This window comes from Hahella sp. NBU794, assembly GCF_050749805.1.
Classification (GTDB): Bacteria; Pseudomonadota; Gammaproteobacteria; order Pseudomonadales; family Oleiphilaceae; genus Hahella.
Window position 1 is genome coordinate 5,348,530 of sequence record NZ_CP192738.1, and the last position, 57,671, is coordinate 5,406,200.

Genomic DNA, 57,671 nt, shown 5'->3' on the forward strand with positions numbered 1-57,671 from the left:
AACTTACTCGGCGGCCCGCTTTTGCAGCATGGCCACAGCCGGCAGGGTCTTGCCTTCCACAAATTCGAGGAACGCGCCGCCGCCGGTGGAAATGTACGAAATCTTATCAGATACGCCATATTTATCGATCGCCGCCAGGGTGTCCCCACCGCCAGCGATGGAAAACGCATCCGATTCAGCAATGGCTTTGGCCAGGGTTTTGGTGCCTTCGCCGAACTGATCGAATTCAAACACGCCGACCGGACCATTCCACAGAATCGTCTTAGCTGACTTAAGCAGCTCCGCCAAGGCGGCCGCAGACTGAGGTCCGATATCCAGAATCATATCATCGTCCGCCACCTCGGCAATCGGCTTAACGGATGCTTCGGCGCTCTCGCTGAACGCTTTCGCCGTGACAACGTCGGTCGGCAACGGAATTTGCACCTTGGCCGCAATGCTGCGAGCAGTGTCCAGCAGATCCATTTCGCACAGAGATTTGCCGACTTTGTGATCGGCCGCCGCCAGGAAGGTGTTGGCGATGCCGCCGCCAACGATCAATTGATCGCAGACATCCGACAAAGAGTTCAACACGTCCAGCTTAGTCGATACTTTGGAGCCCGCCACGATAGCGACCATGGGTCTTTGTGGTTTATCCAAAGCCTGACCCAGCGCTTCCAGCTCCGCCGCCAGCAAAGGCCCGGCGCAGGCGACTGGCGCGAATTGGGCGACGCCATGGGTGGAAGCCTGCGCACGGTGCGCGGTGCCGAAGGCGTCCATGACAAAAATATCGCACAACGCCGCGTACTTCTTGGACAGCTCTTCGTTATCCTTGCCTTCGCCGACGTTGAAGCGCACGTTCTCAAACAGAACCAGACCGCCCTCTTCCACCTCGAAATCGCCGTCCAGATAATCACGCAAGACTGGTGTTTCGCGTCCTAACAGGCTGGAAAGATGAGCGCCCACGGGCTGCATGGAGTTTTCTTCGGAGAACTGTCCTTCTTCCGGACGCCCCAGATGAGACATCACCATCACTTTGGCGCCCTGCTCCATCGCCAGTTTGATAGTGGGAAGCGCCGCCTGAATACGCGCGTCGGACGTCACTTTGCCGTTTTTGACGGGCACGTTCAGGTCTTCACGGATCAACACTCGCTTGCCGCGCAAATCCAGATCCGTCATTTTAATCACAGACATAACAGTTCCTCATTTCAACAAAACAGTTGTTATCGTTTAAAACCCTTCCCTATGGCGTCGGCAGGAAAATCCCGGCGAGCGCCGCGGCGGCCGGGATCTGGCGCTAAAGACTCAACCAATGCGCGGATGTATCCAGCATGCGATTGGCGAAGCCCCATTCGTTATCGAACCAGGCCATTATTTTTATCAGTCGTCCGCCGCTGACTTTGGTTTGATTGGCGTCCACCACCCCACTGCGGGGATCGTGGTTGAAATCACAGGAAGCCAGCGGCTCTTCGGAAAAGCCAAGGATTCCAGTGTAAGCATTCTGTGAGGCGGCCTTGAGCAAGCCGTTAACTTCCTCCATATCCGTCTCACGGGATACGCACACCGTGAGGTCCATCATGGATACGTTGATAATCGGCACCCGCACCGCGTTCGCTTCAAACTTACCGACCATGGACGGCAACAGTCTTTCGATGCCTTTCGCCAACCCCGTGTTCACCGGAATGATGGACGCCATCGCGCTGCGCGTGCGGCGAAGATCATGATGGTGGTAGGCGTCGATGACCGGCTGGTCGTTCATGGCGGAATGGATAGTGGTGATCACCCCACGCTCCACGCCAAGATTATCGTCCAGCACCTTGATGATGGGGACGATGCAATTGGTGGTGCAGGAGGCGTTGGAAACGATGCGATGACTTTGCCGCAGTCCGTCGTGATTGATGCCGTATACCACGGTGTAATCCACGTCGGCTTCGGCCGGTTGAGAAAACAGCACGCGGCTGGAGCCGCTGCGCAGATGTTTTTCTGCGGTCATGCGGTCGGAAAAGGCCCCGGTGCATTCCAGCACCAGGTCCACTCCGATATCCGCCCAGGGAGCCCTGGCCGGATCTTCTTCACGCAGGATGCGGATTCTGTCGCCATTGACCATCAGCTGCCCGTCCCGTAAAGACACCTCCCCACGGAAACGACCGTGGGTGGTGTCATAACGCGTCAGGTAAGCGATGGTTTCCGCGTCCGCCAGTTCATTGACGGCGACAATTTCCATGGATTGGCGATAGCCGGATTCGTACAACGCGCGCAACACGCTTTGCCCGATCCGGCCATACCCATTAATGGCAATACGATGGGTCATACCGCTAAGGCGTTCTTCTGTTAGTAAGTGGATTTATGCATCCAGCGAGTCTAACAGATCTTGCGCCTGGGCCACCACGTTATCCACGGTGAAGCCGAACTCTTCGAACAGCAGGTTCGCAGGCGCGGACTCGCCGAAAGTGCTCATGCCCACGATGCGTCCATCCAGGCCAACGTACTTGTACCAGAAGTCCTGGTGCGCCGCTTCGATTGCGATGCGAGCACTTACTTCCAACGGCAGCACTTGCTGGCGGTAATGGAAGTCCTGCTTGTCGAAAACGTCAGTGGCCGGCATGGACACAACGCGCACCTTGTGACCCTGCGCAGTCAACGCTTCAGCAGAGGCGACAGCGAGACCGACTTCAGAACCGGTTGCGATCAGAATCAGGTCAGGCTGACCTGCGCAATCCTTCAGGATGTAGCCGCCTTTCTCGATATTCGCTACCTGCTCAGCGTCGCGGGGCTGATGCGGCAGATTCTGACGCGAGAAAATCAACGCGCTTGGGCCATCTTCACGGGTGATCGCGCTCTTCCAGGCGACAGCGGATTCAACCGCGTCACAAGGACGCCATGTGCTCATGTTTGGCGTGGTGCGCAGGTTGGCCAGCTGCTCGATCGGCTGGTGAGTCGGACCGTCTTCGCCCAGACCGATGGAGTCATGAGTGTAAACCAGGATGGAGCGTTGCTTCATCAGCGCAGCCATACGCACCGCATTGCGCGCGTATTCCATAAACACCAGGAAGGTGGCTCCGTAAGGAATGAAGCCGCCGTGCAACGCCACGCCGTTCATGATGGCGGACATGCCGAACTCGCGTACGCCGTAATAAATGTAGTTGCCGTCAGCGTCTTCTTTACTAACGCCTTTGCTGCCTTTCCAGATAGTCAGGTTGGAGCCCGCCAGGTCAGCGGAGCCGCCCAACAGTTCCGGCAGCAGCGGAGCGTATGCGTTGATGCTGTTCTGAGAGGCTTTACGGCTGGCGATGGTTTCGCCTTTGGCCTGACATTCAGCGATATAAGCGTCCGCTTTGGCGGCGAAGTCTTCCGGCAGTTTGCCGGCGCTACGACGCAGCAGTTCTCCCGCCAATTCAGGATGCGCCTGCTGGTATGCAGCGAATTTCTCGGACCAGGCTTGTTGCAGCGCTGCGCCTTTTTCTTTCGCGCTCCAGGCCGCGTAAATATCTTCGGGAACCACGAAAGGCTCGTGGGTCCAACCCAGCGCCTGACGCGCGCCGGCGATTTCATCGTCGCCCAGAGGCGCGCCGTGACACTCTTCTTTACCTTGCTTGTTGGGAGCGCCGTAACCAATGATGGTTTTGCAGCAGATCAGCGTCGGCTGTGAGGTATTGCCGCGCGCTTGCTCAATCGCTTGCTTGATGGCGTCGGAGTTGTGTCCGTCCACGCCTGGAATCACTTGCCAGCCGTAAGCTTCGAAACGCTTGGGCGTATTGTCGGTGAACCAGCCTTCCACTTCGCCATCAATGGAGATGCCATTGTCATCGTAGAAACAGATCAGTTTGCCCAGCCCCAGGGTGCCCGCCAAAGAACACACTTCGTGGGAGATGCCTTCCATCAGACAGCCGTCGCCCAGGAATACATAGGTGTAGTGGTCGATAACGTCATGACCGTCACGGTTGAACTGGCCCGCCAGCGCTTTTTCCGCCAAAGCCATGCCCACAGCGTTGGCGATGCCCTGTCCCAGAGGACCCGTGGTGGTTTCTACGCCAGGGGCGTAGCCGTATTCAGGGTGACCTGGCGTTCTGGAGTGCAGCTGACGGAAGTTTTTCAGGTCTTCGATGCCCAGATCGTATCCGGACAGGTGCAGAAGGGAGTACAACAACATGGAGCCGTGACCGTTGGACAGAACAAAGCGGTCGCGGTTAATCCAGGAGGGATCGGTCGGGTTGTGGTTCAGATAGTCGCGCCACAGCACTTCCGCAATGTCCGCCATACCCATCGGGGCTCCGGGATGTCCTGACTTGGCTTTTTGCACAGCATCCATACTCAACGCGCGAATCGCGTTGGCGAGTTCTTTACGAGATGGCATTCAGCTCACTCCCTCTCAGATCGAGTTTTGGTTTGTGATTAGGGGGGTCAAAAACGAGAGCGTATTTTCATACATTAAAGAGGTATGAGCAAATTTCATCGCCCCAATCCCCATGTTTACCGCCCGTTCACCCCTCGAGCCCGTCTCCAAGGCGGTGACGCCGCCTTGTCCTACTGTCATTCACTGCAAAAAACAACCCATTTTTTGCGCCAGAGAAACTATATCAAAATTTTTTGATATAGTTCTTGTGCGCATTTTTTGATGTTGCTAAACTTTCGGCCTATGAATGATTCCATGCTCCCACACAGCAACGGCGCGGATACTGAAGCCGCTGCGGACTACGCAGAACTGGCTGGCGTTTATAAGGCCTGCGGCGATGCGTTGCGTCTGGAGATATTGCGTGTCCTGGAACGGAACGCCTACGGGGTGCTGGAATTATGTTCGATATTCGACGTCAAGCAATCCGCCATGAGCCATCACCTGAAAGTGTTGGCCAAGGCCAGGATGGTGGAAGCCCAGCGGGAGGGCAACAGTATTTTCTACCGACGTCCTATTCTGGCCGGCGACGACAGCGCCGAGCTGGCGCGGCTGCAGTTGTTCAGCAATCTGGACCTGATGCCGTTGACCACGGACACCCGCGACCGTATTGGCAATGTAGGAGAGCAACGCGCGCAGCAAAGTCAGGCGTTTTTCTCCCGGTACGCCGAGCATTTCCAGGCGCACCAGGAGTTGATTGCGGAATATCCGTTATACGCCACGCCTGTGCGGGATATGTTGCAACAACAGTTGGCCGGCGAGAAGGTCAACACGCTTCTGGAAATCGGCCCCGGCGAAGGCGCCTTTCTGGAAGATCTGTCGACGATGGCGGATTCCGTCATCGCCTTGGATAACTCCGAGGAAATGTTGCAAAAAGCACGCGATTTTGCGGACGCCAGACAGTTGTCGAACGTGCGCTTTATCGTAGGAGATACGCGTGGCGCCCTCGAACAGGGCGTCAGCGTTGATGTGATTGTGATGAACATGGTGTTGCACCATGTGGCGTCGCCGGCGGACATGATTCGCGATTGCGCGGCCTTGTTGCGCCCCGGCGGCATGTTGATTTTGAGCGACTTGAGCCGCCACGATCAGTCCTGGGCCAGAGAGTCCTGCGGCGATTTGTGGCTGGGCTTCGACAGCACTGAAATCTCCCGCTGGGGAGCGCAGTCGGGCCTGGCGGAAGGCGAAAGCATTTATATAGGCGTGCGCAATGGGTTTCAGATCCAGGTGCGCCAATTTTTATTGCCCAAAAACGGGAGCCGAACGCTGACCGGCGCAACCGCATGTCAGTCCGAAGGTTCCGCAACATCAACCCACCCCAGTCATTGTAATCTTTAACCATAAGGACGCATGCGATGAGCGAATATTCCATTTTTACTTCCGAGTCAGTATCTGAGGGCCATCCAGACAAGATGGCGGATCAGATTTCTGACGCTATCCTTGACGCCATCATTAAAGATGATCCGAACGCGCGAGTGGCGGTTGAAACTTTAGTGAAGACGGGCATGGCGGTTATCGCCGGCGAAGTGCGCACCAACACTTACGTGGACCTGGAAGACATCGTCCGCGGCGTCATTCTGGATATCGGTTACAACAGCTCAGACGTTGGCTTTGACGGCGCGTCCTGCGCAGTACTGAACGCCATCGGCAAGCAGTCTGGCGACATCGCCATGGGCGTGGACGAAGCCAGCGAAAAAGATTTGGGCGCCGGGGACCAAGGGTTGATGTTCGGTTACGCGACCAATGAAACTGACGTGCTGATGCCCGCTCCGATTTATTACTCCCACCGTCTGGTGGAAAGACAGGCTTACCTGCGCAAAAACAGCATCCTGCCCTGGTTGCGTCCAGACGCCAAGAGCCAGGTGACTCTGCGTTACGAAAACGGCAAGCCGGTAGCGGTAGAAGCGGTGGTGCTGTCCACTCAGCATACCCCTGGCGTAAAGCAGTCAGACATTCGCGAAGCGGTAATGGAAGAGATCATCAAGCACGTGTTGCCGGAAGAATGGCTGCACAGCGACACCCAATACCACATCAACCCAACTGGCCAGTTCATCATCGGCGGCCCAGTGGGCGACTGCGGTCTGACCGGTCGTAAGATCATCGTCGACACCTACGGCGGCATGGCTCGTCACGGCGGCGGCGCGTTCTCAGGTAAAGATCCGTCCAAGGTTGACCGTTCCGCAGCCTACGCAGGCCGCTACGTAGCCAAAAACATCGTCGCTTCAGGTCTGGCGGCCAAGTGTGAAATTCAGGTGTCCTACGCAATCGGCGTATCGGAGCCCACCTCTATTTCCGTGAACACGTTCGGCACTGGCAAGATCAGCGACGACAAAATCGCCACTTTGGTGCGCGAGCACTTCGATCTGCGTCCACGCGGCCTGATCGACATGCTGGACCTGAAACGTCCGATCTATCGTCCGACTGCGTCTTACGGACACTTCGGCCGCACTGGCGACAGCTTCAGCTGGGAAAGAACCGACAAAGCCGACGCACTGCGCGCCGCAGCCGGTATCTGATTCCCATAGCAAAGAGCCTCCCCTGAGGCTCTTTTTGCAACAGACCGAGACTTCCGGCGGGTTCGCCCCGCCCCCCTCATTAGGATCAGCAATAGGACACCAAACATGGCTCAGTTACAATCTGTAGATAACTTCAGCGACTACAAGGTCAAGGACATCAGCCTGGCGGCATGGGGACGTAAAGAAATCAACATCGCCGAAGGCGAAATGCCTGCGCTGATGACGCTGCGTGAAAAATACCGCGCGCAACAGCCCCTGGCCGGCGCCCGCATCCTAGGATGCATTCACATGACCATCCAGACTGCGGTTTTGATCGAAACCCTGGTGGCGTTGGGCGCAGAGGTGCGCTGGTCCTCCTGTAATATCTTCTCCACTCAGGATCACGCGGCAGCGGCGATCGCGGCGGCGGGCATTCCCGTATTCGCCTGGAAAGGAGAAACCGAAGAAGAGTACGTCTGGTGCATCAAGCAGACCATCACCAAAGACGGTCAGCCCTGGAACGCCAATATGGTGTTGGATGACGGCGGCGACCTGACTGAAATTCTGCACAACGAATTCCCGCAAATGCTGGATCACATCCACGGCATTTCCGAAGAGACCACTACTGGCGTTCACCGTCTGCTCGACATGATAAAAAAAGGCGAGCTGAAGGTGCCTGCGGTCAACGTTAACGACTCCGTAACCAAGAGCAAGAACGACAACAAATACGGTTGCCGTCACTCATTGAACGACGCGATCAAGCGCGCCACCGACCACCTGCTGGCGGGCAAAAAAGCCCTGGTCATCGGCTACGGCGATGTGGGCAAAGGCTCCGCAGCGTCCCTGCGTCAGGAAGGCATGATCGTCAAGATCAGCGAAGTCGACCCGATCTGCGCCATGCAGGCCTGCATGGACGGCTATGAAGTCGTGTCCCCCTACATCGATGGCGTCAACACCGGCAGCGCAGAAGGCGTTAACCGTGACTTGCTGGGCCACACCGACCTGCTGGTCACCACCACAGGCAACGTCAATGTGTGCGACAAGTATATGCTGCAAGCGCTGAAATCTGGCGCGGTCGTGTGCAACATCGGTCACTTCGACAACGAAATCGACACCCGTTTCATGCGCGACAACTGGGAATGGGAAGAAGTGAAGCCGCAGGTGCATATCGTGCACCGCGACAAAGATCAGAACGATCACCTGTTGCTGCTGTCCGAAGGCCGCTTGGTGAACCTAGGCAACGCCACTGGCCACCCTTCCCGCATCATGGACGGCTCTTTCGCCAACCAGGTGCTGGCGCAGATGTACCTGTTCGAACGCAAGTTCGCAGAACTGCCTGCGGATGAGAAGCCCAAGAACCTGTACGTACGCGTTCTGCCCAAGCAATTGGACGAAGAAGTGGCGCGCTACATGGTGCAAGGCTTCGGCGGCGTCATCACCAAGCTGACGCAACCGCAAGCCGACTACATCGGCGTGGAAGTGGAAGGTCCGTACAAACCAGCGGACTACAAGTACTGATCGACCGCCGGTCTGGCGCGGTTCGCCGCGCCGCCGGTTGTCCAGAGAGATTCCCTAAACCGGAGGCAATACGCTAATGGAATCCCAAACTCAGTTTAAACGGCGTTTCAGTTTTGAATTCTTCCCTCCCAAAACCCCTGAGGGAATGGAAAAACTGCAGGCTGTGCGAGACAAGCTGGCCAAGCGCAAGCCGGATTTCTTTTCCGTGACCTACGGCGCAGGCGGCTCCACCCGCGAGCGCACTATCGACACCGTGCTGACGCTGCACAGACAGGGCATTTCCACCGCGCCCCACTTATCCTGTATCGGCGCCACCAAGGAATCCATCGGCGAATTGCTGGACCTGTACCGCTCCAACGGCATTCAACGCATCGTTGCGCTGCGCGGCGACCTGCCTTCCGGCATGGGCGCGCCCGGCGAACTGCGCTACGCCAACGAGCTGGTCAGCTATATTCGCGAGCGCACCGGTGATCACTTCTCCATCGAAGTAGCGGCTTATCCTGAGTTTCATCCCCAGGCGCAAAGCGCCGAAGCGGACCTGAACAACTTCCGCCGTAAGGTCGAAGCCGGCGCCACCAGCGCCATCACTCAGTATTTCTTCAACGCCGACTCCTATTTCTATTTCGTGGAGCGGTGCGAAAAAGCAGGCCTGAACCTGCCCATCGTGCCCGGCATCATGCCGATCACCAACTACAGCAATCTGGCGCGTTTCAGCGATATGTGCGGCGCGGAAATTCCGCGTTGGGTGCGCAAACAGTTGGAAGCCTATGGCGACGACTCTGCCAGCATTCGCAAGTTCGGCGAGGAAGTGGTCACGCGTCTGTGCGAACGTCTGCTCGCCGCAGGCGCTCCCGGCATCCACTTCTACACATTGAATCAGGCCGAGCCAAGTCTGGCGGTCTGGGACAACCTGAATCTGGGCGACAAGATTTCTTTCTGACCCGGACTCAAACGTCGACGCAATAACAGGGCCTGCCTGAACTATCCGGCAGGCCCTTCGTTTATCCTGCCGCGTTCCCGTTCCCATACTATTTTTCAACGCACCTTCCTGCTCTCCGGCCTTTTCCACGTCGATAAACCTCAGTGTTTTTAGTTATTCTCTTATCTGCTTCGCAGGTGTTGCGCCGCAACGCCTGGCGCTTCGCCAAATACCCGGCCATTACCTATACTGAATCCATAAACCAGGGGGCAGGCTAATAATGAAGTTGGGGGCTACCGCGGGCAGACTCGCAGCGCTGCTGATTATTCTCATAGCCTGCGTTGTACTGATCCTGCTTGATTACCGCGAACGCACGCGCAATTACTACCAATCCATGCAAGTGGAGCTGCAGCAGACGCAAAAGAACGTCAGCGCCTCCACCCGTCGCATCATGGAGCATATCGCCATTCTGCGCCGCGCAGCGGAAAGTTATTTTCTGAATCATCATGAGGACCATCTATACAGCGAGCTGTCCGCCAATATCGCCTATGATTCCACGCGCAGTCTCTTCGCCATGGATACCCTGCAACCGCCATTCACCACGGATCAGGTAGGCAACCTCACCGGGCAGGGAGACATACAGGGACGCCAGCCAGACTACTACCGCGAGATGGAAATGGCGCTGTCGTTGACGCCGATCTTCCGCGCCACCAAAGAGAATCTGCCGGAGTCCAACTGGGTCTACTACATCTCCCAGAATCGCTTTCTTTATATCGCGCCCTGGATTGGTTCCGATAAGTTCGCTTATACCAATGAATCCCTGTCGCTGGAATTCTTTACCATGGCCCTGCCCTATCACAACCCCGAACGCACGCCTTTCTGGACCCGGGTGTACGTAGATGAGTTTGGGGAGGGACTGATGGTCACCGCCGCCGCCCCCATCTACGCCAACGAGGTTTTTCACGGAGCGGTGGCCATTGATATTACTCTTGATGTGCTTAAAGGGTTTGTGCGCAGTCCCAACTTGTCAGCGGGAGAGCTGTTTATCGTCAATCAGTCGCACCAGTTGCTGGCGCATCCGACTTTGACCTCATCCCATGCGAAAACCGCGGCCACTTTTCCTGAGGCATTACCCAAAGGCGTCGACAATTTTATTTCTCATCCCAAGGACATCCCCACCGATACCTTCCTGGAGATAAAAGGCTACGCCCTCATTCGCACCAATATAGATGAAACGCCCTGGTATTTGCTGCTCAGCGTGGAGCAGTCCGCCATCCGCAGCGCCATCATTGAGCAAATGACGCCGGAAATGGCGCTGGCGGCGCTAATCGTTCTTTTTGCCGCACTCATACAACGTTATTTTCTCACCGCCGGACAACTGGAAAGCAGCCAGCGCCGCTATCGGCAAATGTTTGAGCACTGCGACGCCGTGCAGATCATTCTCGACCCTCTGAACAACAAGGTCATCGACGCCAACCCCGCCGCCTGCGACTTCTTCGGTTTTTCCAGCGAAATGATGGGGAATATCTCCGCCTCGCGTTTATTTCTCTCTGAGAACAATGAAATGCTGGATGAGAGCTGGCTGCCGTCGCTGCAATCCGGCAAGACAGTCATCGCCGCCCGCCGCGGCGACAACCGCTCCAGTCTGGTGGAAATGTACGTTTCCGAAGTCAAAGACAGGGCCAGCTCCTACCTGTATTTGATCGTCCATGACATCACTGACCGCAAACGCAGCGAGGAGCAGATCCGCCTGCAGGCCTACTACGACCCTCTCACCCGACTGCCCAACCGCAGCTATCTGTTTGAACACCTCAATTCCCTGATCGCCAGTCATAAGCGGGAACATGCGCGTCTGGCGGTGCTGTTCATCGACCTGGATCGCTTCAAACAAGTGAACGACAACCTGGGACATGGCGTGGGAGACAAGCTGTTACAGCAGGTGTCCAACCGGCTCAAGTCGCGGCTCAGAGAGAGCGACATGCTGGCGCGCTTGGGGGGAGACGAGTTCACCGTCGTCCTGCCTCACTTGCGGGAAGAAACCGACGCTATTCATGTCGCCAAGATATTGCTGCAGCAACTGGCGGAATCCTTCAGCGTCGGCGACTACGAACTGAACATCGGCGCCAGCATCGGCGTGACCCTGTTCCCCAAAGACGGCGAAGACGCCTCCACTCTGATCAAAAACGCCGACATCGCCATGTACAAGGCCAAGGACAACGGCCGCAATCAGTATCGTTTCTTTGAAGAACGCATGAACGAAGCGGCCGCCAGTCGCCTGATGCTGGAGGGCGATATCCGAGAAGCCACGCAAAATGAACAATTCCATTTAGAGTTCCAGCCCATCATCGACCTGAAGAACATGCGCCTGGCCGGCGCGGAAGCGCTGCTACGCTGGCTGCACCCCCGCTTCGGCGAGCTGCATCCCAGGGAGTTCATGTCCATCGCGGAAGAAACCGGCAATATTGTCCAGATCAGCGAATGGCTGCTGAAAAATGCGCTCAACCTGGCGGCGGAGTGGCAGTACTCCCGCCCCGCTGATCAACAGCCGTTCATCGCCGTCAATATGTCCCGGCGCCAGTTGATCAATTCGCAACATATCAAACGCTGGCGCGACATCATCCGTCAAAGCGAAGTGCCCCCTGGTTCGCTGGTGCTGGAGTTGACCGAGCATAACCTGCTCAATGAATTTGAAGAGAGCCGCCGCAGTTTGATGGAATTGCATCATATGGGCGTCAGATTATCTCTCGACGACTATGGCCACGGCGCGTCTTCCCTCACCTTGCTTAAAGAGCTGCCTATCTCCATGCTGAAGCTGGACGGCTTGCTGATCCGTAATCTCGGTCGCAAAACCAAGGAAGAAGTGTTGATGGACGCTCTGGTGAAAATGGGGCGCGCCATGGATATGAAAATCGTCGCCGAGGGCGTGGAAACCCCACAGCAACTCGCCGTACTCAGGGAGTCCGGCTGCGATTACGGCCAGGGGTATTTGTTCAGCCCGCCGGCGCAGCCCCGAGAACTTTCCATGATGCTGGAAAAAGTGTTCAGCGTGCAGACCCAGGACGATTAAGCCTTTGGTCGACCTGCCGCCGGGCTCCACCCGGGCGCCGCCCTATGTAACAATAGGCGGCGAATTTACCGGACATAATTAGGAGCCTGGAATTGACTACCAACGCAGAACTGCGGGAACGCGATCTCAAGCGTGTGTGGCACCCCTGCACCCAGATGAAGGACCATGAGTTTCTCCCCCTGATTCCGATCAAAAGCGGCAAGGGCGTCTGGCTGGAGGATTTCGATGGCAATCGCTACATCGACGCCGTCAGTTCCTGGTGGGTGAACCTGTTTGGCCACAGTCATCCCTATATCAATGACGCCATCAAGTCCCAGTTGGAGCAATTGGAGCACGTCATTCTGGCCGGCTTTACCCATGAACCCGTGGTGAGACTGTCAGAACGTCTGGCGGAAGTGACGCCCGCCGGCCTCAACAAATGTTTCTATGCCGACAACGGCTCCTCCGCGGTGGAAGTGGCGCTGAAAATGAGCTTCCACTACTGGCGCAACAGCGGCAAGCCAAACAAAACCCGCTTCATCAATCTCAGCAACAGCTACCATGGCGAAACCCTGGGCGCGCTCGCCGTCGGCGACGTCGCCTTATACAAAGAAACCTACAACGAGCTTCTCAATCCCGTCATCAACGTTCCCGGCCCGGACTGCTTCCATCGCGAAGCGGGGGAGTCCTGGGAGGCGTATTGCCGTCGCCAGTTTGCGCATATGGAGGAGACGCTGCAGAAGCACGCCCATGAAACCGCAGCGGTGATCATCGAGCCGTTGGTGCAATGCGCCGGCTCCATGCGCATGCATCACCCGGTGTATCTCAAGTTATTGCGGGAAGCCTGCGACCGCCATGGCGTGCATTTGATCGCGGATGAGATTGCCGTTGGCTTCGGCCGCACCGGCACGATGTTCGCCTGTGAGCAGGCGGATATCTCGCCCGACTTCCTGTGTCTGTCGAAAGGCCTGACCGCCGGTTATCTGCCCTTGTCCGTAGTCATGACTCACGACTTCATTTATGACGCTTTTTACGACGACTACGCCACCATGCGCGCCTTCCTGCACTCGCACAGTTACACCGGCAACCCGATCGGCTGCAGTGTGGCGCTGGCGACCCTGGACATCTTCCAAAATCAGCCCGTGATCGAGCAAAATAAGCGCCTTGCCGCCTGCATGCGCGAGCATACCGCGCATTTTGAGGACCACCCCAACGTGGCGGAAGTCCGCCAGACGGGAATGATCCTGGCGATTGAAATGGTGCAGGACAAGGCCTCGCGCACGCCCTTCCCCTGGCAGGAACGGCGTGGCATACGGGTCTATGAGCATGCGCTGAAGAATCAGGCGCTGCTGCGTCCTCTGGGCAATGTTATCTACTTCATGCCGCCTTATGTGATCAGCGAAGACGAGATCGCTCATCTGGCCAAAGTGGCCTGGGATGGGCTGCATCTGGCGGTTAAGGACTGAACTTGAGAAACAATCGAATCTTTATTGACCAGCCTCTTGATGGCCTCAGCCAACTGACGCTGACCGGCGATCAGGCCAATTACGTCGGGCGCGTGTTGCGCATGCGCCCCGGCGACGCTTTTCATCTATTCAGTGGAGACGGCCGCGACTTTCCCGCCGAAGTCCTGGCGGTGGGTCGCAGGGATGTGGAAGTGGCGCTGTCAGAACCGCTGGCGATCGACGCGGAGTCTTCCCTTAATGTGCATCTGGGGCAAGTCGTGTCCCGGGGCGAACGCATGGACTACGCCGTGCAAAAAGCCACGGAAATGGGCGTTACGGCGCTCACGCCGCTGCTGAGCGAGCGTTGCGAAGTGCGTCTGGATGGAGAACGCCAGGACAAACGCTGGCGTCACTGGCGACAGGTGTCGATCAGCGCCTGCGAGCAATGCGGACGCGCCCGCGTTCCCGACATCGGCGACGTAACGCCGCTGGAAAGCTGGCTGAAAAACGTGACGGCGGACCTGAAGCTGATCCTGCATCCCGGCGATGCGCGCGCCTGGAGTCCGGCGCAGCGTCCCACCAGCGTCTGTCTGCTGATTGGCCCCGAAGGCGGCTTTACGGATGAGGAAGTGGCTCTGGCGGAGCGTCATGGCTTTGTGCATGCGCCGCTCGGCCCACGCATTCTACGCACCGAAACCGCCCCCGTGGCGGCGCTGGCATTGATGCAATGGCTGTGGGGCGACTTTGGCGATTCTACGCCAACGTAAACCCAACTCCCTTTACAGCAAAACGCTAAAGAGAAAGCGGGCGCTTACATACACTTCTTCGAGCGCCCCTGAACACGTCGATATTTCGTCCTAAAACGCCGCACAAAAAATGGGCGTCCTGTGGATAACTTTGTGGAAAAGCGGCTTGACCGAGCCGCTTTTCGCCGCCATTTCCACAAATGTGCAGCGGTCCGTATTTTAGGGCTTTCTTTTTCTTTTATTTTTCAGTCTATTATTGACTGCCTCCGAAAACGGCGGGCATGTTTCAAAACTTTGACGCTTCAACGCCACGTTCAATTAGTGTGCATAACCTATGACATTTTAATGACAATAGCGCGCCCACCTTTGCAGAGAGAGTGAAACGATGGATTGGCAGTGGTTACAGAACCCCGAGTTTTGGAAGTACCTGAGCATCCCCCTGGTCGCCGCCCTGATCGGTTGGAGCACCAACTGGCTGGCGATCAAACTTACCTTTTATCCTATTGAATTCATTGGCTTTCGTCCCTTCCTCGGATGGCAGGGCATCATTCCTTCGAAAGCCGAAAAAATGGCGGTTATCAGCGTGGATTCCACCATATCCAAATTGGGCGCGGTGGATGAGCTGTTCGAGCAGATCGACCCGCAAGCGCTGGCCGGCCACATTGTCGCCGGCATATTGCCCCGGGTGGAGGAATATGTTGACGAAATCATGCTGTCGGAGCACCGCACGCTGTGGGAAAACCTGCCGCAAGCCGTAAAGAACAAGGTTTACGAGCGCGTACGTAAGAATGCGCCGCGCCTGATCGACAATCTGGTGAGCGACATTGGCCGTCAGATTGAGGAACTGCTGGACCTCAAGCACATGGTGACGGAGCGGCTGGTGGCGGATAAAGAGCTGCTGAATCGCATCTTTCTGGAATGCGGGGCCGCCGAGTTTCGCTTTCTGATCTACAGCGGCCTCTGGCTGGGGTTCGGCTTCGGCGTCCTGCAAATGGCGCTGTGGTACTTCTATTCCGTTGACTGGGTGTTGCCGGTTTGCGGCTTTCTGGTGGGCTGGGCCACCAACTGGATCGCACTCAACCTTATCTTCCGCCCTCTCAACCCCGCCAAAGTCGGTCCGGTGACCATTCAGGGCCTGTTCCTGAAAAGACAGCCACAGGTGGCGGCGACCTTCTGTCGCATCGTCACTCACGATATTCTGACCGTAGGCAACATCGTCAACGCCATGCTCAACGGCCCCAACGGCGCACGCACCCGCGCCCTGGTGAAGAAACACGTCAAACCTCTCGTAGACGTGACGACCGGCGTCGCCAAACCCATTACTCAAATCGCTTTCGGGCCTACCGCGTTCGCTGAACTGAAAAAGAAAGTCGGCGAAAAAGCCCTGGAGATATCCAAAACGGCTTTCAAAGACCCGCTTTTCAACGAAGAGCGCGCCATCGTGGTGGAAAACATCATGCGCACCCGCATGGAGGCGTTATCCCCGGAAGAGTTTCAGGACCTGTTGCGTCCCTGCTTCCAGGAAGATGAGATCAAATTAATCGCCATTGGCGGCGTATTAGGAGCGTTAGCCGGGCTGGCGCAGGTATTTTTTGTGTTCACTTGATCAAATTAACGCCAAAAACGAGAGGCGCGCCACAAATTTATTAATACTTTTGGCCTATTACTTTTGACAAGCAATGTTATTTATCTACAATTACGCAAAAAGTAACAGAGTGTGACATTCATGGCGATCAATAACATTCCAACAAAGTTATCGCACAACGCCAGCTCAAAGGACCGACTGGAAAGACAGCTGTTCAGAGACGTACAGCGACTCATCCGGTACCTGGACAGCCGGAAGTCGTGCGGCTCCAGCAACCCTGCAATGGTCGAATCCTATGAAAGGATGATCCTTGAGCGTTGCGACGTGCTGGGCCAAATCTCGCGCATGTAAGCGCGCAAAAGGCTCAATGCCAACGGATGGCGTATTTCCCCTTGGATAGCCGCGCAGGACTGGCTAAACTTTCCGTAACCTTCTGACACGACTCGGCTTTCGGCGTTTACCCGCCTGCAGGTCGAAGACGGCGGGCGACGATTAAGAAAGACTCCGCTATTGCGCGGGAAGCCACGAAAAAATACCAAGGGCGCCGATATGCAGCGAATCATCCGCAGAACGTTAATTGCTCTGTTGAGCATTCTTTGTCTGTTGATTCTGGGGATATGGGGGCTCGGCCCCTACGTCGCCAAAGACGCGCTCACCAAATACTTCGCTGAGCACAACGCAGAGTTTTCTGCGGAATCCCTCTCCATCAATCCCTTCACTTCCGAGATCAACGGCCGTGGCGTCAAAGTCACGACCCCACGAGGATTAGAACTCAAGTTCGAAGCCCTGCAGGTCTCCGCGCAGTTGACACCCTTGTTTGAAAACACCGTGGTCGTCGACAAAATCGCGCTGGACGGCCTGCAACTGAATATCGCCCAGGAACAGGAAGGCTGGCGCGTCGCCGGGGTGCTGTTCCCAACGGGAGCCGAAGAGTCTCCAGCCCCTGCTCAGGATTCAGCCGGGGAAGACTGGACGATCAGCCTGCCCTCTATTCAGTTGCGCAATTGCACACTCAATATCAGCCGACTGCCGCCAGCGGACGCTGCCGATCAAGCCCCCTTACAAGACGAGATTCGCCTGTTCAGCCTCAACCTGAAGAACATAAAAGGCAAAGGCGCGGAGTGGAACGGTTTCGCGGATGTGATGACTCAGGTGAACGGCGCCGACATTGTTCTCGCCACCGAGTTTCGCGTCGGCCCGGACAAGTTCGTGCAGTGGCTGGACATCAGTTCGCTCAAGGCCAGAATGCAGCAGTTCGCCCATTATCTCCCCACCGATCTGCGCGACAGCAACGCCAGCCTGGACCTGAATGCGGAAATCGTGGTGGATTGGCGTAACGGCGCTCTAACCCTGACCACAACCACCAAAAAGCTGGATATATCTCAGGTCGACGTGAAGCTTAAAGATATGACCATCGAAAGCGACATCACCAGCATCGATCTGAACCCTCTGCAAATCAGCATCGCGCCGGAAGGCGAACCGGAAGTCGCCTTCAACGGTAAGATCCACAGCGGTAAAACCCGCGTCAACGACAGCGCCGGACGCTATATCCTGGCGGGCTGGGACAAACTGGATCTGACGCCGGTCTCCTTCAGCATGGACGAGGCGCTTAACGTCAAGGTGGATCAGATCAGCTCACAGAATCTGGTGCTGTCGCGCTCCGCCCTCGACAACGAAGAGCTGCCGCCGCTATTGCAGGCGGGCACCCTGTTTGTGTCGAATGTGGAAGCCAGCGACAAACGGGCGTTTATCGAAATGGTGGAGTTGAGCGACATACGCTCCAATGTGCATCTGGATAAAGAACGCAATCTGATTACCCTGGCGCCGCTTTCGGCGAACGCTCCGGCAGAAGAAGAGGCGTCGCAAACGCCGCAAACCGAGGCACAAGCCACCGCTGAAGCGCCCCCTGCCCCTGCGGACGATACACCGGAAAGTTCGCCATTCAATCTGGTGATCAATCAAATCTCCGTCAAAGGAGACTCCTTGCTCAGCTTCACCGATGAAGGCGTGAAGCCGCCTTTTCAGCAGGATATCCGCATCAACTCTCTGGTCGCTGAAAGCCTGACCACCGAGAACCCGGAACAGGCGTTCCATATCACCATGGAGGCGCAGACTGACCAATACTCCAAAATTCAGTCCGACACGCGCATCTGGCCATTCGCACCCAAGCTGTCCCTCGACACCCGCACCAATATTGCGGAAATAAACCTGCCGCCGGTATCGCCTTACCTGAGCGACGCCTTGGGTTATGACATCAACAACGGACAGTTTGATATGAACCTCGCCATGACCATCGACGAAGGACGCATCAGCGGCGACACCAAAATCATGCTGCGCGGCATGGATTTGGGAGCGGACAAAAACCCTGACGCCAGCACCGTTCAACAAGGCGGAGCGATACCCTTAAACGTGGCGCTGGGAATGCTGAAGGATGGCGCCGGCAACGTGGAGCTCGCCATGCCGCTGTCCGGGGACGTCGACAGCCCCAGCTTCGGCTGGAGCGGATTTGTCGCTCTGATTGCGCAGAAAGCGATTTTCGAAGCCGCCAGCGGCTATCTCATCAAAACCTTCGTGCCCTACGCCAATGTCGTCACGGTAGTGAAGTTCGCGGGCGAGCAGGCGCTGAAAGTCCGTATTGAGCCACTGTCCTATCAGGCTGGCCAGTCTGACGTCGGCCCAGAGCAACAGGCGTTCGTCAACGAATTCCGCCAATTGCTGCTGGACAAAGAGGACATGCAAGTGAAAACCTGCGCCATCGTCGCCCCCGCAGAACTGAACTATCCGTCCGACACGAAAGCCCTGACGGTAGAACAACTGAAGACGTTAAAACAGTTGGCGGAGGATCGAGGCCAGAAGTTCAAAGCGAAGGTGCTGGAAGGCGGAAAGATCGCCTCCTCCCGCATCCTGCTGTGTAATCCTGAAGTGGAAAAAGACAGCGACGGCAAAGGCCGCATCGAATTCGAAATCTAAGGGAGCCTCTAAAGAACGTTGGCGAGACCGGTAGTTTTTCAGAGGTTCGGGCGCTGACGCGCCCTGGCTTAACTCGCCGCTCTCTCCGGCGGCGTCGCCTCTCTGACGACAGTTTCCTCTCCCCGCACCCAAGACGCCAGGGTCATCTGTCCAAGCGATGCTTCCATCGCCGCCGTCACGCCCTTGGCGATAGCGTCCACGGATTTATCCGAATAAAGTGAAGCAGGCAGACTGTGCTCCGGCGAACGCAGTACGTGCATCAATTCCGCCAGGGTAATGCGGTCCAAAGGCCGGGCGGGAATCAGAGAATCCGCTTCGTCTCCCATAATGGCCAATACGCCCTTCTTCAACAGTTTGTCGATGATGCGCTGAATAGTCTCAGGGCCTACCGATAAGGTGTCCTCCAGATCAGAGATGCTCTCGCCTCCTCCCTGCTGATCGAACTTTTTCGCCACCTTATAAACCAGCGCAAGTCCCGTACGCTCGTCAATCACCGCACAGGGACGCACCCTGCGCTGCCGGGTAATCTGATGAGAATGCTGGGCGTAAAACGCCACCGCCGCCCCCATCAACAGGATCAGCCAGGAGATGTACAGCCAGATCAGGACCAGGATGCCCACCGCAAATCCCGAGTAGATCGCTTCATAGTTGGAGGTGCCGACCACAAACTTGGCGAACACATAGCCCGTCGTCTGCCAGGCGATCCCCGCGCCTAACCCGCCAATAAACGCATACCGGGTGCGCACTTTGGTATTGGGGATAAAGCGGTACATAAAAGTGAACAGCGCCACGATGATGACATAAGGCGCCATACGGGTGGCGAGAGAGAACAAGCGCCCAAAAGGTTCGATGCTCAGGACGGTTTGCGCCACGTCCGTGCCCACCAACGTCGCCGTGGCGCCCATGGCGGAAAACGCCAGCAACGGACCGACGACGATGACGCTGAGGTAAGAACTGAAGCGTTGCGCCAAAGAGCGGATCTGCGACACTCGCCAGATTTCGTTAAAGGAACGCTCCACTTTTTGCACCAGAGAGATGACCGTGTAGATCAACAACCCCAGGCCCACCGACCCCAGCACGCCGACTTTGACGTTGTCGACGAACGCGAGCACGTTCTGCACCAGTTCCGGGCCTTTTTCCCCAAACGCCTGGAAAACATTCTCCAGCAGCGGCTCCAGCTGATTATGGACGCCAAATCCTTTCAATACGGAAAAGCTCAGCGCCAGCAACGGCACAATGGAGAGCAGCGTCGTGTATACCAGCCCCATGGCGTGCAGCGTGATATGGCCGAATAACACATCGCGCACCACCGCAAATAAAACGCGCGCACTGTGCCACAACACTCGCATCATGCCGCCTGCGGCGCCGCCGGTTTCATTTTCCCAAAGCCAGCGATCCAATCGCGACACCCAGGTTTCTATCGTCGCTTTACTCATAGTTGTTCTCGTTTTGCGCCGAATTCAGACATATCAGGTTGTTCAAAAGCAGCCATCCTGTGTTGTTCTCTCCAAATTGTAGCCGCCGCCCCGCGCACGCCGCCATGCAGGCGGCGCTCGCCATTGCATGGCGTACGTATGACATAAAAATGGACGTCTTGAAAGGCTTGTCGGAAAAGCCCGGTAAAAACATTGTATATCAATGAGCTGGTTCGTATGTACGCCAAATGTCCTGCATTCAATGCCAGGATGTTCGCGACGTGATAGGGATGGGATAAGGTTGTGTGGCGCAGGCTAAAACAGGAAAAGGGCGCTTTCAGGTAGCGCCCAATTTTCAAATCACAGTTGCGGATGAAACGGCCGGATTAAAACTGTTTCGCAGCCTCCGCTTCGATTTCCACCCGCCAACGTTCATCGAACAACCCTTGCACAAACAACAGGGTGGTCGGTAAACCGCCAACATCGAAAGGCAGTCTTTGCTTGGCCTTCTGATAGTCCGCCAGGTCCTCGCGGCGGATCAGGTAGAGTCTCACGCTCACCAGATCCTCCATATCCATGTGGTTGGCCTGCAAAACACCCCGCAGATTTCGCCACGCCAACACAATCTGCTCCTCCGCGCTCTCAGGGACCTCTCCCTTGGCGTCAATGCCCAGCTGCCCCGCGATATGCAGATGCGTCGAGCCTCGGGGAACCACTGCGCACTGGTGATAGTTGGCGGCGGGAGGAGGAACCGAATCCGGGCTCCAGATAATGTTCATCAGACTTCCCTCGTCAGCATGGTTATGGCGGGGGATTCCGTCAGCATGGCGTTCAGACGGCCAAAGTCGCCGATGTCCTTACGCCACAAAATGTAGGCGTCAAAACGTTCTGGGTGCGTCCACTCCTCCAATAGAATCAACGTAGTCTGAGTCTGATCTTTTTCATACAGATGCGCGGACAGATTACCTGCAAACGTACGCGTGGCGGGAAGAATCTCTGCAAAGAAGTCCTTTACCTTCCGGGCATTTCCGTCTGCCGGCCGCAATTCAAACTGCACTAATATCGCCACTTTTTTCTCCTCGTTTTATGCACTCACACTGGTTGGGAGAAAAGTTTAATTACTTTATAAAATCGATAAATAAACTAATATTTCAAAGATAGTCTTATAAAAAAGAACAATTAAGTCATGAAAACAGAATTTCACCGCATGCAGGTCTTCGCTCAAATTGTTGAATCCGGCTCCATCACCAAAGCCGCTGAGCAACTGGATGTTTCAAAATCTGTGATTAGCCATCACTTGCTGGGATTGGAGCAACATCTGGGCGTCAAACTACTGACTCGAACCACCCGCAGGCAGTCTCTTACGGAGGCGGGAAAGCGCTTCTACCAACGCTGCCTGGAAATGAAAAAGCTGATGTCCCTCGCCGAGGAAGAAGTGCGCGACTCCAGCGCAGACCTTGCGGGAGTGATCACCGTTACGTCGCCCCACACTCTTATGACTCACTTAATTGGGCCCGCCATGTGCGAGTTCATGCAACGCCATCCGCGCATCGAGCCCCATTTGCTGGCCAGCGATATGCGCCTCAACCTGATCGAGAAATATATCGACTTGTCAGTGACTGTCGGCGAATTACCCGACTCCAGCGCCAGAGCCGTAAAAATCGGCGAACTGGAGCAAGTGCTATGCTGCGCGCCGGCGTATATGCAACGCCAACGGATATCTCCTCCAATTGCGTCAATGGAGTTTCAAAATTTCGACTACATCGCCAATCAATGGGAGGGCGTCAATGTAGAGCGCAGATTCTTTGTCGGTAAAGAACAGAACCTGACTTATCGTTTCCGCTCCACTCGGGTCGGCGACAGCGTTCCCACTATTCGCATGATGACGCTGGCCGGACTCGGCGTCGCCTGCCTGCCCAGGCTGGCTATTGAGGAGGAATTAAAAAGCGGACGACTGACTCGCCTGACGCCGGAAGGCATGACATTGAAAGCTCCGCTATGGATTGTTCATAACTATGGTTTACAGATGCCGACGCGGATCAGGGCTTTCATTGATTTCGTGAAAGCCAAAGCGGAGACACAGACTTTCTGACAAGATGGAAACGCCCGTTATATAAAGCAGGCGAACTCAATTAAGCGACTATTGTCTATTACGCTCTATTCGCCCCAAATAGTCGCCACCACTTTCCTCACTCCGCCATGATTACGGTGTTCACATAGATATATACCTTGCCATGTTCCGAGATTAAAACGTCCATCGGTGATCGGCAAACTAACGCTGCACCCCAACAGGCTGGATTTAAGATGAGCCGGCATATCATCGGAACCTTCATCGAGATGACGGTAATAGGGTTCATTTTCTGGAACTGCGTGATTGAAGTAGCTTTCAAAGTCCTGGCGAACGGTTGGGTCCGCATTTTCATTTATCGTCAATGACGCGGATGTATGCTTTATAAAGAGCTGCATCATCCCAACTCTGAATGTCTTGAGTTCTGGAAGTTCTCGCGTAACTTCATCAGTGATCAAATGAAAGCCCCGTTGTCTGGGCTTCAAGCGTATTTCTTTCTGCAGCCACATATATCCGCCATCTCAACTCGAATTGCTTCAAATGGGAACTTTACCACAGGCCAACAGCGAACGCCTGAGGTTCCTTGAGCATTACCGTATTGCGTTTTTTACAAGCTCCAGTTCTGCTACATATACGGTTCCTTCTATATCAGAAGCAGTCTTCAGCGGTATGCTGGTTGGATTCAGGATCAAGATATTGGGGGAAACAAGCTTTCCGGTTTTCAACTTGGATAGATTAATCCAATTCACCTTTTTCTACGTAAGCTGACGTCCGGTGTAAATGGCGTATTGCAACGCCCCTACATAAATTTGAAATCTCACTGAAGGCTTCTCTCAACAATACAGTCCATATAAATCTCAGAGATTATCTGCGCACACCGTCCTTCGCCACCTGCGCTATCATCCGACACAATGACGCGTCTAAACTAATGCCACGCCTGGATTTTTTTAGCGCCACAATAGAGAGATCACTCTAATTTAAAACCATCTGAACATGAAAATCAGAGCCCCGACAGCAGCGCTTTGCGACGAAAGAATGAGACAGTGGTCATGTACTTCTAATATTTACGACGAAAGTTATTTGCCTCTTATTAACATTCGATAATAATATTTCTTATAATTTTCTGGAAATTTAAACTGTTAACGACTATAAAAACCAGAACGCCGTTGTTGCATTAACCAGAGGAGATAAGAGTGAAAAAACTAAACGCTTATAATTCCGCAAAAGCTGAGCTTGAGGCGCTGCAAAAAAGGATCGAAAGCCTGGAAAAAGACGAAGGCCTTAAGAAAGAGCTGGAGTTTAAAAAGAAGCTTGAAGATCTGATGGCCAAATACGACGTCAACTTGGACGATGTATTGAAGATGTACGGCAAAGAAAAGACTTCGCCGAAGCAAGACAAGCGTCGTGGCAGCCGTCCTTTAAAAGTGTATAAAAACCCAAAAACCGGTGAAGTTGTTGAAACCAGAGGCGGCAATCACAAGTTGCTGAACGAGTGGAAACAAAAGTTCGGTAAAGAGAAAGTTGAAAGCTGGCTGGTCGCATAATTAACGCCAGTTATATTGCCGGCCCTAAGCGTCGCGCAACAGCGTAATAACAATAAGGACGTACTATTTACCGCTAATCAGAATGATTGAAGTCGCTAGCCCGGAATGCGCTGGCGATTTCTGACGTCGCAACTTTTATAAAGCTGCGACGTATCCTTCCAGAGCTGTATCTCTACTTGCTATAAACGCACTTGCCGTTCTTCACGATGGGCGAATGCCGCAATATTGTCTCCCGTTTTATCCACCAGTCGTTGTCTCGCTTCCCGACTGGCCCAGGCGCAATGCGGCGTAATAATCAGATTGGGAATATCCTGCGCCAATAATAGATTGCCATTAACCGGCGGCTCTTCCGTCAGCACATCAAACCCGGCGCCGCCAAGACGACCGTTACGCAGCGCATCCGCCAGCGCCGCCTCGTCCACCAGTCCGCCACGCGCCGTGTTGATCAACAGAGCATCAGCCTTCATCAAAGCCAACTCCACAGCGCCAATCATATTGCGCGTATCTTCGGACAACAGGCAGTGAAGACTGAGCACATCCGCCTGAGACAACAGTTCCACCATCGGCAGATAATTCACGCCATCCCTGACGCCAGGCTCAGTTCCCGGACGGGCGCCGACTTTGACTTCCATGCCGAAGGCTTGCGCCACCGCGCCGGCGGCCCGCCCCAGGTCGCCGTATCCGACAACGCCGAATACTTTGCCGCTTAGCTCGCGAATAGGGTAATCCATCAGACAAAATTGTCGGGCTCGCCCCCAGTCTCCCCGCTCCACCGCGGCAGTGTAGCGCAGCAGGTTATGCGACAGCGCCAGCACCATGGAGAACACATGTTGAACAATAGTGGCGGTTCCATAATGAGCGACATTCCTGACTTCCACGCCATGCTTCTTCGCCGCCGCCATGTCTATGTTGTTCACGCCAGTGGCGGTGACGGCGATCAGCTTTAATTCAGGGCTGCCAACCATGTGCGCTTCATTCAAAACCACTTTGTTGACAATAACGATATCCTTGCCGGCAATGCGTTCAGCCACTTGCTCCGGGTTGGTCGCCGCGTAGCTGTCAAAGGTGGTCACATGTTCTTTTAATGAGTCCAGACTGACGTCCGCGCCCAGACTTTCGGCATCCAATATCACAGCTTTCATGAAGATAAGTCTCCCCTTTCCGTATTCCGGCTCTACAGGATTCGATAACATCGGCTATAAATTGTAAGAACAATGACAACAATACCCATCGAGCGCGGGAACTTTTCAAAATCGTGAACTTTATACGCTCTTTTCGGGGGCTTATACAATGCGCCCGCCAGCGCCGCCAGCATGGAGCGGCCTCACTCCTTCTTCGCAGCGCAGCCATGTGCGGATTATTCCTGCTTTGCGCGCAGGCTTTCGCTTCGGCCTATAACTCCATTCAACTCACTTCCCGCCAGGAACGTCTGGAGGTCGCCCCTTATCTCTGGTGGGTGGCGGAAACCCATGGGGTAATTAAAATCCAGGATATTCTGGAGCGCAAAACCGCCCCGATGGGATGGCGGCAAAACAGCCGCTTCGATCCTAACTTCGGTCTCGATGTATCGCCGCACTGGTTTCGCTTCAGCGTCACCAACGCCGGCGCCGAGCCCGTGGAGCGCTGGCTGGAAATCAGTTATCCGGTATTGGACGACATCAAGGTCTATTTGACGGAAGAGGAAAAAATCGTCGAAGCCTATCACAGCGGCGACACGCTTAATTTCAGCGAGCGTCCCGTGTTTCACCGCAACTTTATTTTTCCGTTCAAGTTCAAACCGCACAGCAAGTCGACGGTTTACATCCGCATAGAGACTCAGGGCGCACTGGAATTACCGGCGGATCTCTGGTCTCCCACCGCCTTTGTGCAGGCGGATCAGTGGAAGCTCGCCGCCCAGTTCCTCTTTAGCGGCATCATGCTGGCTATGGCTGCTTACAATCTCGCCCTGGGGTTCGTTATACGCGATCTGACCTTCGTCCATTACGTGGGTTATGTGGTGTCCATCGCGATTGTGCAACTGGCGCTGCATGGCACGCCGTTTCAATTTATCTGGCCGCATTCGCCGCAATGGAATCAGATCAGTCTGGTATTTTTCATAGGCTGTAGCGTCACCTTCGCTTCATTGTTCGGCTATCGATTTCTCAATCTCAACGTGCGCGGGGGAGTCCTGCCGTACATCGGCATCAGTTGCGCCTTTTTCGGTCTGGTCTGCTGTGCGCTTGCGTTCTCCGCCAGTTACGCCACCGGCATCAAAATAGCCGTGCTGGCCACCGGGGTGGTGTCGATAACCTGGCTGGTCATCGGCCTTCTGCAATGGTCGCGCCGCGAGCCCACCGCCGCCTACTTCACCTTAGCCTGGGCTGTCTTCCTGTTTGGCAATATCGCTATTTCTCTGGAGAAAATCGGGCTGATTCCGAATCTGACGATTATTGGATTCATGCCACAGATAGGCGCCTGCCTGGAAGTGATGATTTTCTCCCTGGCTTTGGCGCAACGCATCAATATTGAACGCCGCCGACACATCTCCATGCGCGAGCTGGCGCTGCATCGCGAACGCAGCGCCCGGGAGGCGGAGCAGTCGATGCTGATGGCGCAGCAGCAAGCCAACGACGAGCTGGAGCGCCGCGTCGCCATCCGCACGGAAGAACTCAATGAGGCGATGAAAAAGCTGTCTGTCGCCCATGAACAGCTCAATGAAATCGCTACGTTCGATCAGCTCACACAGTTGAAGAACAAGGCCAGTTTCGAACGCGTGCTGATGCAGGAGTGGAGCCGCTGCTCCCGCTCTATCTCCGCGCTGTCACTGGTATTTATAGATATCGATCGCTTTCAGAGAGTTAATCAGCAGTTCGGGCAATTCGCCGCCGACACCTGTTTGCAGGTTATCGCCAAGTTGATCAGTTCGATGGCGCGCCGCGCCGGAGACAGCATTTTCCGCTATGAAGGGGATTGTTACGTGCTGGTGCTGGCGCATTGCTCTGCTGAGGGCGCCCTGCAACTGGCGGAGTTGATTCGCTCACGCACGGAAGCCACCTTGATACAGGTGGATGAAGCCCGCTTCAGCGTCACTATCAGTATCGGCCTGTCCAGTGACATTCCCAGCCAGGGCTGGGAGCCGCAGGACTTGATGGAACGCGCCCGGGAAGCTTTGGCCGAAGCAAAAATGAACGGCGGCAACGGCGTCAGCTTCCGCATGTGACTAGCGCAGGCGGATCAGCGCTCCTGTAGCGCCTGCAACAACAATTCGCCAACATCAATGCCATTGGTGGCGTGAATCACGGTATTACAACTGACCGTCCGTTCGATAGGCGCCGCCTGGATCGCGTGATAAGCGTCGTCCGCAAACACGGCGTGCACGCCAATGCAGACAGGGCGATGCAGACCCGCCGCCACCAGTTCCGCAGCAGCTTCAATCATAGTGCGCCCGGTGGAAATGATATCGTCCACCATCACTGGCGAATACTCCCGGTACTTCTCCGCATTCGTGGCGTCGATAATGACGTCTTTGTCGCCCAGGCGGGTTTTGCTGAACACCAGACGGTCGCACCCCGCCAACTCCGCCACATGGCTGACCCACTGATCGCTTTCGCTGTCCGGCCCGACAATGACCGGCTTGTCCAGATGCGTGCGAATCCAGTCCGCAATCACCGGCGCCGCCGCCAATGAGCGGGCGGGAATCGTGTAAAGCTCGTCCAGTGAGTGATAACGATGCAGATGAGGGTCAATCGTCAGCAGGCGATCAAAGTGGGCGGAAATCATGCGGGCGAAATAGCGCGAGGTCACGCCCTCGCCGGGATGAAAGCGAATGTCCTGACGCATGTAGGGCAAATAAGGCGCCACCAGGGTGATATGCTCCACGCCCAGATCCCTCAGGGTGGCGGCGAATAACAAAACGGGCAGAATTTTCTGATCCGGGTTGGAAAGATCAGCGCACACAATCGCCTTTCTCGGTGTTTCCCCTTCGATGCGAATATAGGTTTCGCCATCGGGAAACTGTCGCATTTGGTAGTTACCGACGTCCATCCCGGGGGCGGCGGCGAGTCTCTCAGCCACCGGATGCCCCGGCGCCAGGTTGTAAAGCAACATTATAGACTTTCCTCTTCTATACGGATTTCATTGGGGTGATCGCGCAAAAAGTCCAGTGCGTACGCCAGTTCGCCAGGCGCTTCCGCATAGATGCTGAACAGCGGGTCTCCCACCCTCACCTTTTGCCCCAATTTAACATGGAAGTCCACACCCGCAGACGGGTTTGAGGGCGCTCCCGCAAGTTTCGCCAACTTGGACACGAAACGGTTATTTACGAAGGAAACCACTCCAACCCGATCGGCGGTGGCTTCATAACAGTGCGGCGCCAGCGCTGGCTCATGGAATCCCCCCTGCGCTTCGCAAATAGCCATGAATTTGTTTAACGCTGCGCCGGACTCCAGTGTTTCTCTGGCGCGAGCGACGCCGGCGCCATGGCTGGCGACGCCGCCTATCTCCAGCAAACGTCCGGCCAGCGTCAACGCCCGTTCGCGCAAATCAGACGGCGCTTCCGCCTGATTACGCAGCACCGCCAATATGTCCCGCGCCTCCAGGGCCGGCCCAATGCCTCGGCCGACCGGCTGCGCGCCGTCAGTGAACATCGCCTCTACCTGAATGCCCAGCTTCTCTCCGGTATAACGCATATGGGAGGCAAGACGCTCCGCATATTCCGGGCTGCGCACTTTGGCGGTCATGCCGATAGGAATATCTATCAACACATGGGTGGAGCCCGCCGCCACTTTTTTGGAAATGACCGAGGCCACCAGCTGCCCTTCGCTATCCAGATCCAGCGCCCGTTCGATGCGAATCAGCACGTCGTCCGCCGGACTCAGACTCACTGATCCGCCCCAGGCGATGCAGCCGCCTTCCTGCTCCACCACTTTCTTCATTTGCGCCAGAGAAAGGTTCACCGGCGCCATCGTCTCCATGGTGTCGGCGGTGCCCGCAGGCGACGTAATGGCGCGGGAAGATGTCTTCGGCATGCGCAGGCCGCAGGCGGTGACAATGGCGACCACAATCGGCGTGGTGCGGTTGCCCGGCAGACCGCCGACGCAATGCTTGTCCATGATCGGCGAGGTTCCCCAGTCGATGCGCTGGCCCACCTTCACCATGGCGCTGGTGAGCGCCGCCACTTCATCCTGGTTCAAACGACTACCGGCGCAGGCGGTGACAAACGCCGCCAACTGTACGTCTGAATACAGTCCGCCGGCGATATCCCTCACCACCTCGTCAGCGCTTTCCTGAGTCAGCGAGGCGCCATACAGTTTTCCGCGCACATGGCTCATCGAGTCCACCGCTTTGGTGTGACTGAAATAAGCCACCTCGCCGTCCTCCGCATCCAGCAGGCGCCAGGCGGCGTCGGACAAACCCGCCTCCTGGTGCGACAACCAGCCGTCGGTGACCTGATTAACCGTCGCGATGATGCTGCGCTTGTTAGTGGTCACGCGCACCCGCGAGTGCGCGTTGAAGCCTTCCGACCGACATACGTGGCAATCCTGCCGCATATACACCACCGGTTCCTGATGGGTGTTAATGCCGATCCGCTTAAGAAATAAATAATTAAGTTCGCGTTGCTGCATAGTGTTTTCCGCAAATTGTTCGAACTTCGCCCCGACAGGTCCGCGCTGGCTCCGCCAACTGTTTCATTGTCGATGGACTAAGATAATAACAGGCTACATCAGGGCGCATCTAAGACCAGTGTAATAAACACGAGTACGGCTTATCTGCGTTAAGTCAAAAACCCAAGCTCACTCCGCCATTACAGTAGACGGAATGCTTCTTTAATTCCTCAGGGAGTCTCACAATGCATCTAAAATTTCTCGGCGCGGCGGGTACGGTGACAGGGTCTAAGTATTTACTTAGTGAGGGCTCCGGAAAATTTTTGCTGGATTGCGGTCTGTATCAGGGAGTGAAAGCCCTGCGTGAGCGCAACTGGAAACCCTTTCCCGCCAAAGCGTCGGAAATCAAGTCGGTAGTGCTCAGCCACGCCCATCTGGATCACAGCGGCTACATCCCCGCACTGATGAAACACGGTTTCAAAGGCAAAGTCTTTTGCACTCCCGCCACCTATGCGCTGGCGAAGGTATTGCTGCCGGACTCCGGTTTTCTACAAGAAGAAGACGCCCGTTACGCCAACAAGCGCAAGTTTTCCAAGCACAGCCCCGCATTACCTTTGTACACAGAGAAAGACGCCTGGGAAGCACTGAAGCATTTTGAAACCGTGGACTTCCATGAGAAGTTTTCCCCTATCCACGGCGTTACTGCGGAAATCCATCGAGCCGGACATATCCTGGGCGCGGGTAGCGTACAACTGAGCGGCGCCAAAGGCTCTATCGTATTTTCCGGCGATCTGGGACGGCAGGAAGACCGCATCATGTATCCGCCGGAAACCATTGCGGCGGCGGACTATCTGGTGGTGGAGTCGACATACGGCGACCGTCTGCATGACAAAGTCGATGTGCGCGCGCAGCTCAGCGAGGCGATCAACGCTACCGCCAAACGCGGCGGCATCGTTTTGATCCCCTCCTTCGCCGTGGGCCGCGCCCAACATCTGCTTTACTTAATCCAGTTACTCAAGGCCGACAACAGCATCCCCGACCTGCCAGTATTCCTCAATAGCCCGATGGCGATAAGCGCCACCGAGATTTTCTGCCACTACCACAAAGAACACCGCCTTACTGCGGAGGACTGCGCCCTGATCGACCAGGGCACGCACTTTGTCCGCAGCGTAGAGGAATCGATAGAACTCAATCGCAAGAAGTTTCCCTGCATCATCGTGTCAGCCAGCGGCATGGCCAGCGGCGGTCGGGTGCTGCACCACCTTAAGACCCTGTTACCCGACCATCGCAACACAATTGTGTTCGCCGGATTCCAGGCGCCGGGCACACGGGGAGACGCCCTCACCCATGGCGCAGAAAGAGTCAAAATTCATGGTGAATATTTCCCTGTGAAAGCGGAGGTGATCAACCTGGAAAGCCTCTCCGCGCATGCGGACTATGCGGAGATTCTGAGTTGGCTGAGAGGCTTCAAGCAGCCGCCCCGCCACACCTATGTCACTCATGGCGAGAGTGTGGCGTCGGATGCATTACGCTTACGCATCGCGGATGAGTTGGGCTGGCGCGCCTCAGCCCCGGAATATCTGGATGAGGCGCAACTGGAGATCTAGTCTTCAATCGCCCATGCGTCGCTTTACTCGCGTGGGCCTTCCGGCAGCGGCAGCAGTTTCGCCTCTTCCGAGGACACTACAGCGACGGCGACAACGTCATTGCTTTGCTCAGGGTGAAAACGACTCCAGTTATCCTGCGCCCTGGCGATGGCGATAATCTGCGACGGCGGCGTCTCTCGCGCATATTTGCGATTGAAGCTTTTCAGCGAATCGCAAAAGTAGCCGTTACAGATATCCGAACGCATTTCCCGTGGGAGACTGCAGCCTTTGTTTGTGTGATTGATGCATGAGCCGCGTATGGACTTGCCGGATAGTTTTTCCAGATAAAGCTGTAGCACATGGCGAGGTCGCAGCTCGGGATTTTCCCGCATAAAACGCCGAATAACGCTGGCCGACAGATAAGCGTGCTCACGCCCACTGGTGCAGCAACCGCCTTTGCACATGGTGCACAGATGCATGTTCATATTGGCCAGAGTTTCAGAGTGCTCCAAAGGCTTATTGTTGGCTTTAGAGCGCGCGCGGCTGGCGAGATCGTCGTCCGTATCCTTAAAGCCGTGCATGCAGGCTTCACTGATGATTTGCGTCAGGAAATCGCGGTACTGCCGAATACGATGTTTCGGCAACGTAGTGAGACGGGTCGGCGCAGTGGGAATAGTTACCGGAGTTCCTTCGGGGTCCAGGCCTTCCGACTTGGCGAGCTGGGCGTATAACGCCTGATTCTGCTTCGCTTCCTCCGCGCTTTGCGTTTCTATCCGGCGTTGCTCAGCTTCCGCGATGACCTTTCTTTCTTGCATCCGCTGACGATGAAATTTCACTTGTGCGTCAAACAGAGCTGGTGGGGTGGCCGCCCGGCGCTCCGCCAGACGTCGACATTCCGGGTTATCGCAAGTGAGTTCCGATGACGCCGCCGCGCCTATCACAACGCGCTGCACAGTCAGACCGCAAATAAAGCAACTCTTAGCGCCATGGCTATTTACGACGCCATGACTGTTGACGACGCCATAATTGGTGGCGCCACCAGGTTTGTTGGCGCCGCCATGCGTATTTACAAACGCAGCGCTGGGCAATGAAGACACGAACCACCTCCTACCGTCACACCGGGCGAATGCGACACCGGCCTGACATGATTATTGTGAAAATCCTCTAACAGTTTCGCGTTCAAATGCTGACGTCGCCGACAGCCGCGTCGATGCAAAACTGCACATTTGCGAAAACGCCTGAACTACATCTATACGCGGCAAAATAATGAATATCCAGTCACGGGCACAGCATTAAATCCGCGTTAGAGTCACCTTTATCGATATAGCGCCCCAGAGTACGCCTCCCTCAGAAAGTTATTGACCCGGGTCATACACACAAACACGGCATAAGTTATGCTCGGAAAGACAGGGATAGATACAGCGGAGTATGGAACATGAAGCTCATGATATGCAGCGCACGCCAACTATTGCGCGCACTGGTTAACTATCGCCAGGGGACGGATATTGCGCTGGAGCAAATTGACGCAGACGAAGGCGCAGTCAATAACGCAATCGCCACATCACTAAAAAGTGCTCAAGGCCAAAGTCGCCTTTACCAATCCGCTGAACCCACCGCCGACCTCCTGTGCAAACGTAAACGGCGTCCACCCGGGCTGCGGTTAAAAATCAGGCTGGTTCGCTTCAGTTTATGCAGTGGCGTATCCCGCGCCGAGCAAGGCGTCAATGAGCTGTCTCGCGCCCAAAACACCCTCTCCGATTACCTCAGCGGGCTATAAAATGAAATGCAAACCCTGTCACAAAAAATTAATGGGAGCGTTTCCATGACAGGTTGGTGACAGCTTAGCTCTCTATATTCGGGAAGAAGCATCGCCCCTGCTTTTTTGTTGATCAAAAAACAGGCGAAAAAGCGAGTTCGTGTTTACAGAAATCTCGTTTTTTCTCAGGCGCTTATACGTTATGCTCGATAAAAATAACAGGAGCAGACCATGAAAGCAGTATCTTCAAAATCTTCCACTCCCTGCGTATTTCCGCACGTTGCAAACAAGCGTAACGGACAATACTCGCCACCGCGCGACTTACTCCTGTAATCCAGTTCAAATCTTACCTAGAATTTCAAGCACAGGAGGTAGACGCATATGCCAATATTTTTCAGGAATGTGAAAACGTTTTTACAAGCCGCCGCCCTTACGCTGGCGCTGGCTCCGACCGCTCATGCAGACGTGCAGAAGTTTCTCATCCCCGCTGGCGAAGGCGGCGGCTGGGACACCACCGCCAGAGAGACCGGCGCAGCGCTCACTAAAATGGGGCTCATCGGCGGCGCCAAGTATGTGAATTATTCCGGCGAAGGCGGCGGACGCGCATTGAACGCGCTGGCGACATCCAAAGATTATAAGGACGCCCTGATGGTGCAGTCGCTGCCGCTGATTCTGCGCAGCCTGTCAGGCGTTTACGAACGCTCGTTCCGGGACGTCACGCCCGTCGCCATGCTGATCGCTGAATACCAGGTCGTCGTGGTGAACAAAGACTCTCCTTACCAAAACATGAATGATCTGTTGGCGGCCATCAAAGAAATTGGCAAGCGCAAGCCTATCGTAGGCGGCTCCGCCAAAGGCAGCCTGGACCACATTACCGCACTGGCGGTACTGGAAGCGGCCAACATGTCCTCTAAAAAACTGCGTTACTCCGCCAGCGACGGCGGTGGCGACGCCATGCGTAAATTCTCCAACGGTTACGCCCTTGCGATGGTGACCGGCATGGGGGAGGTCGTAAAACAGATCAAGTCCGGCGAGCTGCGCGCACTGGGCGTCACCAGCGCCGAGCGTCTGGAAGGGTTTGATATTCCAACCATGAAAGAACAAGGTCTGGACGTCGTTCTCGCCAACTGGCGCGGCTTCTTCGTCGCTCCCGGCACCCCGGACAAAACCGTCACCAAATATGCGGACATGCTCGCCGCGCTGGACAAGTCTCCAGACTGGAAAACCGTCAGACTGAAATACGGCTGGGAATCTCTATACATCCCGACACAGGACGCCAGAGGTTTCCTGGAAGAGCAAGAAGTCACCATCCGCAGACTGCTTAACAGCATCTAAGCGCACTCGAGCAGATTTCAAACATCTGAACTTAACAAGGGGCTTCAATTTGGCGGCCCCTTTTTATTTCTACTCCCAACTTATTCATTTCAACTCCAAATTCCCAGACTCCAGCGCTGCGCCTCCTCCTAGAGCAATTTAGCGCAATATCCTGACGTTATTTTCATTCCGCGCCGACCTGGTCATATTTCAACCTCTCCGCCTGTAACGCTTATAGAACCCGGCGTACACGCATCCAGGCCTCTCAAATTATTACTTCTTACTGTAACTTATTTTTAACATTTACACGCCACAAGTGCCGCAAAATAGCGCGATTTTGTGGATACGACTGAAACACGCAAGAAATATTTAGTTTGTATTCTAAGTATCAACTGTATAGAATCCTCCACCCCATGAGAAACGAAATTACTGCTATGCACATTCCAGACAGGCGTCAGTCAGAGATTATTCTGCGTGCGCCCACCGCTGAAGACGGCCCTTCCGTTCACCAACTCATCTCACGCTGTCCCCCACTGGACGAAAATTCGGTTTACTGCAACTTGCTGCAATGCACGCATTGGGCGAATACCTGCGTCATAGCAACAAGCGTTGATGAAAGTGAAAAGCAAAAGCCAGGAGGATTTATTTCCGGATACCTCCTGCCGGAAGACGCCAACACCCTGTTCATCTGGCAGGTGGCGGTTGATAGATCCATGCGCGGAAAAGGACTGGCGGGACAGATGTTGCGCGCCATTCTTGCGCGGGACGCCTGTCGAAACGTATCGCACCTGCAAACGACCATTAATCCCAGCAACCAAGCCTCCTGGAAACTGTTCGAGAAACTGGCCCAGGAATTGGGAGCGGAGATGCAACGGCGCACTCTGTTCGATGCATCGCAGTTTACTGACGATCACGAAGAAGAAGTTTTATTAACCATAGGCCCGTTCGACCCATCCTGTCTGCGCGATTGACGCGGACTTAAGCGATCCGGTCTCAGGACCTGTATCCGGAGCAAGGGAGTGCATCCGGATTTAAATCAGACGGCGGAGCATTTCGCTGTCGCGGGCTCACCGCACCATGCTTGACATTCATCAGCTACGACAAGGAGAAACCATGAATATTTTCCAAGAAGTAGAATCCGGCGTACAAAGTTACGCCCGCTCATTTCCTAAAATTTTCAACAAGGCCAAAGGCGTTCATCTGTATGACGTTGACGGCGAGAAGCATCTCGACTTTCTGGCTGGCGCCGGCACTTTGAACTACGGCCATAACAACCCTGCGCTGAAAGAAGCGTTGCTGGAGTACATCAGCCAGGACGGCGTCGCTCACGGTCTCGATATGCATACCGACGCCAAAGCGCGTTTTCTGACTGAATTCAAAGAGCGCATCCTGACCCCACGTAAGCTGGAGTATGTGGTTCAGTTCACTGGCCCCACCGGCGCCAATGCCGTGGAAGCCGCGCTCAAAGTCGCCCGCAACGTTACCGGACGGCACAATGTTGTGGCCTTTACCAATGGCTTTCACGGAGTCACTCTGGGCTCTCTGGCGGCCACTGGTAACAGCCACCACCGCGATGCTGCGGGCGTGCCGTTGAACAGTGTCACACACCTACCCTATGACGGCTATCTGGGCAAGGACGTGGACACCAGCAAACTCCTCGACAAGATGATCTCTGATAACAGCAGCGGCCTGGACCTGCCTGCGGCGGTCATTCTGGAAACGGTGCAGGGCGAAGGCGGCCTGAACGTAGCCAGTGAGCGCTGGTTGCGCAATGTTGAGGCGATCTGCCGCAAGCACGGCATTCTGCTGATCGTAGATGACATCCAGGCAGGCTGTGGACGCACGGGGACCTTTTTCAGTTTCGAAAAAGCCGGCATCAAACCAGATATCGTGACCTTGTCGAAATCCCTCAGCGGATTCGGTCTTCCCTTCGCCGTCACCCTGATCAAGCCTGAGTATGACCAGTGGAAACCCGGCGAACATAACGGCACTTTCCGTGGCAACAACCACGCCTTTATTACCGCCGCCGCCGCGATTCGTCACTACTGGTCCACCCCGGACTTCGCCACAGAGATCGAACGCAAAAGCGAAATTCTGCGCACCGAGTTGAACAAGATCGCCGATAAGCACGGCAAGACGCTCATGCAGGCGAGAGGCCGCGGCATGATGCGCGGGCTGAATTGTCGCGACGGAGAACTGGCCGCCGCTATCTGTAAGCGCGCGTTCCAGAAAGGCCTGATCATCGAGACCAGCGGTTCCGAATCCCAGGTAGTGAAATGCCTGTGTCCGCTGGTGATCTCAGAGCAGGAACTCAAAGAGGGACTGGCGACGCTGGCGCAGTGCGTGGAAGACGCATTGGTCAATGAAATCAGCAAGGCCAGCTGATAGCCCTCTTGCGCCTTTTATCTTTGTACACAAGTACATCTTTGTACACAGGCACATCTTTGTGAACAGGAACGCCTTTATACACAGATATACCTTTATACATCCGTCACGAATTCAGACTTATTGCAGGAGTCAATTGCAATGATCGTTAGAACACTGGAACAAGCCCGCCAATCCGATCGCAGAGTGAAAGCGGACAACTGGGAAAGCGTCCGTATGCTGTTGAAAGACGACAACATGGGCTTTTCCTTCCATATCACCACTTTATACGCCAACAAGGAAACGCCGATTCATTATCAGAACCATCTGGAATCGGTGTATTGCATCTCCGGTGAAGGCGAGGTGGAAACCGTCGCCGATGGCGAAGTCCACGCCATCAAACCCGGCACCCTTTACGTGTTGGATAAACATGATAAACACCTGCTGCGCGCCTTTAGTGAAATGACCGTCGCCTGCGTCTTCAATCCACCGCTTAACGGTAAAGAGACCCACGACGAGAATGGCGTGTACCCCCTGGAAGCAGAAACCATAATGGAGTAGAGCAAAACCATGAACATGATTCTTGATAAAGCACACCTTACCCCACCGGACCCCTACCCTTCGCGCAAAAGTTCGGAAGTCTGCATTCTCAAGCGCTGCGACCCGGTGGTTTACAGTGAGTACGACGCCGACTGCCCTCTGACTCAAGAGCAGGTGGAAAGCTACGACAAAAACGGCTTCCTGATGCTGCCCGAACTGTTCACTCAGGAAGAAGTCGCGCTGCTGACCGAAGAAATGGAGAGAATGCGCCGCAATCCCATGATCGCCAAGCGCAAGGAAACCATTACAGAGCCGGAAAGCCAGTCGGTGCGCTCCATATTCAGCGTACACCAGCTTAGCCCGCTGTTTTCCAGACTCGCCACCGATCAGAGACTGATGAACATCATTCGTTTCATCCTCGGCGACGACCTGTATATTCACCAGTCCCGTCTGAACTACAAGCCCGGCTTCCGCGGCAAGGAATTCAACTGGCACTCGGATTTCGAAACCTGGCACGTGGAAGACGGCATGCCCCGCATGCGCGCCCTCAGCGCTTCCATTACCTTGACCGAGAACTTCGAGTACAACGGTCCATTGATGCTGGTTCCCGGTTCGCATCAATACTACATCGCCTGCGTCGACGGCACGCCGGAGGATAACTACAAGACATCGCTGAAGCGCCAGGAGTATGGCGTTCCCGACGAGATCGCCCTGAGCACGCTGGTCAACGAAGGCGGCATCGCCACCGCCACCGGCAAACCCGGCTCCGTGATATTGTTCGACTGCAACACCATGCATGGCTCCAACAGCAATATCTCGCCCTTCCCGCGCTCCAACGCCTTCTTTGTTTATAACGCCTGGAGCAATCGCCTGGAGACGCCTTTCAGCGATCATCAGCCGCGCCCGGAATATATCGCTTCCCGGCAAGCGACTGCGCCGCTTAAGGCAGGATCACTAACCGATCCCTCCTGAGCCTGATCAGGTCCCGGCGCCCGACGACGGGCGCCGGCCTTATCCTTCAGACATTTCGCGCATCGCTCCGCGCAGCGCCTGCATCACCCTGTCCACCAGCTTCGCCTTTACCGGTCGCTCACACAGACCAACGCCAAGCCTTAACAAGGTTCCCCGCCATCCAGCGGAAACGCCGCGCATCTCCGCCAGCGCCTGCGGCCACACTGCGTCGAGGCGATCCCGAATCCATCCTTCCGCCAGCGTCATTTCAGCGCGACTGAGTGCGCCGGGCCACCTGGGCATGGCGCTTTCCATCGCCTCTCCTTCAAAATGCTTACCCACGCTCGCCATTAAAGGCGCGATTTGGTAGTGATCCCGACGAACGCGGGAGGCGAAACGTTCCCGCTCCACATCGCTGAGCGAAGCGTATCCATGCTGAATGACAGGGTTGGCGGCGGGTAAAACAAACCAGTCGCGTAGGAACTTATAGCCGTTCAGTCGCCCGAGAAAGAAGTCATGGTGACGATAGGACTCTGAAAAGAAACCAAGAAAACCCTGTAATCCGCCGGCGGCGATATCTAACCCTCCCTTTTTACCGGAACGCCGAGGGGCCACCAGAAAACGGGAATAAATATCGCCAGCGTCCGCCAGACGAATATCCTGACAGTCAAACCGGGTCTGGTTCTTGAGGCCGCTCAGCAATCCCAGCAGGATGTGAGCCAGAGAGTCCTGATCCGCCAGTCCCGGCGCGGGCGCTTCAGGGAACGGGTCCAGCATGATAACCGCCCGATTCGCCGCAGCGCCGGAGCGGGGATTACGCCCCTCCAAGCCCGATAATGTCCGCCGCGCCAACTGAAACGGCTCATTGTTCATCACGCCGCCATCCACATTGAGAAAGCAGTAGGTCTCCTCTTGCTCCTCTTCCCGCCCCCACGCAGGCGTGACAAACCGATATACCCCTTCGTCATCGCAGCGAATAAAACGCCAGTCGTAATCACGACGCGGCCTTCGCAAGGTTCTCGCCTGTAACGCAACGGGAAAGGCTCCCGCCGCCAGCGCTCCCTGAATCAGGTCACGCCAGGATTCATTTAAGAAATCCAACGGCAATGCGCGGTGATCCGGTGGAAAGTCCAACACCTGAACAGCTGCGCCAACCGGGACGGCGAAGCTCAGATGATCCTGATGCAGCCGCGAAAGGTGCCCGGTCAGGTCACGCGCCCCCGGCCCCTCTCCCTTTGGCGTGGAGAAAGCGAATGCGTAAGGAACGCCACGTAAGTTGGATACCGTAAAGTGCAGACTGAAGGCGTCTCCCATCCAGGACCGTTGATATCCATCAGACGACTCAGCGGTGGCGTCCAGGCGCCGTAGCAGCGATTCCGCCACTTGATCCAGATGCGCGGAATTCAAAAGCGATCGTAACGCAGAGTCCTTGCCCAGATCGTCAGGACGCAGCAGGCGTTGGGCGTCAATATCTCGAACCCAAACCTGGTAAAAAGGATTGTTGAATAGATAGCCGGGCTCCTCCCTGGGGTGACGCCCATGTTTGAAATCCCGTCTGGCGAACAACGCCGCCAAGGCGCCGTTCATCGCTCCTGCGGAAGCGCCGGATACCGTTTTTAAGCGCACGCGATGGACGGGAACGCCAGTCTGTCCCCTCGTCGCCTCCCATGCATCCAGAGCCTCAAACAATACATCCATGAAACCCGCTGCGTAGGCGCCGCCGGACACCGCGCCCGCCAACGCCAGGGCGAATTCAAATGTATGGGAAGGCACGGGATTTTCCTGGGAAACGGAGCGGTCTTGCGGAAACCACCGTTTCAATTCGCTGACGTAGTCCGAATATTCATGGCGCTGAGAAATTGATTGCATAACAGACCTCCTTATCATCCGATGAAAAAGCGCGCATGGCGTCCGTCGGGAAGAGCGAAGACGTCATGCGCGAACTTAAATCAGGCCTTACTGCGCTATCCAGATTACTCATCAAAACGACCAACTTGGGCTCCATTTCCTCGCTGCGGCGGATCACTGCGCGCCCCATTTAAGGGCATATATGTACTTCAGGAAAGTAAAGGTTCAATATCGGTGCTTGGGTGAATCGCCGGTGACGCAGCCCGTCGCGGAATACGGCGGAAGTTTCCGAAACCTGTCCGGCTGGTCATAAAATTGCTTCTGCATCAGCGGCGGCCGCTGAGCATGAGGCTACCCGCCGTCAATAAACAAAAAAACACGATCCGGGAGCATACATTACGATGTTGAATGTCAGCATGACTGCGTTACTCAAAAAAGCCCGTCAACCTCTGATCGCCCTACTCGGCGCCGTGGCGCTGCTGGCGTCGTTCATCAGCCACGCGGAGGCGCCCTTTAAGGTCGGGTTTGTCTATGTCGGCCCTATCGGCGATCACGGCTGGTCCTATCAACACGATCAGGGACGCCAGGCGCTGGAGAAGCATTTCGGCGACAAAGTCAAAACCACCTATGTAGAAAATGTGCCGGAAGGCGCCGACGCGGAGCGGGTCATCCGTAATCTGGCCAAGTCCGGCCACAAGGTGATCTTCACCACCTCCTTCGGTTTCATGAACCCCACCTTAAAAGTGGCGGCCCAGTTCCCCAACGTTGTGTTCGAACACGCCACCGGCTACAAACGCACCAAAAACGTCAGCACCTATATCTCCAACACTTATGAAGGACGCTACGTATCTGGCTATGTGGCGGCGAAAATGAGCAAGACCGGCAAGCTCGGTTACATCGCCTCCTTTCCCATTCCTGAAGTCATTCGTGACATCAACGCCGTGCGTCTCGCCATGAACAAGGTCAATCCGGATTATGAGCTGAAGATTCTCTGGGGCAGCAGCTGGTTCGACCCGGCGAAAGAAGCGGAGGCGGCTAATGTCATGATTGATCAGGGCGTCGACGTCATTCTGCAGCACACAGACAGCCCCGCCGCCATGCAAGTAGCTGAACAGCGCGGCGTGTACGCCGTCGGGCAATCTTCCGATATGTCCCGTTTCGGCCCCAAAGCGCACTTGGTGTCGGTCGTGGATGACTGGTCCTATCACTACATTCACACCGTGCAAAGCGTCATGGACGGGACCTGGAAACCTCGTGATTATTGGGGCGGCATGGCGGAAGACATGATCCTGTTGCCAGAGTTCAACAAAGCCATTCCCGCTGACGTGGTGAAAGAAGCGGAATCCATGATCGCCGACATCAAGTCCGGCAAACTGAAACCCTTCACCGGTCCTATCTATAACCAGAAAGGCGAGTTAAAAGTCCCTGCCGGTGAAGAGCTCGCTCACGAAGAAGTCGCCGGCATGAATTGGTATGTACAGGGAATCAAAGGCGAAATTCCCCATTAAGAGATCGCATCAGGTAAGCGCGACGGGCCGCAAAATGCTATGTTTAAGGCATTAGCGGCCTACGGCCGAATCTCAAAAAAGATCGCAGGAATTTGATATGCAAGACTTTCTGAAAGGACTTCCCAAGGCGGAGCTACATTTGCACATTGAGGGCTCGCTGGAGCCGGAGTTGATGTTCGAAATCGGACGCCGCAACGGCGTCGCCTTGCCTTTCGCCAATGTGGAAGAAGTCCGTGCGGCTTATGAGTTCAACAACCTGCAGGAGTTTCTGGATATCTATTACCAGGGCGCCCAGGTGTTGCTGCATGAGCAGGACTTTTACGATATGACATTCGCCTATCTGCAGCGATGTCGTGAGCAGAACGTCATCCATACGGAAATGTTTTTTGATCCGCAAACCCATACAGATCGCGGCGTGGACATTGGCGTGGTGATACGCGGCCTGACCCGCGCTATGGAGGATGCGGAAGCGCAGTGGGGCCAATCCAGCAAGCTGATTCTCTGTTTCCTGCGCCATCTGAGTGAAGAAGCGGCGATGGAAACGCTGCGCCAGGCGTTACCTTATAAGCAGCACTTTGTCGGCGTTGGGCTCGACAGCTCTGAAGTCGGTCATCCCCCAGAGAAGTTCCAGCGCGTGTTCGAGCAAGCGCTGAACGCCGGCTTATTGAGCGTGGCTCATGCCGGTGAAGAAGGACCGCCTGAGTATATCTGGCAGGCGCTGGATTTGCTGAAGGTCAAACGCATCGATCATGGCGTGCGTTGCATTGAAGACGCGGCGCTGATGCAGCGATTGATCGACGAACAAATTCCGCTGACCGTCTGCCCGCTCTCTAATATCAAGCTATGCGTGTTCGACTCCATGTCAGAACACAACATTTTGCGTCTGCTGGAAAAAGGTCTGAAGGTAACAGTGAACTCGGATGACCCGGCGTATTTCGGCGGCTATATGAATGAGAACTTCATCGCCATGCAGGAAGCGCTACCCATGAGCAAAGAGCAGGCGGCGCAATTGGCGAGAAACAGCTTTGAGGCCAGTTTTCTGACCTCAGAGGAGAAAGTGCGTTTACTTGCCCGCCTGGACCAATATCTGCAAAATCACTGAGACAGAGCTCACTCGCAGCATTTTTTATTTTTCTTACCGCTGCCGCAGGGACATGGATCGTTCCTGCCGACGCTTAATGCCGTCCAGGTGGCGTCGCCATCCACATACAACCAGCGCCCCTGCTCTTTAGTGAAACGGGAGCGTTCCTGCAACTGCATCCATTTGTCCCCTTCCTGAAACGTGGCCCGAAAATTTACCCAGCCTTGTTCGCCTTCCGAGCCGCTATCCAGCACTTCCAAACGCTTCCACTGGATGCTTTCGTTCGGCTGTAAATCAGCCGGGCGATGCTGCGCGCACCACGTCTGCTGCAGGTACTCCATCAACCCCATCGCAAAGGCGGTATACCGGGATCTCATCAGCTGTTCCGGCGTCTCCGCCGCCTTACCGGAATGCAGCGGCTGGCAGCATTCTTCATAAGGCGAACCGGAATTACAGGGGCACAGGTTATTCATAACTACTCTCATTCAGTCAACAAAGGTTCGGATGCCCGCCCTTTTTTAGCGGAGCGCGCCTGAATCGCCAGACCGGCGACAATAAAACCAAGACCCACCAGGGTCAGCATGTGAATTTTCTCGCCCAGAATAAAGTGGATCAGCAGCAGAGAAATAAACGGCGATATAAATATTAGATTACTGATGCGACTGGCGTGGCGCGTATATTTCATCGCCATCAGCCACAACATAAAAGTCACGCCCATTTCAAACAGACCGACATAGACTGCGCCGCCCAACGCGGCGGGCGCCAGATTCAAAGGCCAGGCCAGCACGGCGGCGCAGGGCGTGGCGAATAAGAAGTTTTGAAACAACCCGATCACCGGATCGCGCTTGTCTCTGGAGTTCAAAATCCAATAGGCCGCCCAGACCAGGGTGCTGACCAAAGCCAGCGCAATCCCTATAAGATTTAAAGATTGTCCGCTGTCATCGCCGCCAAAGGAGATCACCACCACGCCGCTGTAACTCACCAACATGGCGATCACATCCGTACGCGTGAGCTTGTGGCCGAGAAAAGGCACAGCAAGAAACGCCAGCATCAACGCCCAGGTGTAGTTAATGGGCTGCGCTACCTGGGCAGGAAGCAGATCGTAGGCATAAAACAGAATGTGGTAGTACAGCAGCGGATTCAGTAGACCGAAACACAGCGCCCGCCAGCCGTTTTCCCGCAAAGAACGCATCGCCTCCGCCAGACGCCCCTGCCAGAGCAGCGCCGCCCCCAGGGCCAATACGGATGTCAGACTGGCGAAAAACACCAGCTGACTGACACTTTGCTGCGCCAGCGCCAATTTGAACGCAGTGGCCACGGTGGACCACAGCAAGACGGCGGACAAACCATAGCGCAACGCCAGCGACTCGTTAGTATTGCGCGAAACTTCCTGAGACATAGCTGCGTCCTGTACTTCTATCCTGACGACAAATATTGAAGATTTCGCCAATCCGCAATATTTGGACTATGTTTAAATTATGCCGCTGACGATGTCGTTAAAGCGACCCAACCCACATATCGCCACATCTCAGCGGCATTCCTTCATGCACTGCTGACGGGCGACCACAATGCGAGTCCATCCTCCGACTCTATTAATCCTTAGCATATCCGCCCTTGCGCTGATGACGGAACGGGGCGCTGCGACGGAGCTGTCCGCCTGTGAATCCGAAAGGGAAAAAATGACGCAAACATTAGGCGCCGTTTTCAAACCTTATCTAAGAAAGCACGAATCCCTGGCCAGCCAACGCGGCAATATAATCGACTTGAAAGTCAGCCTCAACGGCTGGGTGGAAGACATCGCGCAATGTTATCGCAATGTCTACGCAGAACGGGGCGCCCCGGAAGACGATAATGTTCTGAATAATGGTTTGCACTGGGCGGGAACCCTGACCGAATTTCATGAACTGGTGAAAACCCTGAACCGCCAGATTCAAACCGAAGCCCAGAAAAAAGCCGAATCTCTAAGCGAAAAAGATCCCGCCTTCCGCCACCTCCTGCAACAGGTCCTTCTCCCCAACTTCCCGCTACAAGCGGAAAGATCGGGGGGAGAGTTTATTTGAGCCAGGTTCCCGCCAACCTAGATAATGTTCTGGCGACCTCGGCAGAAGTCGAGTTAATCTGCTAATACTGATATCAATTAATGGCGCAGCAAGAGCACCAACGCCATGACCAAGGATATGCGATTAAGTTCGCTTGCAATCCGGCGTAGGACGCCGACTGCTTCGGGGTTGCGTTTTTGCATGCAGCTTCCCGCAAGATTGTTGTGGCTGCTCTATTTCGCTTTCTCCGTGTCTTTCCTCTTTTCGTCTTTCACCACAGAAACCCTTGCCGCAGAAACAAGCGGGGGGAATTCATCTCCCAAACATCCGCCACAGGTATGGACCCTTGATATACAGGGAGCTATCGGACCCGCCAGTGCGGATTTGTTCATGCGCGCTTTAGAGGAAGCGAATGAAGCCGGGGCGTCTCTTTTTCTATTGCGACTGGATACTCCTGGCGGCTTGGACAAGTCCATGCGCGACATGATTCAGGCGATTCTGGCTTCCTCAACTCCAGTCGCCGCCTACGTTTACCCCAAAGGAGCCAGAGCAGCCAGCGCCGGCACATATATTCTGTATAGCTCTCATATCGCCGCCATGTCTCACGCCACCAATCTGGGAGCCGCCACGCCGATATCAATCGCAGCTCCTTCATCCTCGCCAACAAAGCCTGACGACGACGCAGAAAACAACGAGAAAGGACTAAGCACACTGGAGCACAAGCAGATCAATGACGCCGTCGCTTATATTCAGGGCTTGGCGAAACTGCGAGGCCGAAACGCAGACTGGGCGGAACGGGCCGTGCGCGACGCCGCCAGTCTGAGCGCGGAAGAGGCGTTGCAAATGAACGTCATTGATATGATGGCGGATTCAACAGAGCAACTGCTGGCCCAACTGGAAGGAAGGCAGGTCAACCTTGATAACGGGGCGGTAACCTTAAAACTGTCTGGATATGAGTTGCATCCTGTCGAACCAGATTGGCGCAACCGCTTTCTGGCTGTCATCACCGATCCCAGCGTCGCTTATATCCTGCTGCTGATCGGTATCTATGGACTGCTGCTGGAAGCCTACAATCCCGGCGCCACCCTGCCTGGCATCCTCGGCGCCATATGCCTGTTGATCGGCCTGTATGCATTACAGCTGCTGCCTATCAGCTACGCGGGATTGGGACTCTTGTTGCTGGGCGTCGCACTGATGACGGCGGAAAGCTTTGCTCCCAGCTTCGGCGCGTTGGGTTTAGGCGGAGTGGCCGCATTTATTCTTGGCTCCGTCATGCTGATGGACACGAAATCGCCCGCTTACCAGATCGCTCTGCCCGTTATCATTGCCGTCGCCGCCTTATCCGTCCTGGTGCTCAGCGTGCTACTGCATTTCGCCTTCAAATCCCGAAAACAGGCGGTGGTGTCCGGTGTGGAAACCCTTATCGGATCGCAGGCGGAAGCAATCGCCGATTTTGAAGGGAGCGGCCGGGTCGCCGCACAAGGACAACTATGGATGGCTTATTGCGATACGCCAGTAACGCAAGGCCAAAAACTCAGAATCACAGGAATACAGGGACTGACCCTGCAAGTGGAGGCTATCCCATGATCGCTTACGTTGTTTTGGCGCTGGTTATTATTGCGCTCGCCCTGCTGCTGACGATGTTTCGCGTCATGCGCGAGTATGAGCGCGCCGTGGTGTTCTTGCTTGGCCGCTTCTACAAGGTGAAAGGGCCTGGACTGATCGTTATCGTTCCCATCATTCAACAAATGGTGCGCGTCGATCTGAGAATCGTGGTCATGGATGTGCCGACGCAGGACGTAATATCCAGGGATAACGTATCGGTTAAGGTCAACGCTGTGGTGTACTACCGGGTGCTGGACCCGCAGAAAAGCGTGATTAATGTGGAGAATTACAACGAGGCCACCAGTCAACTCGCGCAAACCACATTGCGTTCAGTGCTTGGTCAGCATGAGCTGGATGAAATGCTGGCGTCGCGGGAGGAGCTGAATGAGGATATCCAGCGCATCCTTGACGTCCAGACCGACGGCTGGGGCATCAAAGTCTCCAACGTGGAAATCAAACATGTGGATCTGGATGAGCGCATGATTCGCGCCATCGCCAAACAGGCGGAAGCGGAGCGTATCCGGCGCGCCAAGGTGATTCACGCCACTGGGGAGCTGGAAGCATCGGAAAAATTGCGCGAGGCCGCCTCAATTCTCGCCAAACAACCGCAGGCGATTCAGCTACGCTACCTGCAGACGCTCACGGAGATCGCCAGCGATAAAACCAACACCATCGCGTTTCCACTGCCGCTGGAAATTCTCAAGGCCTTCGGCATCCAGGAAAGTGAGTCCAGCTGACCTTACCATCAAGCTTAACTCGCCCCGGAAAACCGACTCAGGGCATGGATTCCGAACAGGGATAGTCGGACAACTTCTGCAATACGCTGAATTGCGCCGCTGTAGCGGTTTTTATCTGATAAGTCACTTGCAGTCCGCCAAAGTCAAACTGGGCTTGGCCGGAGGTGTCCGACTCGGGCGTAATCCGCGCTTGCTCAAGGAACCGAAACAACGCCCACTCTCCAAAGAAGTCATACCGTTTACGGTCGCCGTTCAACGTTTCTACTTCCACGTATGCGTCCGGGTGGCTCGCCGGCCAGGCGAACTCGGACCAAAATCTCGGTCCGGGCGCGGAAGCCGCCTCTACTTCACCGATTACCATTCGAATCCGTCGAATTGTTGATGGCATCGTCAAAGGCTTAAAACTCACTCTAAAACCAGCCTTTGGTGCGGTCTCCGAAGAATGGGCCGCTGGGCTCGCTATCGGGGATGTGGACAACGCCGCCACGACTTCGTCTCGATAGCATCCAACTTCTGCCGCCATCGCGTTCAAACAGCTTCCTGCAATCAGCGCAGCCCACGCAAACGCCTTCAACAGGAACCTCATTGACGCCCGCTTCTTACGCTAAAAAAGAGACAAAAAATCACCTATAAACCTCCCCATTGCCAAGCCCTCCGCAGGATAGCATTATTGGCGAATCGATTTCAGAAGCGGCGAAAATCGCCTCAAACAAAAAGCAGGGAAGCCCGTCACCACTACCTTCCCTGCCGTCATTCCTACAAAAAGTTATAACGAGAAAATTGCAATAATGACTACGAAAAAAACAGTTCTACTAAGCATGAGAATGCTTGTGGACATCGATAACAACGCTAAAGAAGAACAGGCGCTCAACGCTATTGAAGAAAAAGCTCAAGAGCTGTTTGGTGAAGCCAATTTCGAATTATTATTTAAAAACTCAAGCACATTGAACGAGAGAATCGATTGCGATAAATGCTGTGTCTGCGGCATTTGGGTTTATGACAAAAATGTACAATGGTCCGCCGGGGACCTTTATGATCTTTCTCCTGGCATCAAAATTCACTCGGATATGTTCTGCTCATTTTGTGAACCGCCACGTCCCCCGATGATTTCCGATGAAGGCGCCAATGAATGGACCTCAGAGCCTATAAACATAGAGTGGGAAAATAGCTGGGGAAGACCCGTAAGAAATTCGCACAGCAGAGGCTGGGACAACGATGCAGACGGCGGGGGCTGGTAGAAAGTTGGCGTAGTGTGACGCTGAGGGGCGATTCGCCTCTCAGCGCTCAAACTTCGTCGATAGCACAATCGACGACATGGTTTTTTCGATGCCTTCTATCTCACCAATGTGATCCAGCACTTCATCGATCTGTTCCGTGGTTTCCGCGCGGATCAGGGCGATGAAGTCGTACTGTCCATTGATCGTGTACAGCGACCGCACTTCATCTATGCGTCGCAGCGCCGTTTCCACCTGTTTGTTCAGCTTCGGATTGATTTCGATCATCACCTGGGCGCTGATGCGCTTTTTCTCATATTCCTTGTCCAGACGGATGGTATAGCCGCGAATGACGCCTTCCGCCTCCAGCTTGGCGATGCGTTCATGCACTGCGGTGCGGGACAGGTTGAGTTTTCTCGCCAGTGACGAAGTGGCTTCTCGCGCGTTCGCCTGCAACAGATCGAGCAAACGTTGATTTTTTTCATCCATATGACGTTTTCACTACAGATATAGATATTTCGTCTAAATTTATCAGTAAATTCGTCACTATGACAGTTACAATCCGACATCTGCGCCTCCTATTATAGATTTATTCATCCAATAACAATTAGGAGAGGCACATATGAAACCCATCGTTGTTGTAGGCGCTGGTAAAATCGGCTCAATGATCACGGATTTCCTGAACAGCACTGGCGACTACAAAGTCACGCTGGTGGATCAGAATCAGGACGCGCTGGACCGCATCGCCGAAGAAATTCCCGGCATCTCAACTGTGAAGGCGAACGCCTCTAACCAGCAGGAAATGGAAGCCGCCTTCAAAGGCCACTTCGCCGTTATCAACTCCTGCCCTTTCGATATCAGCGCATCCATCGCTCACGCAGCCGCAGCGCAGCAGGTTCACTACCTTGACCTGACTGAAGACGTCGCCAGCACTCGTTTGATCAAGTCCCTGGCCAAAGACGCCAAATCCGCCTTCATTCCTCAGTGCGGTCTGGCTCCTGGTTTCATTTCCATCGTGGCTTATGATCTGGCGCGCAAATTCGACTCCCTGCACAATGTTCACATGCGTGTCGGCGCACTGCCCAAGTTCCCCTCCAACGCGTTGAAATACAACCTGACCTGGAGCACCGACGGCCTGATCAACGAATACCTGAACCCTTGCGAAGCCATCGTTAACGGTCAGTTGCGCGAAGTGCCTCCCATGGAAGAGCTGGAGCATTTCTCTCTGGACGGCGATGACTACGAAGCTTTCAACACCTCTGGCGGCCTGGGCACCCTGTGCGAAACGCTGGAAGGCAAAGTGTCCAACCTGAACTACCGCACAGTGCGTTACCCTGGTCACCGCGACGTCATGAAGCTGTTGCTGAACGACCTGCGTCTGGGCGAGCGTCGCGACCTGTTGAAAGAAATCATGGAGTCCGCCATCCCTGTCACCATGCAGGACGTTGTATTGGTATTCGCCAACGTCAGCGGCGTGAAGAACGGCCTGTTCCTGCAGGAAACCTTCGCACGTAAGATTTACAGCCGCGAAATCAACGGTAAACTGCGTAGCGCCATCCAGATCACCACCGCATCCGGCATCTGCGCTGCGCTGGACCTGCTGGCGGAAGGCAAACTGCCGAACCAAGGCTTCGTACGTCAGGAAGATATCCGCTTCGAAGACTTTATAAACAACCGTTTCGGCCGCAACTATATGGAAGACGACGGGAAAAACCCTTCGGCTTCAGTGCGTCGCGTAGCCTGATCAAATATGGGCGCGGCGACCCCGCGCCCCGACATCAGGACAGGTAGCGAACCAGAAGCTCGCTACAAGGACAAGCAAACGCACTTACGACTCTTTACGGGAGGACCGCTATGAATATCCAAGAGATTTTTTCAGCCCTGGGCATGGACCAGGGCATTCTTGCTTCAGGGGACTACAAAATCAGCTCCCCGGTTGACGGCAAAGTGATCGCCAACCTGAAACTGGACAACAAAGACGAAGTAGAAAAGAAAATCGCCGCCGCCGCAGACGCCTTCAAAGCCTGGCGTCGCCTGCCCGCTCCTCAGCGTGGCGAGCTGGTGCGTCTTTACGGTGAAGAACTGCGCAAGCACAAAGAAACTCTGGGCGCCTTGATCACGCTGGAATGCGGCAAGATCATTTCTGAAGGCCAAGGCGAAGTACAGGAAATGATCGACATCTGCGATTTCGCCGTCGGTCTGTCCCGTCAACTGTACGGTCTGACTATCGCTTCCGAGCGCCCCAATCACGCACTGCGCGAATCCTGGCACCCCATGGGCCCAGTCGGCGTTATTTCCGCGTTCAACTTCCCCATGGCGGTTTGGGCATGGAACAGCGCACTGGCGCTAGTGTGCGGCGATCCTGTGATCTGGAAACCTTCCGAGAAAACGCCTCTGTGCGCCCTGGCCTGTCAACATCTGCTGGATAAAGCCATCGCTCGCTTCGGCGAAGCGCCAGAAGGCCTGTCCAGCGTCATCATCGGCGAACGTGAAGTCGGCGAACAATTGGTTGACGACAAGCGCGTACCTTTGATCAGCGCCACCGGCAGCTGCGCCATGGGCCGCGTAGTCGGTCAGCGCGTCGCGGCCCGCTTCGGCAAATCCATTCTGGAACTGGGCGGCAACAACGCCATCATCGTCGCGGAATCCGCTGATCTGGACATGGCTACTCGCGCCATCGTTTTCGGCGCAGTCGGCACCGCTGGCCAACGCTGCACCACCACTCGCCGCGTCTTCGCTCATGATTCCGTATATGACGAATTGCTGGGCCGCCTGAAGGCCGCTTACAAGCAATTGCCTATTGGCAACCCACAGGAAGCCGGCACGTTGATCGGTCCGCTCATCGACGGCCGCTCTTACGAACAAATGGAGCAGGCGCTGGCTGACGCCAAAGCGAAAGGCTGCGACGTATACGGCGGCGGACGCGCGCTGGAAAAAGAGTTCCCACAGGCTTACTACGTGAACCCCGCCATTGTGGAAGGCGGCAACGCGCTGACCAACAACGCTCACGAAACCTTCGCGCCGATTCTGTACTTCTTCCGCTATTCCGACCTGGAAGAAGCGATTGAACGTCAGAACGACGTGCCGCAGGGTCTGTCTTCCGCCATCTTCACTCTGAACATGCGTGAAGCGGAACTGTTCACCTCCGCGGTGGGCAGCGACTGTGGCATCGCCAACGTCAACGTCGGCACCAGCGGCGCTGAAATCGGCGGCGCATTCGGCGGAGAGAAAGAGACTGGCGGCGGTCGCGAGTCCGGCTCCGACTCCTGGAAGGCGTACATGCGCCGCTCCACCGCGACAGTGAACTATTCTTCCGAGCTGCCGCTGGCGCAAGGTATCAAGTTCGATCTCAACTAAGCCTTTGCTGAGTTGACTTGAAAGGAGAGCTTCGGCTCTCCTTTTGACATCCGCGCCAGGACGCGCGGTTCGACAGGTCAGGATTTTCCTTATTGGTTTAACACTTTATTGACATGGCAATAATATTGGCATGTTGATAAACAGGCGCATGGATGCGCCTGCGCGGCGGTCAGCCGCGGGAGACAGGGTCTGACGTGTGCAGGCCCTGTCGTGGCGGATACAAATAGAAGGAAGCTATTTGTCCGCCTGATTAATATATACCGATGATGTACGGGAAGCTGTTTCCGACTGTGCGCCTGTAACCGGACTTCGACCGAAGCCGGATCTCCTCCTCTTCTTCCAGAACGCCTCAGGCGTCTGGACGCACGCCGGTCAGACGAACGTTAGTATTATTTTCAGGATTACGAGCCGTACCATGCAAACTACTGCGCTTTTCAAACTGTTGTCTTCGCTGACTGACGCCGCCAAGGCTCAGCAATTGCTTGATTCCGTTCAATTGCACCCCATTTTCGCCCAGCCTCACCATGACGACGAGCCGCTCAACCGCGCTGTCATCGCCCAGGCGATGAACATGATGCTGTTTGACGACCTGCTGGAGCGGGTGCCGGAAGGCAAGCAATACGTGGCTGAAAAACTGGCGTCTGGAGAAAAGGTCGTGTTCGACCATGGCGCGCTGCGCACTGTGGCCTGGGAGAATCAGGCGCTGCCTATGGGTTATAAAGCGTTTGCACGCATCCTGGAGCCTCTCGGCTTCACCGTGGCCGGACAGTATCCGTTGCCCAAGCTGAAAATGTGCGGCTTCGTCTACACGCATGCGGACCTGCCCCACGATGTCGCCCAGTACTTCGTCAGTGAGCTGTACCCGGAGCAATTCACCAAATCTTTCCAGGACGCCGTTGACCGAGTGGTTTCTGTGTCTTCCGATCCATTGACGCCTCGCTCTGCAGAGCTGTTGCAGAAGCTGGCCGCAAACGGCGCTCTGCCTCTGGCGGACGCGGCGGAATTGCTGCCTAACCTGCTGCAGTGTTTTGACCGTCAGCACGGCGTGCCCCACCTGCACGACTATCTGGCGTTGCGGGAAGAGTCCGCGGAAATGGCCTGGATCTCCACCGAAGGCAACGCTTTTAACCACGCAACCGATCGCGTGGGCGACATTCGTCAGCTGGACGCTCATCAGCGTGAGCTGGGCCGTCCGATGAAGGACGAAATTGAAGTGGCGCGCAACGCCAACATCATGCAGACCGCTTATCGCGCCACCAAAGTAAAACGCCAGTTCAAAACGGATCAAGGCGTCGAAACCCATGAGGTTCCCGGCTCCTTCTTTGAATTCATTCAGCGCAACGATATCGACGAGAGCGCTGAAAAGGGCATGGACCTGCGCTTTGACAGCAGCAACGCCCAAGGCATCTTCACCATGACTCGCGCCGTTGAGAAAACGGCCGAGACAGCGGAATGCTAACTCCAGCATATTGAAGAATTAGCGCACATCGTCGCTCCGGCCAGGCTTTGCAAGCCAGCGGCCTGGACCGAGGTTGGCCATGTGCGCATTTTTTCGCTTATTTTCGGCCGGTCAGGCTATACTCCCCCTCCTCGATTAACCCCGACAACACCACGTTCACAGACTTCGCCATGCACGCAACAGGAATCGGCGACTCGCGCCCATTGCTAATTCTCTACACCCCTCACCGCCCGCCCATGCCTCAGTATGAGCAGATGGAGGGCTATCGTTGCGGCATTTCTGGAGAGACGGAAGTCATCATCAAAGAGACAGGCAATCATTGGCGCAAGATTTTTTCCATCTTCGCCAAGATAACGCAGGGACTGTTGTTTCCAGAGGAAGACTGGCGCGCGGTGCGGGACAGGCGTTTATTCACGGAAGGCGGCGCGACGGCGTTGCTGTTTCAACAACATCTGCTGGAGACGCCAACAGACCATCAGCCTCCCGTGCACGTTATCGGGGGACAACAATTCGCGGAAGGGTTCTCAACGCTTCCCCAGACACCTCAAGAGTTGCAGGAAGACTGTCGCATCTTGCGAGCGGGAAGCGTTTATCTGACGCCCTATCTGGACTACAGGCAGTTTCCCAACGCGTTGATAGCAACGTTGCTTGCAGACATAGAGCGTCAGGGGCTTGTGACGACTAGGCCGTCGCTGCTTTAAGCTCCACTTTCAGGGGAGGAACCCCCAGTTTTTCTTCCTCCTGCAGACACTGCAGCGCCAGCTCTGAGATAGTGCGACGATAAGCATAGCGCATCACCCGCAGACAGCGGTCGCTGATCTGGAAGATCGCGCCGGCGTTAAGCTCATCCAGTTTCTCCTCTGGATTCACGCCCCAATTCACGGCGAACTCCGCCAGAGTCTGCTCTTTGCTGGTGGAAAAACGCAGGTCGATATTGGCGGAGATCTGATGAAATTGACGCAGATACTCCCTCGCCAACTGCACATGCCGCGCCGCCGCCTGAGCGAAAAATTTAGGGCGCTCTTCTTCGTCCTGGCGATACAGGGCGTTAAGCCCCGCCATGCATAATGGCAGGCTGTCCCAGATATCCCGCAATAAGAACAGCTGACGGAAAGTGTTGTACAACGACTCCGCCCGCGCTTTGTCCTCCTCGGACATCTGCGCCATCGCCAGATGCATGCGCTGCGCCACATAGGCGTCCAGACAGCGACTTAACTCGCCCGCCATCCGTTTCACTTCCGTACGTCGATCATCCAGACTGCGTTGCACAGAACTAATATCGCCCGCCTTCACGCCAAAATCAGCGGCGTCGATGTTATACCCCGCCTCCACATACGCCAGCCCGACCTGAGCCGCCTCCATATGCTGATAGGCTTCCCAATACAGCTCCATTTGCGCCGTCGCGCGCGGAATCTGGCCGCGCAGCTCGGTCACGGCCCCAGCCAGATCCACCTCCGTCGGCGTGGCGTTAAACGGCTTCATCAGGCGCATGGAGAACAGGTCGGCGAAGTAGCGCTTCAAGGCTTCTTCCGACTCATTCATTTTGGAGTGAACATCCCTGATTTCCTCGAAGGAGCACAGGTACTGCTCGGGCTTCTCCAGCCCCATTGAGTTGTATATGCGCAGCGTGACGATTTTGCACAAAGCGTCAAAATCCGGCATCAACTCAGTGGCGGGAAATTCATCGGTCCAAACCGGCTCGTAACCCAGAGATTCCGCATGGGCGATGCGGTCATTGTCCGCCGGATGGGTATCCCAAACATTGGTCTGGCGCTCATCCATTTTCGCCCGCACCGCGTCGATTTCTTCTTGAGACAGTTCCGCCGCCAACTGCGCAATGGTTTGCGGCAAGTTGTCGATCAGGCGGTCTTCGTTCCAGGCGGATTGCCAGATCTCATCTCTGCGTTGCTGCGACATGGACATATTCCACAACGCCACCGCCGTACTCTGAAAGGTTTCGCTGCCCGCGACCCAGCTTTCGTATCGATCGGCGTCGTACTCCATCTCCCGGGACATCCAACGGGTGACGCGCAGATTGAATAAGAACAGGTATTTCAGAATCAGGCGCGTGCCTTTGATCATGCCCTGCGCGGCGATCAGCGCCACATCCAGCGCAAAAATCGGGGAATACTCACGCCATTTGCTCAAGCGACGATCCCAGGCGTCGGGATAGAAGGCCCGGCTCGCCATCCAGGCATTGGCGGTGTTGACGATATAGTTGGCGATCATGGCGTTGCGTTGCGCAAAGTGCCCGAACTCATGCCCCAATACGCCAATGAATTGCCGACTGTTCATGCCCGCCAGCAGAGGCAGGCCGACCGTCAGGGTCAAACGTCCCTGAAACAGGCTCAGCAGTCCTTTTTCCGGGGCGACGTGAGCATTGACCTCGCCATCCACGTAGATCTTCACCGGAGCAGGCAAGCCCATGCGTTCGGTGAGCAGCTGCACCAGCTGATAAAAGCGGCGATACTTTTTCGGATTCAGTTCCAAGGTGCGGTTTTCATGGTCGCGGCCAAAGAACGGCTTCAGCAGGAACAGCGCGAATACGGTTCCCAGTAGAACCGGCACGAACACCATCAATACCCCCATCGCGTTGGTTTTACGCACCGCCAGAATATCCGGGATACTCATCCCGTACCAAATCGTTCCCACTATCGCGCAGATTGTCAGGCTGATGTAAATCAAAGGCGCTATCAGACTCAACAGGGTCACGCTGAACAGCCCCAGTTTATAGGCTGTGGTTACCGGTAATTTGGGAATAGGTTGATGCAGACGCTCCTTCGCCAGGGCAAGCACGTCTCTTTGTATGTCGGCGTCTTTGGCTGGCTTGGCGCGACTGGCTGTCGATGGGGCTGAGCTTTTGGCGGGCTGTGCGGCTTCTATCGACGCAGGTTGCACAGGCTTCGTCGCCACCTCCTCGGAGGGACAAGGCTGCAACGTCACCGCCAGTCCCAGGCGAACAAATAAGGCCTGATATTTTCTGGCGTCAGAAGAAGACAAGGATTTCTTGATCACCACCGCCCCCGTCAACAGACGCTCGACTTGCGCGTTCGATAACTTCAAACGCGCAACGAGATTATCTCGCACCTGACGCTCTTCGAAACCGGAAAGAATTTTACCCTGGCTGATAACATTGAACTGGGGGGAAGCAGGTGCGCTCAAATCGACATCCTTTGTGGAGGCAGCAAAAGGCGGCAATTTTATGCGCCGAAGCTGATATTTTCTAATCTTTTTAGTTGTTTTTACGCGACGAAGTGTAACTGGCGCAGCCGGATTTATGAACACTAAGCCGGGTATTTCAGACAAGCATCGCTTGAGCTCTGATAACTGCGTCAAATCGACTATTTTTTCTTTAAGTCCTATTCATTGCGAACCATGCGGAAATTGTTCATGAAAACACCAGCGGCTTTCAGCGCTCTCTTAACATTACCTTTCTTGCTGACCGGCTGCGCCGCTTCTCTGGAGGATGTCCGCGAGGCGCCCGCCAGCCTGCAGCTCTCTCCGTTTACGGAGGTTAAAACGGATTTCGTCCACCACTGGACGCAAAAGGTTCATCCTTTTAGCGGCGCGGCAGTGCTGGATGTTGATGGCGACGGCAAGGAAGAGATTTTTGTGGGCGGTGGCGAAGGACAGGACGACGCCTTGTTAAGCCTCAGGGATGGCGAATTACGCAATATTATTCAGAACACCGGATTATCCGCCTCAGCGGCCACCTATGGCGCGACTGCGATGGATATGAACGCCGATGGCGAAGTGGACCTTATCATCGCCCGCAACGACGGCGTCTATTTGTACTTAAACAACGGCGGGCGCTTCACGGCGCAAAAGCTGCCGGTTCAATTGCCGGACAATACGGTCTCTTTCGCCGTCACTGTCTCCGACATTGACCAGGATGGCGACGGCGACCTTTACATCAGCAACTTTATCTCCTTTGACGCCTTCAAAAGCGCCACCTTCAACGACCCCGCCCACGCCCGCGCCAACATTCTGCTGCGCAACGACGGCAATCTGCAGTTCACCGATATTACCGCGCAGTCCGGAACCGCATCGCTGCAAAATACCTTTTTATCTGTCTTTGTCGACCTCAACGGCGATCATCTGCAAGACTTGGTTGTGGCGCAAAACACAGGAGAGGTGGAGATATTCAAAAACCTGGGAGACGGTCGCTTTGAATCCGTTCCCACCCACTCCGGGTTCGGCTTCTGGATGGGGCTGGCGGTGGGAGACATTGACCGCGACGGCGACCAGGACCTGTTTTTCACCAATATCGGCAACTCCATCCCGGAGTTTCTCACCAGCGGCGACCTGCGCGATGACCAGCGTCAGGACAGCGAATGGTTGCTATTGCGAAACGAAGGCGACTTTCGCTTCACCGACATGACCGAACCGTACCAGTTAACCGGCTACGGCTTCGGCTGGGGCGGCGTATTTGAAGACATCAACCTGGACGGCGAAATGGACCTGCTGGTGGCGCAGAACTACATTAAATGGCCGATTCACAAGGTCAGCAAGCTGGCGGGCAAGGCATTTTTGCAACTGCCTACTGGAATGGGCCACGCCACCGGCTTTTTTCAGGCTGACGACCTGGAGCTGGACAACCCTTGGTTCGGCCA

At 55.4% G+C, this 57,671-nt stretch carries 48 protein-coding genes (1 of these 48 running past the window's edge); 30 read left to right on the forward strand and 18 right to left on the reverse strand.

Annotation, left to right across the window (positions count from 1 at the left end; genetic code table 11):
• Nucleotides 1-3: 3 nt before the first annotated feature.
• From ACQYWX_RS23280 to tkt, 3 genes are all read right to left on the reverse strand, one after another.
• Nucleotides 4-1,170 (reverse strand): phosphoglycerate kinase, encoded by a 1,167-nt coding sequence (locus ACQYWX_RS23280; RefSeq protein ID WP_279505408.1) that lies wholly within the window; start codon nt 1,168-1,170, stop codon nt 4-6.
• Between the two features lie 103 nt (nt 1,171-1,273).
• The gene (gene gap / locus ACQYWX_RS23285; RefSeq protein WP_216735678.1) at nt 1,274-2,287 is read right to left on the reverse strand and encodes a type I glyceraldehyde-3-phosphate dehydrogenase; all 1,014 of its coding nucleotides are present in this window, start codon (nt 2,285-2,287) and stop codon (nt 1,274-1,276) included.
• A gap of 33 nt (nt 2,288-2,320) precedes the next feature.
• Nucleotides 2,321-4,330 (reverse strand): transketolase, encoded by a 2,010-nt coding sequence (tkt, locus tag ACQYWX_RS23290; RefSeq protein WP_127972956.1) that lies wholly within the window; start codon nt 4,328-4,330, stop codon nt 2,321-2,323.
• Nucleotides 4,331-4,624: 294 nt separating this feature from the next.
• Here tkt and ACQYWX_RS23295 point away from each other — a divergent pair, with 294 nt between their 5' ends.
• The 9 genes from ACQYWX_RS23295 (at nt 4,625) to ACQYWX_RS23335 (ending at nt 19,090) form a co-directional block, all read left to right on the forward strand.
• Entirely contained in the window at nt 4,625-5,704 is a 1,080-nt protein-coding gene (locus tag ACQYWX_RS23295; protein WP_431686504.1) for an ArsR/SmtB family transcription factor, read from the forward strand.
• 17 nt (nt 5,705-5,721) lie between these two features.
• Nucleotides 5,722-6,882, forward strand: coding sequence for a methionine adenosyltransferase (metK, locus tag ACQYWX_RS23300; protein WP_216735675.1), 1,161 nt, complete (start codon nt 5,722-5,724; stop codon nt 6,880-6,882).
• A gap of 105 nt (nt 6,883-6,987) precedes the next feature.
• Nucleotides 6,988-8,379: an adenosylhomocysteinase gene (gene ahcY / locus ACQYWX_RS23305; RefSeq protein ID WP_431686505.1), complete on the forward strand. Its 1,392-nt coding sequence runs from the start codon at nt 6,988-6,990 to the stop codon at nt 8,377-8,379.
• A 76-nt stretch (nt 8,380-8,455) separates the two neighbouring features.
• A complete protein-coding gene (gene metF / locus ACQYWX_RS23310) occupies nt 8,456-9,319 on the forward strand; it encodes a methylenetetrahydrofolate reductase [NAD(P)H] (protein WP_127972960.1) in 864 nt (287 codons plus the stop codon).
• Nucleotides 9,320-9,578: 259 nt separating this feature from the next.
• Nucleotides 9,579-12,365 (forward strand): bifunctional diguanylate cyclase/phosphodiesterase, encoded by a 2,787-nt coding sequence (locus tag ACQYWX_RS23315; protein WP_431686506.1) that lies wholly within the window; start codon nt 9,579-9,581, stop codon nt 12,363-12,365.
• Nucleotides 12,366-12,457: 92 nt separating this feature from the next.
• Nucleotides 12,458-13,810, forward strand: coding sequence for an adenosylmethionine--8-amino-7-oxononanoate transaminase (locus ACQYWX_RS23320; protein ID WP_216735672.1), 1,353 nt, complete (start codon nt 12,458-12,460; stop codon nt 13,808-13,810).
• 2 nt (nt 13,811-13,812) lie between these two features.
• Nucleotides 13,813-14,556: a 16S rRNA (uracil(1498)-N(3))-methyltransferase gene (locus tag ACQYWX_RS23325; protein ID WP_431686507.1), complete on the forward strand. Its 744-nt coding sequence runs from the start codon at nt 13,813-13,815 to the stop codon at nt 14,554-14,556.
• 364 nt (nt 14,557-14,920) lie between these two features.
• Nucleotides 14,921-16,141 carry a hypothetical protein gene (locus ACQYWX_RS23330; RefSeq protein WP_431686508.1) on the forward strand — a complete coding sequence of 407 codons (1,221 nt, stop codon included), beginning with the start codon at nt 14,921-14,923 and terminating at the stop codon, nt 16,139-16,141.
• 528 nt (nt 16,142-16,669) lie between these two features.
• The gene (locus ACQYWX_RS23335; protein ID WP_431686509.1) at nt 16,670-19,090 is read left to right on the forward strand and encodes a DUF748 domain-containing protein; all 2,421 of its coding nucleotides are present in this window, start codon (nt 16,670-16,672) and stop codon (nt 19,088-19,090) included.
• A 68-nt stretch (nt 19,091-19,158) separates the two neighbouring features.
• On the opposite strand, the gene ACQYWX_RS23340 is transcribed toward ACQYWX_RS23335, so the two are convergent.
• Genes ACQYWX_RS23340 through ACQYWX_RS23355 form a run of 4 tightly spaced genes read right to left on the reverse strand, consistent with a single transcriptional unit; the run spans nt 19,159 to nt 21,574 of the window.
• Nucleotides 19,159-20,526: a YihY/virulence factor BrkB family protein gene (locus ACQYWX_RS23340; RefSeq protein WP_216735668.1), complete on the reverse strand. Its 1,368-nt coding sequence runs from the start codon at nt 20,524-20,526 to the stop codon at nt 19,159-19,161.
• Nucleotides 20,523-20,864, reverse strand: coding sequence for a hypothetical protein (locus ACQYWX_RS23345; RefSeq protein WP_431686510.1), 342 nt, complete (start codon nt 20,862-20,864; stop codon nt 20,523-20,525). The genes ACQYWX_RS23340 and ACQYWX_RS23345 overlap by 4 nt, the downstream gene beginning before the upstream one ends.
• A 27-nt stretch (nt 20,865-20,891) precedes the next feature.
• Nucleotides 20,892-21,284, reverse strand: a complete 393-nt coding sequence (locus ACQYWX_RS23350) for a RidA family protein (protein ID WP_216735667.1) — start codon at nt 21,282-21,284, stop codon at nt 20,892-20,894.
• Nucleotides 21,284-21,574, reverse strand: coding sequence for a putative quinol monooxygenase (locus tag ACQYWX_RS23355; RefSeq protein ID WP_431686511.1), 291 nt, complete (start codon nt 21,572-21,574; stop codon nt 21,284-21,286). Before ACQYWX_RS23355 ends, ACQYWX_RS23350 begins: the two co-directional genes overlap by 1 nt.
• A 117-nt stretch (nt 21,575-21,691) precedes the next feature.
• Here ACQYWX_RS23355 and ACQYWX_RS23360 point away from each other — a divergent pair, with 117 nt between their 5' ends.
• Complete coding sequence (locus ACQYWX_RS23360) at nt 21,692-22,597, forward strand: LysR family transcriptional regulator (RefSeq protein ID WP_431686512.1); 906 nt, start codon at nt 21,692-21,694, stop codon at nt 22,595-22,597.
• Nucleotides 22,598-22,662: 65 nt separating this feature from the next.
• On the opposite strand, the gene ACQYWX_RS23365 is transcribed toward ACQYWX_RS23360, so the two are convergent.
• On the reverse strand, nt 22,663-23,082 hold the full coding sequence (locus tag ACQYWX_RS23365; RefSeq protein WP_216735664.1) for a secondary thiamine-phosphate synthase enzyme YjbQ: 420 nt from the start codon (nt 23,080-23,082) through the stop codon (nt 22,663-22,665).
• A 684-nt stretch (nt 23,083-23,766) separates the two neighbouring features.
• Here ACQYWX_RS23365 and ACQYWX_RS23370 point away from each other — a divergent pair.
• Entirely contained in the window at nt 23,767-24,117 is a 351-nt protein-coding gene (locus ACQYWX_RS23370; protein WP_127972969.1) for a histone-like nucleoid-structuring protein, MvaT/MvaU family, read from the forward strand.
• A 179-nt stretch (nt 24,118-24,296) separates the two neighbouring features.
• Here the strand turns inward: ACQYWX_RS23370 and ACQYWX_RS23375 are convergent, their stop codons facing one another.
• The gene (locus tag ACQYWX_RS23375) at nt 24,297-25,259 is read right to left on the reverse strand and encodes a D-2-hydroxyacid dehydrogenase (protein ID WP_431686513.1); all 963 of its coding nucleotides are present in this window, start codon (nt 25,257-25,259) and stop codon (nt 24,297-24,299) included.
• A 206-nt stretch (nt 25,260-25,465) separates the two neighbouring features.
• Here ACQYWX_RS23375 and ACQYWX_RS23380 point away from each other — a divergent pair, with 206 nt between their 5' ends.
• Nucleotides 25,466-27,316 (forward strand): sensor domain-containing diguanylate cyclase, encoded by a 1,851-nt coding sequence (locus ACQYWX_RS23380; protein WP_431686514.1) that lies wholly within the window; start codon nt 25,466-25,468, stop codon nt 27,314-27,316.
• Between the two features lie 14 nt (nt 27,317-27,330).
• On the opposite strand, the gene ACQYWX_RS23385 is transcribed toward ACQYWX_RS23380, so the two are convergent.
• The gene (locus tag ACQYWX_RS23385) at nt 27,331-28,203 is read right to left on the reverse strand and encodes a ribose-phosphate pyrophosphokinase (protein WP_431686515.1); all 873 of its coding nucleotides are present in this window, start codon (nt 28,201-28,203) and stop codon (nt 27,331-27,333) included.
• On the reverse strand, nt 28,203-29,720 hold the full coding sequence (locus ACQYWX_RS23390) for a thymidine phosphorylase family protein (protein WP_216735660.1): 1,518 nt from the start codon (nt 29,718-29,720) through the stop codon (nt 28,203-28,205). The genes ACQYWX_RS23385 and ACQYWX_RS23390 overlap by 1 nt, the downstream gene beginning before the upstream one ends.
• Before the next feature lie 224 nt (nt 29,721-29,944).
• On the opposite strand from ACQYWX_RS23390, the gene ACQYWX_RS23395 reads away from it, so the two are divergent.
• Entirely contained in the window at nt 29,945-31,306 is a 1,362-nt protein-coding gene (locus ACQYWX_RS23395) for an MBL fold metallo-hydrolase RNA specificity domain-containing protein (protein ID WP_431686516.1), read from the forward strand.
• 23 nt (nt 31,307-31,329) lie between these two features.
• On the opposite strand, the gene ACQYWX_RS23400 is transcribed toward ACQYWX_RS23395, so the two are convergent.
• Complete coding sequence (locus ACQYWX_RS23400) at nt 31,330-32,382, reverse strand: hypothetical protein (protein WP_279505437.1); 1,053 nt, start codon at nt 32,380-32,382, stop codon at nt 31,330-31,332.
• A gap of 338 nt (nt 32,383-32,720) precedes the next feature.
• Between ACQYWX_RS23400 and ACQYWX_RS23405 the strand changes: the two genes are divergently transcribed.
• The 6 genes from ACQYWX_RS23405 (at nt 32,721) to thpD (ending at nt 38,231) form a co-directional block, all read left to right on the forward strand.
• A complete protein-coding gene (locus ACQYWX_RS23405; RefSeq protein WP_279505439.1) occupies nt 32,721-33,062 on the forward strand; it encodes a hypothetical protein in 342 nt (113 codons plus the stop codon).
• A 360-nt stretch (nt 33,063-33,422) separates the two neighbouring features.
• On the forward strand, nt 33,423-34,376 hold the full coding sequence (locus ACQYWX_RS23410; protein ID WP_279505441.1) for a tripartite tricarboxylate transporter substrate binding protein: 954 nt from the start codon (nt 33,423-33,425) through the stop codon (nt 34,374-34,376).
• Nucleotides 34,377-34,768: 392 nt separating this feature from the next.
• Nucleotides 34,769-35,326 (forward strand): diaminobutyrate acetyltransferase, encoded by a 558-nt coding sequence (gene ectA, locus ACQYWX_RS23415; RefSeq protein ID WP_431686517.1) that lies wholly within the window; start codon nt 34,769-34,771, stop codon nt 35,324-35,326.
• A gap of 142 nt (nt 35,327-35,468) precedes the next feature.
• A complete protein-coding gene (gene ectB, locus ACQYWX_RS23420; RefSeq protein ID WP_431686518.1) occupies nt 35,469-36,740 on the forward strand; it encodes a diaminobutyrate--2-oxoglutarate transaminase in 1,272 nt (423 codons plus the stop codon).
• A gap of 141 nt (nt 36,741-36,881) precedes the next feature.
• On the forward strand, nt 36,882-37,280 hold the full coding sequence (locus tag ACQYWX_RS23425; protein WP_011395439.1) for an ectoine synthase: 399 nt from the start codon (nt 36,882-36,884) through the stop codon (nt 37,278-37,280).
• 9 nt (nt 37,281-37,289) lie between these two features.
• Nucleotides 37,290-38,231 (forward strand): ectoine hydroxylase, encoded by a 942-nt coding sequence (gene thpD / locus ACQYWX_RS23430; RefSeq protein ID WP_216735652.1) that lies wholly within the window; start codon nt 37,290-37,292, stop codon nt 38,229-38,231.
• 39 nt (nt 38,232-38,270) lie between these two features.
• Here thpD and ACQYWX_RS23435 read toward each other — a convergent pair whose 3' ends face one another.
• A complete protein-coding gene (locus ACQYWX_RS23435; protein WP_431686519.1) occupies nt 38,271-40,079 on the reverse strand; it encodes a patatin-like phospholipase family protein in 1,809 nt (602 codons plus the stop codon).
• A gap of 380 nt (nt 40,080-40,459) precedes the next feature.
• Between ACQYWX_RS23435 and ACQYWX_RS23440 the strand changes: the two genes are divergently transcribed.
• Nucleotides 40,460-41,566 (forward strand): BMP family ABC transporter substrate-binding protein, encoded by a 1,107-nt coding sequence (locus tag ACQYWX_RS23440; protein ID WP_431686520.1) that lies wholly within the window; start codon nt 40,460-40,462, stop codon nt 41,564-41,566.
• A 97-nt stretch (nt 41,567-41,663) separates the two neighbouring features.
• Entirely contained in the window at nt 41,664-42,668 is a 1,005-nt protein-coding gene (locus tag ACQYWX_RS23445; protein ID WP_216735649.1) for an adenosine deaminase, read from the forward strand.
• An 8-nt stretch (nt 42,669-42,676) separates the two neighbouring features.
• Here the strand turns inward: ACQYWX_RS23445 and ACQYWX_RS23450 are convergent, their stop codons facing one another.
• Both ACQYWX_RS23450 and ACQYWX_RS23455 read right to left on the reverse strand, forming a co-directional pair.
• Nucleotides 42,677-43,120 (reverse strand): YchJ family protein, encoded by a 444-nt coding sequence (locus ACQYWX_RS23450; RefSeq protein WP_253938161.1) that lies wholly within the window; start codon nt 43,118-43,120, stop codon nt 42,677-42,679.
• 8 nt (nt 43,121-43,128) lie between these two features.
• On the reverse strand, nt 43,129-44,046 hold the full coding sequence (locus ACQYWX_RS23455) for a DMT family transporter (RefSeq protein WP_216735647.1): 918 nt from the start codon (nt 44,044-44,046) through the stop codon (nt 43,129-43,131).
• A 169-nt stretch (nt 44,047-44,215) separates the two neighbouring features.
• Here ACQYWX_RS23455 and ACQYWX_RS23460 point away from each other — a divergent pair, with 169 nt between their 5' ends.
• The 3 genes from ACQYWX_RS23460 (at nt 44,216) to ACQYWX_RS23470 (ending at nt 47,028) form a co-directional block, all read left to right on the forward strand.
• Entirely contained in the window at nt 44,216-44,707 is a 492-nt protein-coding gene (locus tag ACQYWX_RS23460; protein ID WP_216735646.1) for a hypothetical protein, read from the forward strand.
• A 369-nt stretch (nt 44,708-45,076) separates the two neighbouring features.
• On the forward strand, nt 45,077-46,273 hold the full coding sequence (locus tag ACQYWX_RS23465) for an NfeD family protein (protein WP_431686522.1): 1,197 nt from the start codon (nt 45,077-45,079) through the stop codon (nt 46,271-46,273).
• Nucleotides 46,270-47,028, forward strand: a complete 759-nt coding sequence (locus tag ACQYWX_RS23470) for a slipin family protein (protein WP_216735644.1) — start codon at nt 46,270-46,272, stop codon at nt 47,026-47,028. The genes ACQYWX_RS23465 and ACQYWX_RS23470 overlap by 4 nt, the downstream gene beginning before the upstream one ends.
• Nucleotides 47,029-47,065: 37 nt before the next feature.
• Here ACQYWX_RS23470 and ACQYWX_RS23475 read toward each other — a convergent pair whose 3' ends face one another.
• Nucleotides 47,066-47,389 (reverse strand): type VI secretion IcmF C-terminal domain-containing protein, encoded by a 324-nt coding sequence (locus ACQYWX_RS23475; protein ID WP_431686523.1) that lies wholly within the window; start codon nt 47,387-47,389, stop codon nt 47,066-47,068.
• A gap of 469 nt (nt 47,390-47,858) precedes the next feature.
• Between ACQYWX_RS23475 and ACQYWX_RS23480 the strand changes: the two genes are divergently transcribed.
• Nucleotides 47,859-48,266 carry a hypothetical protein gene (locus ACQYWX_RS23480; RefSeq protein WP_431686524.1) on the forward strand — a complete coding sequence of 136 codons (408 nt, stop codon included), beginning with the start codon at nt 47,859-47,861 and terminating at the stop codon, nt 48,264-48,266.
• A gap of 39 nt (nt 48,267-48,305) precedes the next feature.
• Here the strand turns inward: ACQYWX_RS23480 and ACQYWX_RS23485 are convergent, their stop codons facing one another.
• Complete coding sequence (locus ACQYWX_RS23485; RefSeq protein WP_216735641.1) at nt 48,306-48,731, reverse strand: Lrp/AsnC family transcriptional regulator; 426 nt, start codon at nt 48,729-48,731, stop codon at nt 48,306-48,308.
• 133 nt (nt 48,732-48,864) lie between these two features.
• Between ACQYWX_RS23485 and ACQYWX_RS23490 the strand changes: the two genes are divergently transcribed.
• The 4 genes from ACQYWX_RS23490 (at nt 48,865) to ACQYWX_RS23505 (ending at nt 53,759) form a co-directional block, all read left to right on the forward strand.
• Nucleotides 48,865-49,986 (forward strand): saccharopine dehydrogenase family protein, encoded by a 1,122-nt coding sequence (locus ACQYWX_RS23490; RefSeq protein WP_216735640.1) that lies wholly within the window; start codon nt 48,865-48,867, stop codon nt 49,984-49,986.
• Nucleotides 49,987-50,096: 110 nt separating this feature from the next.
• On the forward strand, nt 50,097-51,599 hold the full coding sequence (amaB, locus tag ACQYWX_RS23495; RefSeq protein ID WP_279505464.1) for an L-piperidine-6-carboxylate dehydrogenase: 1,503 nt from the start codon (nt 50,097-50,099) through the stop codon (nt 51,597-51,599).
• A 415-nt stretch (nt 51,600-52,014) separates the two neighbouring features.
• Nucleotides 52,015-53,058, forward strand: coding sequence for a DUF1338 domain-containing protein (locus tag ACQYWX_RS23500; protein WP_431686525.1), 1,044 nt, complete (start codon nt 52,015-52,017; stop codon nt 53,056-53,058).
• Nucleotides 53,059-53,228: 170 nt separating this feature from the next.
• Nucleotides 53,229-53,759: a DUF6942 family protein gene (locus ACQYWX_RS23505; protein WP_431686526.1), complete on the forward strand. Its 531-nt coding sequence runs from the start codon at nt 53,229-53,231 to the stop codon at nt 53,757-53,759.
• On the opposite strand, the gene ACQYWX_RS23510 is transcribed toward ACQYWX_RS23505, so the two are convergent.
• Nucleotides 53,740-56,220 (reverse strand): M48 family metallopeptidase, encoded by a 2,481-nt coding sequence (locus ACQYWX_RS23510; protein ID WP_431686527.1) that lies wholly within the window; start codon nt 56,218-56,220, stop codon nt 53,740-53,742. The genes ACQYWX_RS23505 and ACQYWX_RS23510 overlap by 20 nt on opposite strands.
• 228 nt (nt 56,221-56,448) lie before the next feature.
• On the opposite strand from ACQYWX_RS23510, the gene ACQYWX_RS23515 reads away from it, so the two are divergent.
• A protein-coding gene (locus ACQYWX_RS23515) for a CRTAC1 family protein (protein WP_431686528.1) crosses the window boundary here: on the forward strand, nt 56,449-57,671 show its 5' portion. Its footprint extends 355 nt past the window's final position; 1,223 of the gene's 1,578 nt are visible here — the first part of the coding sequence; its start codon is at nt 56,449-56,451; its stop codon lies off the right edge, out of view.

Coding starts and splice junctions, on each gene's coding strand:
- ACQYWX_RS23280 (WP_279505408.1), bottom strand. CDS start 1,170: ATGTCTGTGATTAAAATGACGGATCTGGATTTGCGCGGCAAGCGAGTG.
- gap (WP_216735678.1), bottom strand. CDS start 2,287: ATGACCCATCGTATTGCCATTAATGGGTATGGCCGGATCGGGCAAAGC.
- tkt (WP_127972956.1), bottom strand. CDS start 4,330: ATGCCATCTCGTAAAGAACTCGCCAACGCGATTCGCGCGTTGAGTATG.
- ACQYWX_RS23295 (WP_431686504.1), top strand. CDS start 4,625: ATGCTCCCACACAGCAACGGCGCGGATACTGAAGCCGCTGCGGACTAC.
- metK (WP_216735675.1), top strand. CDS start 5,722: ATGAGCGAATATTCCATTTTTACTTCCGAGTCAGTATCTGAGGGCCAT.
- ahcY (WP_431686505.1), top strand. CDS start 6,988: ATGGCTCAGTTACAATCTGTAGATAACTTCAGCGACTACAAGGTCAAG.
- metF (WP_127972960.1), top strand. CDS start 8,456: ATGGAATCCCAAACTCAGTTTAAACGGCGTTTCAGTTTTGAATTCTTC.
- ACQYWX_RS23315 (WP_431686506.1), top strand. CDS start 9,579: ATGAAGTTGGGGGCTACCGCGGGCAGACTCGCAGCGCTGCTGATTATT.
- ACQYWX_RS23330 (WP_431686508.1), top strand. CDS start 14,921: ATGGATTGGCAGTGGTTACAGAACCCCGAGTTTTGGAAGTACCTGAGC.
- ACQYWX_RS23335 (WP_431686509.1), top strand. CDS start 16,670: ATGCAGCGAATCATCCGCAGAACGTTAATTGCTCTGTTGAGCATTCTT.
- ACQYWX_RS23340 (WP_216735668.1), bottom strand. CDS start 20,526: ATGAGTAAAGCGACGATAGAAACCTGGGTGTCGCGATTGGATCGCTGG.
- ACQYWX_RS23350 (WP_216735667.1), bottom strand. CDS start 21,284: ATGAACATTATCTGGAGCCCGGATTCGGTTCCTCCTCCCGCCGCCAAC.
- ACQYWX_RS23360 (WP_431686512.1), top strand. CDS start 21,692: ATGAAAACAGAATTTCACCGCATGCAGGTCTTCGCTCAAATTGTTGAA.
- ACQYWX_RS23365 (WP_216735664.1), bottom strand. CDS start 23,082: ATGTGGCTGCAGAAAGAAATACGCTTGAAGCCCAGACAACGGGGCTTT.
- ACQYWX_RS23375 (WP_431686513.1), bottom strand. CDS start 25,259: ATGAAAGCTGTGATATTGGATGCCGAAAGTCTGGGCGCGGACGTCAGT.
- ACQYWX_RS23380 (WP_431686514.1), top strand. CDS start 25,466: ATGTGCGGATTATTCCTGCTTTGCGCGCAGGCTTTCGCTTCGGCCTAT.
- ACQYWX_RS23385 (WP_431686515.1), bottom strand. CDS start 28,203: ATGTTGCTTTACAACCTGGCGCCGGGGCATCCGGTGGCTGAGAGACTC.
- ACQYWX_RS23390 (WP_216735660.1), bottom strand. CDS start 29,720: ATGCAGCAACGCGAACTTAATTATTTATTTCTTAAGCGGATCGGCATT.
- ACQYWX_RS23395 (WP_431686516.1), top strand. CDS start 29,945: ATGCATCTAAAATTTCTCGGCGCGGCGGGTACGGTGACAGGGTCTAAG.
- ACQYWX_RS23405 (WP_279505439.1), top strand. CDS start 32,721: ATGAAGCTCATGATATGCAGCGCACGCCAACTATTGCGCGCACTGGTT.
- ACQYWX_RS23410 (WP_279505441.1), top strand. CDS start 33,423: ATGCCAATATTTTTCAGGAATGTGAAAACGTTTTTACAAGCCGCCGCC.
- ectA (WP_431686517.1), top strand. CDS start 34,769: ATGAGAAACGAAATTACTGCTATGCACATTCCAGACAGGCGTCAGTCA.
- ectB (WP_431686518.1), top strand. CDS start 35,469: ATGAATATTTTCCAAGAAGTAGAATCCGGCGTACAAAGTTACGCCCGC.
- ACQYWX_RS23425 (WP_011395439.1), top strand. CDS start 36,882: ATGATCGTTAGAACACTGGAACAAGCCCGCCAATCCGATCGCAGAGTG.
- thpD (WP_216735652.1), top strand. CDS start 37,290: ATGAACATGATTCTTGATAAAGCACACCTTACCCCACCGGACCCCTAC.
- ACQYWX_RS23435 (WP_431686519.1), bottom strand. CDS start 40,079: ATGCAATCAATTTCTCAGCGCCATGAATATTCGGACTACGTCAGCGAA.
- ACQYWX_RS23440 (WP_431686520.1), top strand. CDS start 40,460: ATGTTGAATGTCAGCATGACTGCGTTACTCAAAAAAGCCCGTCAACCT.
- ACQYWX_RS23445 (WP_216735649.1), top strand. CDS start 41,664: ATGCAAGACTTTCTGAAAGGACTTCCCAAGGCGGAGCTACATTTGCAC.
- ACQYWX_RS23450 (WP_253938161.1), bottom strand. CDS start 43,120: ATGAATAACCTGTGCCCCTGTAATTCCGGTTCGCCTTATGAAGAATGC.
- ACQYWX_RS23455 (WP_216735647.1), bottom strand. CDS start 44,046: ATGTCTCAGGAAGTTTCGCGCAATACTAACGAGTCGCTGGCGTTGCGC.
- ACQYWX_RS23460 (WP_216735646.1), top strand. CDS start 44,216: ATGCGAGTCCATCCTCCGACTCTATTAATCCTTAGCATATCCGCCCTT.
- ACQYWX_RS23465 (WP_431686522.1), top strand. CDS start 45,077: ATGCGCGCTTTAGAGGAAGCGAATGAAGCCGGGGCGTCTCTTTTTCTA.
- ACQYWX_RS23470 (WP_216735644.1), top strand. CDS start 46,270: ATGATCGCTTACGTTGTTTTGGCGCTGGTTATTATTGCGCTCGCCCTG.
- ACQYWX_RS23475 (WP_431686523.1), bottom strand. CDS start 47,389: ATGGTAATCGGTGAAGTAGAGGCGGCTTCCGCGCCCGGACCGAGATTT.
- ACQYWX_RS23485 (WP_216735641.1), bottom strand. CDS start 48,731: ATGGATGAAAAAAATCAACGTTTGCTCGATCTGTTGCAGGCGAACGCG.
- ACQYWX_RS23490 (WP_216735640.1), top strand. CDS start 48,865: ATGAAACCCATCGTTGTTGTAGGCGCTGGTAAAATCGGCTCAATGATC.
- amaB (WP_279505464.1), top strand. CDS start 50,097: ATGAATATCCAAGAGATTTTTTCAGCCCTGGGCATGGACCAGGGCATT.
- ACQYWX_RS23500 (WP_431686525.1), top strand. CDS start 52,015: ATGCAAACTACTGCGCTTTTCAAACTGTTGTCTTCGCTGACTGACGCC.
- ACQYWX_RS23505 (WP_431686526.1), top strand. CDS start 53,229: ATGCACGCAACAGGAATCGGCGACTCGCGCCCATTGCTAATTCTCTAC.